We start from the raw sequence: 56409 nt of genomic DNA, 5'->3' as shown, positions 1-56409 counted from the left end.
TGTCGATTCGCACCGTCGTGGCGCGCGGAGTATCGGCCCTCGCAGCACGCAAGCCCGTGAGCTTCGACCTCGCCACGCAACTCGTGGACCTGGCCGCCTCCCTGTCCCCCGTAGACGCAGCCACCGCGATCTCATTGGCGACGGATGTGCTTGCGCAGGATCCACGTCCCCGCGCTCTCCTGCACGCGGTGTCCATCGTCCAGCGCTCGAATACCCCGGAAGCGCGAGCTTTCGCCGAGTATCTGGCCATGAGCGGAGACGCCCGGGTACGGTCATCCATCCGGGACGCACTCACCGCGTAATAGGCATCTTGAACTCACAGCGGGGCTGTCGGAGAGCGCCAGTGTGATCATCGTCGACGCCACCGATCACACCGCAGCCCGCCACTTCGACCCCTCCGCCGGAGATCGATCGAGGCCATGCGAATCGACGATGAAGACACGCCGATGGATGACGGCATGCTCGTCTACTACCAGGACGAGTTGTTCACCGGCGAGGTCGTCTCGAAGGATGCGAGCGGACTCGTGGTCGATCTCGTGACCTACACGAACGGGGTGCAGAACGGCCCCCAGGGGCAGTGGTATTCGGACGGCACCAAAGAAATGGAAGCGGAGGCGGCCAACGGGATCGCGGTCAACGACTTCCGCACGTGGCACAAGAACGGCCAACTGTCCGAGCACAGTATCTTCAACTCCAAGGGCCGACGAACCCGCCGCCAACGCTGGGACCAGGACGGGAACTTGATCGAGGACAAAACCTACGATCACAGGTAGCCGCAGCTCAACGCGGAGGACGCACGCCTTCGCCCAGGCCGCACTTGGCGTGCATAGGCACGGGACTGACCGCGGACAAGAACGGAAGTGCGAGGCCTGAGTGTTCAGCGAATTTCAGCGCTTCTACTTGGATTGGGGCTTCTACCCCGGGGAGGAGGTCAGCCACGTGGATGCCCTGGCCTACGGCGACTACACGCGCGCTCAGGTCAATGAGCTCGGCGTCCCCCAGTTCATCGAACTCTATGACTCCGGCCGCCTCTTTCATATCGATTACTGGACGAGCGAACCGGAAAGCATCAGGGGCCATCACCTGTCTCACCATCCCGGCATCCCCTTCGGGATCGAGTCGACCGTCCGCCGCGTCGGGCCGTACCGCTGGAGCGTCTCTCGCAGGTACGCGAGTGCGGGCAATCTCGTTGGATATCTGGTCCACTTGGAGCGTAGCCACACCTACGATGCCGCTCTGATGACGCTACGGATCGACCTCCAACTCACCTTGAAGAGATCCAGAAGAATTTCCACGCCGATGACGGCCAACTGCTCTACATCTTCGAGTACACCCCGGACGGCGACGTCGCGAGCATCCTTCACACACCCGACGGCAGTTCACCTCGACTGACAGCAGCCCTTGATGACATCGATATGCCGGACTTCTACCGCGAGGGGCTTTCACTACCCGCGGGCGTGGACCGAGCATCGATCCCACTCCTCAAGTGCCCCCGGTGAACCTGACGGCCGAGCGACCAGGACTCGGCGCCTCGGGCCCGGCGCCATCGCATTACCGTAATGGGGTTCAGTAGCCGTGGCGACGAGACGAGAGGCGACATGACGGTGACATCGGTGGGCATGCCCGCGGAAGAAGTGCTCGGTCGGGTGGGCGCATGGTGGCGTGCCGGTGGGCGGGGCGGCAGCGCCGCGCATGTCGTCGCCCCGGAAGGTGTCGATGCCGGGGCCGTCCTGCGGCGGGTGCACGAGGACGTGCCGGGCAGTGTGCTGATCGACGTCGCGGGGCTCAGCGCCGAGCAAGTGATGCATCAGGCCCTGACCGCGCTGGGCGTCGACCTGTCTCCCGGCGAGCGGGGGTTCTGGCCGAACGCGCTCGGTGCGTGGAGCGAGGAGCGGTTGCTCGTGCTCGTCAACACCCGCCGCGCCGGGCACACTCGACGGTCGCACGAGCCGCAGCGGCTCCTGCGCGACACCGTCGGCCGGCTGGCGACACGGAAGTTGGCCGTGCTGACCGATGCCGACGCCGGACTCCTGCCGCTGGGCCTCCAGCCCGAGAACCTCTTCCACCTGGCCGAGCCCGCCACCGCCGCACCGGCCCCCGAGCTTCCGAATGCCTTGCGTGCACTCGCCCTGGCAGAGCCGCGCACCGTGCCCGTGCCCGTGTGGGTACAGCTCGTTGCCGCCCTCACCGGCGAACCCATGACGCCGGACGAACTCACCGGGCTGGCCCAGGAGCATTCGGATGTTCTCCGGATGGGCCCGCTCGGAGCTTCCTTCACCGACGAGGGTATCGCCGAAGCCCTGCGGAGCGCAGTCGACGCCCAGCAACTCACGGGCGTCAATCGGCACTTGGCCGATTGGCTCCTGCGTTCGTCCGCCGATTTCCGCCATCCCGAAGGATGGGCCAAGTCCGGCCCCGTCGGGCTGTACGCCGCCACCGGGCTCGCCATGCACGCCGTCCAGGCCGGGTCGTACGAGGACCTTCTGCGCGACGGACGCACGGTCGCCCACCTGCCGCAGACCGCAGTCATCGACGCGGCGCGCAGCCACAGCAGCATCATCCCCGGCAACAGCCCCGCAGCCGACGCAATTCACCTGTGGGGCTGGGGCGTTAAACCGAACAGCCAGCGTGAGTGGGCGTCCTGGCTGCATTTGATGTCCTGGTCGCGCGACGATTTCACGTTCGCGCAATCCGTGGCCTCGTCCGGTGTCTCGCTTCCCTGGCGTACGAAGTGGGCCCGCTGGCGGCCGCCGGGTGGGTGTCACGCACGTTTCCTCGAGGCGGGCCGGTTCTCCAGGCTGGCGGAAGTTCGCCGGCAGGGACGGCCCGCCATCGCCGGGTTGCAGAAGCGGATGGTCGACAGATCGCCGGAACCGTACGTTTCCGTCCGGGACGCGGAGACGGGTGAGCTCCTCGCGGGCCCCTGGGAGGGCGACGAGATTCCGCAGGGACACCGTGCGGACCTGGGCCTGCCTCCCCCTGCCGCTCCTCCCAGTCGCCTCGTCGACCTGTTCCCCTCGTCATCACCCCGGCGCAGCGAGCGCGATTTCCTGATGCCCTGCGCGCCACTGGCCGTGGGTGACGCCGTCGTGTTCGGGGGCGAACTGGGGCTGGTGGCCATTCAGCCGGCGGACGGCGTGGACCCTTCGGACACCTTCGGCCTCCGGCAGCAGCCGCTGTCCCGGGACTACCCGGCCCCCGACCCGAGCAGTCCCGTCGATGCCCCTCCGCCGAGCCACCGAGACCTGATCGCCCTGTTCGGCGAGGACGAGATCTTCGAGGCCGAACCCGAGGAACTTCCCGATGAGTTGACCCATCAGCCGACACGCGACCTTCTCACCGAGTTCGGGCTGCCGGACATGACGGAGGGCGCCATGGCGCTCCTGCCGTACGGAGACGGGGACGTCGACCTGCTCGACGAGGTGGACTGGCCGGATGATGTCGAGCCCCCGGAGGAGGGCCCCTTCTTCCAGATCGGCAAGTGGATGGGCGGCGAGCTCGTCGTCGACGGGCCCACGGGCCGCATCCTGCGCGTCCCGACCGACGACGATCCGGGCGGCCCGGACGAGAAGTATCTGACCGCGCTTCCCGCCGCAAGCAGCCTGGAGAGCTTCCTGACCATGGTCGCGCTGTGGATCACCGGGCTCCGCAGCCGTGACCTCACTCCTGGGGGCAACTCCGAACGAAGGCAGATCATTTATTGGGTTCCGGAGGCGCTGGCCGCAGTCGATGAGGAGGGCGGCAGGCAGCACGCCTGGTCGTACGTCCTCGATCACGAGTGACACGACGAGTGGCGCGTCGGAGGCGCCCATGCGCGTCCTGGAGGATGCCGAGTGAGCAGTTACGACACGATCCATCTCTGGCACGGGATTCAACGCAAGTCTGAGAACGCGAGGTTCTCAGTCAACGACATCTACCGGGAGTCCGACGCATCCGTGAGGGTTCGGATCGTGGCCGTCTCCGGCGAAGCGCAGCATCACACCCTACGTGTGCGCGAGACCTTCCCTGTGGGTGGCGAGACGTGGCAGCTAGCCGAGTTGAGGGATTGGCCGAGCGAGGACGACTGGATCGTGGTGCTGCGCCGCGTTGCGACCGTACTGCCGTGACGGGTTCCGGAGCACCAACGTCAAGGAGTGACATGACCGACCCGACAGCCTCTGCCTCTTCGGGAGGACTCGTCGATGCCGTCGTCGAGTGGTGGCATGCGGGCCAACACACAGGCAGTGTCACCTGTCGCGGCGACCGGCTCTTCGGTCATGCGTCAGGCCCACGAACGCATTCCGAACAGTGAGCTTCTTCCAAGCTGGCGGCGCTGACCGCGAGTTGGACAGTCCTGCACAACGACGAAGCTCCTGGTAGACGGGTTCTCGACCAAGATCACCCGTGTCCGCCAGGAGCTTCGCGTGCTCGTCTACCCGTCCTCGATCGACTTGTCCACCCGCACCTTGCGGTTCCTGGCCGGACAACTGACAGCCAAACGTCGGGACATCGGGACCCGGTGGCGACGGCTTCCCGTGGCACGGCAGGCCCTGCTCGCCCTGGCCCACCTGCGATGTGGTGACACATACGCCCAGCTCGCGGCCGGGTTCGGCATTGGGATCGCCACCGTCTACCGCTACATACGTGAGGCCATCGAGGTCCTGGCCGCCCTCGCCCGGGCCCTGACCGAGGCGATGAAGACCATCCGGACGAAGGCGTTCGTCATCCTCGACGGCACGCTGCTGCCCATCGACCGTATCGCCGCCGACACCCCGTACTACTCCGGGAAACACAAACGCCACGGCATGAACGTCCAGGTCCTCACCGATCCGTTCGGCCGTCTGCTGTGGGCCTCACCGGCCTTGCCGGCTCGACCCACGATCTGACCGCCGCCCGGCAGCACGGGATCATCGACGCCCTTGCCGCAGTGGGCCTCAAATGCTGGGCGGACAGTGATGATGGCTGATGGTGTCACCGACGGATCTGTCCCTTGGGCTGACTGACCGGAATCTCGTGTCCTTGCCTTGATCCGTCGATCAAGGCGTATCAAGGCGTATCAAGGCGCCGGCGGACCCGTCCGCGTCCCGTTCCGTGGCCGCAGGCTCAAACGATGGCAGCGTCGCCACAAGACCACCCACGCCAAGATCCGCTGTGTCGGTGAGCAGGCCATGGCCACCCTCAAGGGCTGGCGGCTCCTGCGGAAACTCCGCTGCAGCACCAACCGCATCACCAACATCGTGAAGGCCGTCCTCGTCCTTCACCACGCATCAACGTGAGGTTGGAAAGAGCTCACTGCCGCGAACTGCCGTACCGCCTTCGCGTGCGTCCCTCAGGTCGGAGACGTCGCGATGCGGCGCAGTGTCACGAGCCAGTCGTCCTCGCTCGGCCAACCCGTCAACTCGGTGAGCTGCCATGTCTCGGTGCCCACGGGGAAAGTGTCCCCGACGTGGAGGACGTGGTACTGACTTTCGGTGGCCACGCCGATCGCGAGTCGGACCCTGACGGAGCCGTCGGGGTCCCTGTAGATGTCCATCACCGAGAAGTCGGCGTATCCGAGGCTTCGCTGGATCCCGTGCCAGAGACCCACCGTGTCGGCACCGCTCACCTCGCGTCCCCCAACCGATCGGTGCGATCAGAACAACCCGTGCCACATCTGCTCGACGATCACCGACCACCAATTCCGCGGATCGTCCAGGGACGACGCGTCGATGGCGACCAGCTGCTCCTGGAGGTCGGCGACAGCGCTGCCCGCCATGACCGGGTCGAGCGCGATCATCTCTTCGCGCGTGGTGTGCAGGAGCGCGAGGGAGCGGGCGAAGGCGGACACCGAGGCGTTGACGCGGCGGCCCGCGCCGTCGTCCGGGGTGACGGCCCAGATCTGGCCGACCGGCTCGCCCGCCAGGTCCGATCCCGTGCACTGGACGGTGATCAGGGCGACGCCGTCGGTGCCGATCCGGACGTGGCCCTCCAGGAATGCGAGGGCGTCCGCGCCTGCCTGCGAGCCGGTCTCGCGCAGGTGCGCGGCGGCGTTGCCGAACAGCCCGCCCGGGAGCCCCGCCTGCGGGCCGTCCGCCGTGAAGAAGAACGCGATGTCGGCCGGAAGACCCGCCCACGTGAGCGTGGCCTTGGCGGCCTCTGGAAGAGGCGTGCCCGCCACGTCGTCCGCGGCGTAGCGGCGTACGTCGTCGGCGCCGAAAGCCTCCGTCAGTTCGCGGCCGAGGGCGACGTCGCGGATGGGCTCGGCCGGTTCCACGTCGGTCGGCACCGGCGTGCGGTGGGGCCGGGGCGGCGGCTGCTGTCCGGCGATCCGGTGCATCTCCTCGACGTGTTCGATCAGGCCGGCGACCGCCTCGGCACGCTCCTCGCCGCGCAGGCCGTACTCCTGTACGCAGCTGAACTTGGCGTGGGGGAAACGGCGGCCGAGCAGCAGGCCCGGGTAGCCGCCGGGAAGCGGGCTGGAGCTGAGGTCGGTGTGGATCGCGAGCACGTTCCGCGCGGGGACACCGAGGCGGTCGAGCTCCGCCATCGCCTGGTACTCGGAGTGCGGCTCGCCGGGGGCGGAGTTCTGGGCGAGGCTCGTCTCCTCGCCGGTGGCCGGGTCGACGTACGTGAAGACCGCCGTGTTGCCGGGGCCCGTGACCGGCGGCTCCGTCGTCTCCTCGCCCCCGCCGTGCTTCTGCTGGTACATCCGCACGACTTCCTCGACCGGCACGGACGGCCAGGTGCTCAGCTCGCCGGTGTGGCGGTCGACGACGCCGCAGGAGTGGCCGATCGTGGCGGGCGGTCGGCGCTTGCCCGTGACCGGGTCGCGCTCGAGCGGCGGGGCGGCGGCCCACACCACCCAGCCCAGGTCGAACTCCTGGATCCGGACCTCGCGGCGCTGCTGTCCCTCGGGGTTGAGCCACCCCTCGGCGGTCGCGAGCGCCTGCTCCTGGCTGATCACGGGAACTCCCTACGAGTCTTGGGCGGGGGCTGAGTGCAGGCGGTCCGATACGGGCGGCGCCGGACGGATCCGCAGCGCCTTCACACCACCCTCCGTGGCGACAAGGAGGATGCCGTCGGGGGAGATGTCGGTTCCCGTTACGGGTGTGGCGGAGACCAGGGCCGTGACGATCTTCTCGTCGCCGTGCTGCTCGCCGCGATGCCAGACACGGACGTAGTCGGCGCCCCGGCTGAATCCGAGCGGTGCCGCGGCACGATCGTCTTCCGACGGGCGCTGGATCCGCGCCGGGTCGGCGTCGATGACGGCGCCGGTCACGAGGTCGTGCACGAGCACGGCGGACGAATCGGGGTCGTCCGCCTGCAACGGGTGTGCGCCCGGGGCGCCTTGAGGTACCACGCTGACGGCGACCGCGACTGGTCCCTGCTCCCCCGGCAGACTGCCGACGGTCACCCCCTCGACCCCGGCCACCGGCACACTCCACAACGTGTGCCAAGGAAGCTCCGGCAGCGACCGCCTCAACACCGCCGCGTACTCCGCCAGCCCGTCCTCGACGAACGCGGTCTCCAGGAACGCCGCGCGCAGCATGGCGGGCGCCTGGGTGCGGGTGAGCAGTGGGGCCGTACGCAGATACGTGCGGGCCGGGGCCTCCAACTGCTCGGCGGGCAGGGCCTCCACCGCGGCGCGCAGCAGCACCGGGTCGGCGTGGGCGAACAGGTTGGGGTCGGTGAGGAGTCGGGGCAGCAGTCCTGCCGCCAAGGTGTGTCCCGCGATGCGGTCGCGGACGTACTCGCCTGCCTTCGCCCAGTCCTGATCGGGGACGGCCTCCAGTAGCTCCATGGCGATGCGTGCCTGAGCGCCCGGCACGTCCGCGATGCCTGCCCGAACGGCCTCGCCGATGCCGGGGTGTTGCAGCGCGACGAGTGTCCGCTCGTCCTCGGGGGTGTCTTCGCCGGCCCTCTCGACGGGGCGGATGAAGGGGGCGGCGAGCAGCATGCCCTTGGCCATGTCCTCGCTCATGTCCCGCTCGGCGACGGCGGAGGCGAGCGGGGTCAGCAGGTGCACGGGCAGGCCGTCGCCCTCGGCGAGGGCGAGCGGCGCGAGGATCTGCCGCAGGGTGCGGGGGTGGGCGTCGAGGCGCTGGGCGTGCAGGTCGAGCACTTCGCCTACGCTGCCCGGGAGTTGACCCGGGTCCGCCGGGTCGAACCCCTCCGGGTGCGTCAGGATCGACTGGACGGCGAGGTGGACGGTCAGGCGGCTGCCCGCGCCGTCGCCCGCGTACCGGGCGATCGCCTCGGCGAGCGCGCGCCGGGCGTCGGGGTCGGTCGTGAACGGCAGTTCAGGGGCGCCGAATTGGGGATTGAGGAGCGCCTCCGCCTGCAGTACGAGGCCTTCGGGGTCGGCCCACTCGGGCGCGTCGAGGTCGATGATCCGGGCCGCGCCGGACGGCAGCCCCTCCGCCAGCTCGGCGGCGAACTCCCGGGGCACCTCGGCGAGCAGGCGTACGGACTCGACAGCGGCGAGGGGCTTGAGCACGTCCCGCACCACGCGCGCAGGCTCCCCCGCCCCCCGCACCGGTCCCGCCCGGTCCACATCCGGCACGACGATCGTCACCGGCCGCCCGGAGGACGGGAGTTGGCCGAGCTCGGGGAAGATGTCGGCGGTGCGGGTCGCGGTCAACTCGTAGTGGTCGGCAAGCAGCCACAGCGCCTGAGCCGCCGTCAGCCCGGCGACGGTCGGCACGGCGGGCGCGGGCAGGTCCGGAGGCACGGTCGCCGGATCGAACGCGTCGAGTTCGAGCCCCTTGCGGTACTCCGGGTCGCAGAGCATCAGGAACCCGGTGAGCAGCCGCGAACACCCGGTGCCCGGACTTCCGGTCAGGATGACGACCCGGGGCGCGCCCGGCCACTCCATCCGCCACGCGGCGAGCGCGCGCAGCGCGGCGTTGCGGCCCCCGATGTACGGGTGGGGCTCATAGGCGGCCTCGGCCCGCGCTGGGGCCTGGGTCGGGCTGGTCATCGCTCCCCCGTCGTCCTGTCCGTCCGGCACCGTCAGGTCAATTCGTGTTGACCGTACGGCGTTCATCCTATGGGCGTCGCACGGGGCGAATCACGCCCCGTCCGCCGCTTGTTACCCAGGTGTGGCGCCGGCCCCGCCACACACGTGCCGGAAGGCATCACCGCTCGGCGTCGGGGCCGAAGAGCGTGGCGAGCGCGCGGTCGACGACGGCCTCCACATTCTCCTTGCCCGCCGGCACGAGCGCGTACGTACGCAGCAGGAAGCGGCGCAGGGCCGAGGTGTCGAACTGGACCACGGCCATCCCCTGTGGCGCGTGCAGCTCGACGACGGTGCGTGCACGGCCGCACGGCCACACGTGGATGTCCCCGGTCCCGGTCGGTACGCGCAGGCCGTCGTCGAGGAGGGTGCGCGCGAAGGCCCATGTCACTTCGACCCCGGCGAGCGTGGCCTCGGCGGGGAACACCAGCTGGAGGGCGAGCGGATCGGCGGATTCATAACGGAGGGTGACAGTGACACTGCGCTCGGGCCCCTGCCCCTCGGCGGTGACGATGCGGGCGTGGGCGGGCTGTTCGAGCGTGACGGGCAGCGTGGTCGGCATGGCAGGTCCCTTTCTGCTCTGCGGGTTCCAGGTGCCAGTTCGACGCGACGGCGGGGCGGGACATTACGGCGTTTCCGGAAAAGGCGGTTGTGACCTACGCCACCCACCCCTCCATAATCCGACATTTGTGAATTACGGTTGCAAAATCCTCGCCCGATCCGCAGTCGGGCCGAGTGGCAAAGCACCGCCAGAGCACCGCCGCAGTCGGACGGAACGGAAGACTCCTGCCATGACCGACGGCCCCGCCGCCGCGCCGATACCCGCCGCCGTCACGGAAGACGGCCTCAGCCCGACCGCGTACGCGCGGATCTACGAAGCGGAGCAGCCTCGCCTCGTCGCGTACGCCCGCTCGCTGACCGGCAGCCCCTGGCTCGCCGACGACCTCGTCGCCGAGGCGCACTTCCGGGTCTGGCGGCGCCTTGCCGCCGGGCATGTCATCGACAACGTGGCGGCGTACCTGACGACGACCGTGCGGCACCTCGCCGCCTCAGCGGGACGCGGGGCCGCGCGCGAGACACCCCTCGACCCGCACGCGGGCATCGAGCCGGTGCACGTGTCGAACGGTGCGTACGACGCCGGGGCGTACGGCGACCAGGACCCGGCCGCCCGCGCCTCCGCCGTGGACCTGCTGTCCCAGGTCCTCGGGCAGCTGCCGAAACGGTGGGTGAAGGCCCTGTGGCTCTCCGAGGCGGAGGGTCAGCCGCTGGAGGCGGTGGGCCGGGGCATCGGCGCGGGCAGCGGCGCCACGGCCGTGCTGCTGCACCGGGCTCGGGAGGGCATGCGGCAGGGGTTCCTGCGGGCACATCCGGGCACCCCGGACGATCCCGCGTGCGAGCCCCACTGGGACCGGATGCCCGCGCACGTGCGTGGCAGCGCGTCCGCGCGCCAGTCGGAGAAGCTCCTCGCGCACGTCGACGACTGCGACGACTGCCGGGCGCGACTCACGGTCCTGCTGCGCGCCAACGACCGGCTGCCGGCCCTGGTGGGTCCGGCGCTCCTGATCTTCGTGCTCGGCGGGGCCGGGAAGTTCCTGGTGCCGCTCGCGGCCGGAGCGGGGGCGACCGGCGCCGCGACCGGTGGGCACGGGTCCGGTTCCGGGCTGCTGCACGGCGTGCGGCACGCGCTGACCGGCGGGGCGAAGGCGCAGGGCGCCCTGGCCGGGGTGCTCGGGGTCTCGGTGGCGGGAGCCGCCGTCGCGGGTGGGCTCATGTTCGCCGGGAACAGCGATACGGTGCCGCCCCAGCGGTCGGCGGCGGTGCAGAGCGAGGCACCCGCCGAGCGTGACAGCGCCCCGTCGGCGCCGTCCGCGCACCCCTCAACACCCGGCCCACGTACGCACGTTGCCCCGCAGGGTCGGTCGCAGGGTACGACCGAACCCGACTCGCAGGCGGCGCCGGGCGGCTCCGCGAACAAGCAGGCGCCGGCGGCTCCCAAGACCCCGGACGCTCCGCCGGCTCCCAAGGCGCCGGACACATCACCGGACTCCGCGGCCCCGGCCACGCCCACCACTCCCCCGGACCCGCCCACGTCCGAGCGGTCCGTACCGAGGGAGCCCAAGGCGGACGAGCCGTCGTCCGGCGACACCCCGGCCGAACCACCCACCACCCCCACCCCGACTCCCACACCCACACCCACACCCACGCCCACGCCCACGCCCACGACACCACCCGCGCAGACACCGACGCCGACCCCCGAGCCCTCCACCCCGACGGAGCCCGCGCCCACCACTCCCCCGGAGCCGGAGCCCAGCACCCCTGCCCCCGCTCCCACCTGCACCCACTGGCTCGGCCCGATCTACCTCTGCCACGCCGGCTGACGCCGCGGCACGGCGTTGGCCGCCATGCATTCATTGCGCTGAACGCAAGTTGTGCAGGATTGCTTTGCCGACACCGCAACTCTGCCTAGCGTCACACCATCGCCGGGGCATGCCCGCTCCGGTGGACGGCGGACGACGTTCACGCAGGGGGAGCAGGCCGTGGCAACAGACCGGGAACAGCATGCGGTGGTGGTCGGCGCCTGTAGCGGCATGGGTGCCGCGATCGTGGAGACACTGCGCGGGCAGGGGGTCAGGACGCAGGCCCTGGACCTGCCGTCGGCCTCGTGGAGCAGTGAAGTGGCGGGCGGGACGGGCCCGGTGGACGTGACGGACGTGGCGTCGGTGGACTCGGCCCTGATGCGCGCCGAGGAGATGTTCGGGGCGGTAGAGATCGTCGTGAACTGCGCGGGGATCCTCGGCCCTGTCGCCCCGACCGTGGAGACGTCGCAGCAGACGTTCGAGCGAATCGTGGACCTCAACCTCGGGGGTGCGTTCACGGTGACGCGGGCGGCTCTGCAGTTGATGCTGCCGCGCGGCTACGGGCGGATCGTGCACATCGCCTCCATGGCAGGCAAGGAGGGGAATCCGCAGATGGCGGCCTACTCGGCCTCGAAGGCCGGGGTGATCGGGATGGTGAAGTCCGTCGGCAAGGAGTACGCCGCCTCCGGCGTGACGGTGAACGCCATCGCGCCGGCGTCAGTGGAGACACCCCTCATTCAGGGCATGACGCCGGAGCGGCAGGAGGTGCAGAAGTCCCTCATACCGATGCGCCGCTTCGGGACCGTCGACGAGATCGCGCACCTGGTCTCCTACATCGTCTCGCCGCAGGCGTCGTTCACGACCGGGTTCGTGTACGACGCCTCGGGCGGCCGGGCCGACTACTGACATCGAGGCGTGCGAGGACGCACGCCTCTCGAAGAACAGGACTGCGCACCATGTCAAAGGCGACCAGGTCACACGTCGGTTCCCCGGTCACGACCGGCTCGGAGCCCGGCGCGACTCCTGCCTCGACCAGCTCCGGTCGGAGCGGCCTCAGCCAAGGCAAGAAGGCCTCTGCCGCCGGTTTCGTGGGCTCCGCGCTGGAGTACTACGACATGTACATCTACGCCTCGGCCTCGGCCTTGGTCTTCAGTCAGGTGTTCTTCCCGGACGCCGGAGCGAGGGGGCTGCTGCTGAGCCTGGGTTCCTACGGAGTGGCGTACGTGGCCCGCCCGCTGGGCGGCTTCGCGGCCGGTCACATCGGTGACCGGTTCGGGCGTCGCAACATCATGATCATCACGCTGATGGTGATGGGTGTGGCGACGTTCCTCGTCGGCTGTCTGCCCTCGTACGCCTCGATAGGCATGTGGGCGCCGGGCGCGCTGATCGCGCTGCGGCTGTTCCAGGGCCTGTCGGTGGGAGGCGAGGCCTCCGGGTCGGCATCGTTGACGTTGGAGCACGCCCCGGAGGGACGCAGGGGCCTGTACTGCTCGTGGATGGTGAACGGCATCTGGGTGGGCTACATCCTGGCCACCTTGGCCTTCATCGGAGTGGCGGCGCTTCCCGAGGAACAGATGATGGCCTGGGGTTGGCGGGTGCCGTTCTGGGCCTCCGCGGCCCTGGTGATCGTCGGCTCCGTCATCCGTCGCTCCCTGGAGGACCCGAAGGCATTCAAGGAGCAGAAGGAGCAGGGAAAGCTCAGCAAGGCGCCGATCGGCCTGGTCCTCAAGCATCAGCCCGCGGACGTGGTGCGCGTCGCCTTCGCGGCCTTCTTGATCGTCATCAGCTCGGTGGTGCCGGTGTGGGGGCTGACGTATGCGACGCACGTGATCGGGGTGCCGTCCTCGACGATGCTGTGGGCGGTCGTGTTCGGGTATGCCACCGCCCTGGTGATGCAGCCGCTGTTCGCCGCGCTGAGTGACAAGGTGGGCCGGCGCCCGGTGCTGATCGGCGGGAATCTGTTCGGCGCGGTGGCGGTGTGGCAGTTCTTCTGGGCCGTGGGCAACGGTGACGTGCCGATGATCTACCTGGGCTTCTTCCTGTGCATCACGCTCGCGTTCGCCGCGACGAACGCGGTGTACCCGGTCTTCTTCAGCGAGATGTTCAACGTCCGCTTCCGCGTCAGCGGCATGGCGGTGGGCCTGCAACTGGGCATGGTCCTCACCGGGTTCTCCCCGACGATCATCCAGGCCGTCTCCTCCGCGACCGGCGACTCCTGGTGGCCGGCGGCCGCGCTCACCTCACTGGCCTGTGTGATCTCCGCGATCGCGGTGGCCACGGCCCGCGAGACCCACCGGGTCCCCCTGGCGCAGCTGGGTCGTCAGACCGACTGACCCCCTCGTGATGTGTCGAAGCGGGGCGGGCGCCCCCACAGGGGTGCCCGCCCCGCTTCAGCGTGCCCGGCTCTGGCCGGAGAGATAACGGTCCGTCAGATAGCGGTCGGCGACTGTGGTGAGCGCCTCGCCGAAGCGGGCGACGTCGGCGCGTCCGCACCGCATGACGGGCAGGGCGATGCTGAGGGCTGCGTGCTGCCCTTCCTGGCTGCCGAGGCTGATGCCGAAGGCGGCCACGCCGACCTCGCTCTCCTCGAAGTTGGAGGCGACGCGCTGCTTGCGGACCTTGTCCAAGGCCTTTTGCAGGCGCTCCATGTCGGCCCCGAGAGGGCTCCTGCGGCGACCGCTGGCGGCCACCTGGTAGCGGGCTTGGACGTCGTCGTCGGAGAGGCCGGCGAGCATGGCCTTGCCGGTGGAAGTGACGTGGGCTGACAGGCGCACGCCGGTGCGCAGGCCGAACCGGATGACGTGCTCGGTGGCTTCGATGCCGTCGACGTGATGGATCTCCGTGCCGACGAGAGTGGCGAGGTGGACGGTCTCGTTCACCTCCTCGAAGAGCTGTTCCAGGTAAGGGCGCACCTGGTCGCGCAGCGTGGGGGCGGAGACGGTGGCGGGGCGCGTCAGGTCGGGGCCCGGGACATAGCGGCGTCGCTCGCCCCGCAACGCGAACCCGTCTCCGACCATCGTGGCGAGCAGCCGCTGGGCGGTGGACGGGTTGACGTCCAGGGCGGCCGCGGCCTCCGTGACGCTCAACGAGCCTGCCGATGCGAGCAGTTTGACGAGGACGAGCACGCGGTGCGCCGCCTCCACGCGAAACTCTTCATTGCGCTCCATGCAAGAACCTTAGGTTCTATTGCGTGAGTCGCAACTCGATGAATACGGTCACGTCGAGTCCGGGAGCGGGGAGACACCCCGACGTGACCGCGCCGCCACTTCGAGTGCCGCCGTGCCGCAGCCCCCGTCGACGTGCGGCCGAGACCGAGAAGCCGCTTCTGCCAGCAATGCCCTGTCCGCAGCCCTGCGCCAGGAGAACGACACCGCCGGAGGTTCCCGACATGGCCACCACGCCATCCCCGTCCGCCCAGAACCCCGGGGCCCCGGGATCCTCGAAGCCGGAGCGCTCGGCGATCGTGACCGGAGGCGCCGGCGGTATCGGCTCCGTGATCGCGGCCCAGTTGGCGCAGTCCGGCTACCGCGTGGTCGTCGCGGACGTCGACGACGACCGTGCGAAGGCCACCGCCGACGAGCTGCCCGGTGAAGGCCACCTCGGCTTCGGCGGAGACCTGACGTCATCGTCCGTGAACGCCGACCTCGCGGCGGCGGCCACGGGACTGGCCCCGCTCGGGGCCTTGGTGAACGCGGTCGGCATCTCCCCCAAGCGCGAAGGCCGCAAGATCGAACTGGAGGAGATCGACGACGCCCTTTTCCACCAGGTGATGGCGGTCAACGTGGCCGCGCCCTTCTTCCTGGTGCGAGAGGCCGCCCGGTTCATGCCCGACGACGGCACCGCGAGCATCGTGAACCTGCTCTCGATCGCGGGACGCCTCGGAACCGGCGGCCCGGCCGGCGCCCACTACCCGCCCTTCCTGCCCTCGGCCATGGTCTACGGCGCCTCGAAGGCCGCACTGGCGAACCTGACGGTCAGCCTGGCCCACGAACTGGCCCCTCGACACATCCGCGTCAACGGAGTCGCCCCGGGATTCGTCCAGACACCGATGATGGGTCAAGTCCCCCCGGCCGGCCCCCTCGTGGACCAGGTCCCGGCCCGCCGGTACGCACGCCCGCAGGAGATCGCGGCAGCCATCCAGTTCCTGCTGTCCCCGCAGGCGTCCTACATCACCGGCACCAGCATCGACGTCGACGGCGGCTGGGCGCCCCGCCCCTGACCCGCTGCGCGCCGCCACACGCATGACCCCGTGCACCGACCTCGTGCACCGGCCTCGTCGAGGAAAGCGAGAACACATGCAGCAGCGGATCGAGCACGACCTGGTGGTCCTGGGCTCCGGCATCGCGGGGCAGACAGCCGCGACCACGGCCGCCGAGGCGGGACTGGACGTCCTGCTGGTCGAGAAGCAGCCCGCTCTGGGCGGCTCCTCGGCCATGAGCGGCGGTTGGTTCGCCTTCTCCGGCACCCAGGAACAGGCCGATGAAGGCATCGAGGACTCCCCGGACCTGTTCCGCCGGGACCTGCTGGAGGGCGGCCGACACTTCAACGACCCAGCCCTGATTGACACTTACCTGGCCCATCAGCACTTCGCGTACCAGTTCCTCAGGGACCACGGAGTGCGCTTCAGGGAAGTGGCGATCAGCTCCGGGATGTCGGCCGCGCGCGGCCACAACAGCGCGATCCAGGACGTCCTGGCCAAGCTGCACGCGGCATTCGTGGCAGCGGGCGGCAGCACACTGACCGGCACGGCCGCCCAGCGCCTCCTGACCGAGAACGGACAGGTCGTGGGCGTTCAGGCGCAGGGCCCGGACGGACCGGTGGAGCTGTACGGGCGCCGGGGCGTCGTCCTGGCCACCGGCGGGTTCAGCCGTGGCACCGAGATGCTGAAGATCTTCGCCCCCGAGCAACTGGCGGCCATCCCCTACGGCGGTCGCGGCAATACCGGCGACGGCTTGCGCATGGCCTGGCGGCTGGGTGCGGGGATGGCGGACATGTCTTTCGTGGCGGCCACCTACGGCTCCCACCCCGATACCGGAGAGGAGTTCCACGAGCTGCTGACCGCCTACTACTTGGGCGCGGTCATCGTGAACACGGCCGGAAACCGGTTCGTGGACGAGTCGATCGACTACAAGGCGCTCGGCCGGGCCGTCCTCGACCAGCCCGACGGGCTCGGCGTGCAGATATTCGACTCCCGGGTACGCGCGCAGTCCCACCGCGGCATCCCCCTCAAGGACATGGACACCCTCCAGGAGATCGGGCACCTCCACGCGGCCGACACCCTGGAGGAAGTCGCCCGCCTGGCAGGAGTCGACCCCGAGGCGCTGGCCGTCACCATCGAGCGTTACAACACCGCCGTCGCGGAAAAGACCGCGGACGAGCAGGGCCGCACAGGGCTGTGCAACGCAGTGGGTGAGCTGACACCGATCGACGCCCCGCCCTACTACGCCTACCCCGCCAAGTCCTTGATGACGACCACCTATTGCGGGCTCACCACCACCCCGGACGCTGAGGTCACCACCGTCGACGGCGATCCGATCGCGGGCCTGTACGCCATCGGGGAAGCCGTCGGCGGCTTCCACGGAGCCACCTACATCACCGGAACGTCGCTGGGCAAGGGCGTCGTGTTCGGCCACAGGCTCGGCGTCGCCCTTGCCGAATCCGAGCCACAGAACCAGGACACCAGCGCAGACAAGGAGACCGCGTGAGCACCGTGCACACCGAGAGGTTCGATGTCGTCGTGGTGGGGTCCGGCATCGCCGGGTCCTCCGCCGCAGTGGCCGCCGCCCAACGGGGCGCCCGCGTCGCGCTCCTGGAAAAGCTGGACACCTTCGGCGGATCCGCGGCCCTGTCCGCAGGCATGTTCTGGACCGCCCCCGACCTGGACGCCTACAGGCGCCGCGTCCCCCTCGGCGACCAGGCCCTGGGCCACGCCGTCGTTCAGGACTACGCCGAGTGCCTGGAGGAACTGCGCGCCACCGGCGAGCGGGTGGCCGACACCCCGCAGACGGACATCATGACGTTCGGCGTCGGCTACTCCACCGACATCCGAGCGATCCTGGCCTGGTGCCGAGCCCAAGTGGAGAAGACAGGGGGTGTGTGCCGCACCGCCACGGCGGCACTGCGGATCCTGCAGGACGGGCACGGCGCGGTCACCGGCCTGCTGGCCCGCACCGAACAGGGCCAGGTGCACTACGAGGCCCCGGCCGTGGTGCTGGCGGGCGGCGGCTTCCAAGGGGCACGCGATGAACTGACCCGCGCCATGGGACCCAACGCCGACCGGCTGCTGCTGCGCTCCAACGCGGGCAGCGTCGGTGACGGACTGCGCCTGGCCCGGCAGGCGGGAGCCGTCGGCTCCACCGCGATGAGCACGTTCTACGGGCACCTCATCGGCGCCCCCGCCAACAGCTTCGAGCCGGACGACTTCCTGCCCAACTCGCAGTACTACTCCGACCACGCCGTCCTGGTGAACCGCCAGGGCCGCCGGTTCGTCGACGAGACCCTGGGCGACGAGATCCTCAACCAGGACCTCCTGCAACAGCCACAGGCCGGCGGCGTGCTGATCTTCGACCACCACGTACGCACCACCGTCGGCACCGACGAACCCTTCCCCGGCCTCGGCGTCGTCGACCGCTACCGGATCGCCGTCGACAACGGAGCCCTCGCGGCCCGGGCCGACACTCTCGAAGGTTTGGTGGCCCACGTGGCCGGCTGGGGCATCGATCCGGCCGAACTCGGCCGGACCCTGCACGACTACGCCGCGGCCGCCTCCACCGACGGGGGATTCGCGGGCGGACACCCCGTGTCGGCGCAGGCCCGTGCCCCACAGACCGGCCCGTTCTACGCACTCATGGTGCAGCCCAGCATCACCTTCACCTTCGGCGGCATCCGCATCGACGACCAGGCCCGCGCCCTGGACGCCGACGGTCGCCCCGTACCTGGTCTGTACGCAGCCGGAGCGGACATCGGCGGGCTGTCCAACCACGGCTACGCCGGCGGCCTCGCCCCGGCGTACATCACCGGACGACGGGCCGGGCGCAGCGCCACCCGAACCTGACAAGGAGGAACAACCATGGTCTACACAGCAGACGTTCTGGTCGTAGGCGCCGGTGGATCCGGCATGGCGGCCGCGATCTCGGCGGCGACCAGCGGAGCATCGGTCATCATCCTGGAGAAGTGTGCCCAGGTCGGCGGTTCCACCGCGCTGTCCGTCGGCTCTTTCACCGCGGCGAACACCAGTTACCAGTTCCGGGCCGGGGTCAACGACAGCATCGACCTGTTCGTCGACGACATGAAGACAGCCAACGGTTCTTTCGAGGCGCGGGAGAACCAGTCGCTGCGGCGGATCCCGGCCGAGAACGCCGGACCGACCGTGGAGTGGCTCTCCTCGCTGGGAGTGCAGTTCCTGGGCCCGACACCCGAACCGCCCTACGACAAGCCGCGCATGCACAATGTCCTGCCGAACTCCGGGGCCTACCGGGACGCCCTGCTGCGCGAGTGCCGCCGACGGGGCGTGGAGATCCGCACCTCGATCAGGGTGGACGAGCTGCTGCGCAACGGCGACGGGGAGATCATCGGCGCGACGGCCAACGGCACGCGGTACTTCGGGCGCCGTGGCGTCGTCCTGACCACGGGCGACTACTCCGCCTCCGCGGAGCTGAAGTCCAAGCACGTGGGCGAGGCCGCGGCGAGGATCCCGCCGGTGAATCCGGCCAACACCGGCGACGGGTTCCGCCTGGGCGAGAACGCCGGCGGATACACCCTGCAGATGGACCGCCTCTACGAAGGTCTGCGCTTCGCACCCTCGAAGCGCCCGGACCTGATCAAAATGCTGCCGGCCGCCCCCGCGCTGAACCGCGTCATCCGCTTCGTGGCGGAACGGCTGCCGAAGAACCTGCTGGCGTACGTGATCCGAGGTGCACTGACCAGCTGGATCGGCCCGAACGTCACCATGTACCGGGCGGGCGCGATCCTCGTGGACGACACCGGGCGTCGCCTGGCCAACGAGGACACCGACTCGGCCATGGCCCGGTCCGTGGCCGCCACGGGTGACAACGCCGGATTCATGGTCTTCGACGAGCAGATCGCACGGAAGTTCTCTGCCTGGCCCAACCCGGTGTCCACCTTCCCCGGCGTCGCCTACGCCTACGTGCAGGACTACAAGCGTTACCGGCCGGACGTGTACCACCGCGCCGACACCGTGGAGGAGCTGGCGCACGAGATCGGCATCGACCCGGCCACCCTGCGCGCCACGGTGGACCGTTGGAACCAGGGCGTCCGGGACGGCAAGGACGAGGACCACGGTCGCGAACACCTGGGCAACGGCGTCACACAGGGCCCGTTCTACGCACTGGGACCAATGAACGCCTACATCACGCTCGCCGACGGCGGCCTCGGTGTCGACGACCAACTGCGCGTCACACGCGAGGACAACACGATCGTGCCCGGCCTGTGGGCCGCGGGATCCACCGGCCAAGGCGGCCTGCAACTGCTGAACCACGGCCTGCACATCGCCTGGGCGATGGTCTCCGGCCGGGTCGTCGGCCGGAACGTCGCGGCCTCCCCGCACCGCACCGACATGCACGTCGCCTCGACTACTCGTCGCTCCGGACCCTGATCCGCCCACCGACCGCGGCCTCGCCGATCGATGTCGCGAGGCTCCGGCACCCCGTGAAAGGCCCCGGCCCGGCGCCCGCGGCACGGCGTTCCGCGCAGGCGCTCAGGGCGGCCGCGTCCCACTGGATACTGGTCTGTTCCCAGCTGCTCTTGCGTGCTTCGACCTGCGCGCCGCAGGCTCCGCATGAGACAGGGGTCATCGGGAGGTCATGGAGCCGGTTGTCGGGTCGTACCGTCATCGGGCGGGCCTGCTCGCGGCGTCCGCGGCGGCGTTCTGCACCGCGATGTTCTTGGCGATCTCGTCCCGCCAGGCCTCGTTGGGCCGGGTAGTGTCGATCTCGAACTCGAACCGGTCGGTCATCTCGGCGCGCACGTCGGCGGCGTCGACGTAGAACTGTTCGTACCAGCGCCGCAGTTGGTAGACGGGGCCGTCCTCCTCGCACAGCAGCGGGTTGTCGATGCGCGCCTTGTTCTTCCAGATCTCGACGTCCTGCTCGAAGCCGATCTTGATGAACTCGCCCAGTTTCCGGGCCACTTCATCCGCACTCTCACCCATGCGGTCGGCCTTGCGCACGATGATGCCGTACTGGAGGACGAAGGAGTTCTCGTCGATGGGGTAGTGACAGTTGATCAGCACCGAGTTCACGTCGTCGTCGGCGTAGTGGTAGGTGAGTTCGTCGATCATGAACGACGGGCCGTGATAGGTGGCCAGGGAGGTCTGCCCAGTCATCTTGGGGGCGCCGCTGCCCTCCGCCTGGGGCCGCCGCACGTCCTCGCGGCCGACACCCTTCATGAACTGGGTCGCGGTGTGACCCTCGAAGATGTTCTGGAAGCAGGTGGGGAACGAGTAGTGCACGTAGAAGAAGTGCGCCATGTCCACCACGTTGTCGACGATCTCGCGGCAGTTGGAGCCCTCGATCGTGACGGAGTACCAGGACCAGTCCGTCCACTCGTCGCTGGTCGCGCCCTCGATCCGGGGGATCGTCACACCGTCGGGGGGCGGGTTGCCCTCCGGGTCGTTCCAGACGAACAGCAGGCCGTCCTGCTGGAGGGTCGGGTACGCCGCGGTGCGGGCCCGCATCGGGACGCGGCGGGCGTACGGGATCCGGTTGCAGCGTCCGTCGCCGCCCCAGCGCCAGGAGTGGAAGGGGCATGCGATGTCGTCGCCTTCCACCGTTCCGCGGGAGAGGTCGCCTCCCATGTGACGGCAGTAGGCGTCGAGGACGTTGAGGCGGCCGTCCGCCGCGGCCCAGACGACCAGTTTCTGCCCGAAGGCGCGGACGGTGTGCGGGGCGCCGTCGTGGAAGTCCTCGGCGAGCCCCAGGCAGTGCCAGCCGCGGGCGAATCGGCTCGGAAGCGCGTCCGCCTCGATCGAGCGGACTTCGGGTGAGGTGGTCATCTGTGGCCTTCCTTCCACCGAGCCTGCGCTCGGGACGGTACGGGGCGGGTGCGCGTCGTTCTCGTGAACGTAGGGTGCGCGGCGGCCAGGCCGGCCGGCCGATCTCACTGAGCGGTACCGGCGCCGGGCCTCCCGCAGTCCCACTCAGCAGTACGCGGGGTGCGCGGTGGTGGCCGCAGGCACTGTGATGGGGCGGGCGGGCCCCCTGTGTCCTGGGGACCGTGGCCGCCCACTGTCCGGTGGGCGGCGGCGCGTCACAGATACCATGTGTGCCGAAGGACGCGCACACGAGCCGGGAGGAGAGGAGCCAGTGCCCAGAGTCGCCGAGCACCGACCAGCGGCGGAGCCGCAGTCACCCGGGCAGAAGGCGCGGTACGCGCGCATCCTGGACGCCGCGTCCCGCCTGGGCGCCGAGCGGGGCCTGGACCACGTGCAGATGCACGACGTGGCCAAGGACGCCGGTGTCGCCATCGCCACGCTCTACCGGTACTTCCCTTCCAAGACACACCTGTTCACCGCGATCATGGCCGACCAGGTCGAGCACATGGACGACGAGTCGCCGGAGATCCTCGGCGCCTCCGACCCCGTGGACGCCGTCTCGGAGACACTGCTGCGCTCGACGCGGCACATGCTGCGGACCCCGCTGCTGGCGAGCGCGATGATGCAGAGCAACTACGCCGCGCACACCGCCACGATCAGCGAGGCTGCCAGGATCGAGGCCATGGTGCACCGCACGGTGCTCAGGCTGCTCGTACTCGAACACCCCACGGACCGCGACAACCGTCTGATCCGGCTGCTGATGAAGAGCTGGCACGGGGTGCTCGTCGCCGCGATCTACGGTCACACGCCCCCTGCCGACGCCGAGATCGAGATCCGGCTCGCGTGCGAGGTGCTGCTCGGTGCCCGTTCGAACGCCCCCGGGCGCTGACCCGCCGCCCACCTCCCCTGCGCCGCTCCCGGTCAACGGGACGGGCCCCGGCCGCGCGTGGCCCGGCTGCTTCGATCGGTGGGACGACGACGGCCGCCGGGCGACTCCCCGGCGGGGAGGGCGGAAGCATGGACATCGACAACCCACTGGATTTCACGGGGCGGGTCGTGGTGGTGACAGGCGGGACGAAGGGCATCGGCTTCACCACGGCCGAGACGTTCCTCGCGGCCGGAGCACACGTGGTGGTCTGCGGGCGCGGCGAGCCGAAGTCCCTGCCGAGCGCGGACGGCCGGCAGGGTGTGTTCCTGCCCGCCGACGTCCGTGACCCCGAGGCGGCAGGCGGTCTCGTGGAGGGGACGGTCGAGAGGTTCGGACGGCTTGACGTCCTGGTCAACAACGCGGGCGGCTCCCCCGACGCCGACGCGGCGACCGTGTCGCCGCGCTTCGTCGAGAAGATCGTCGCGTTGAACCTGCTGGCGCCGTTCTACACCGCCCAGGCCGCGCACCTCGTGATGCGGGAGCAGGACGACGGGGGCTCGATCATCAACATCGGCAGTGTCTCGGCGCACGACCCGCAGCCGGGAACCGCCGCCTACTCGGCGGCGAAGGCGGGACTGCTGGGCCTCACGCGTGCCCTGGCCGTGGAGTGGGCGCCCAAGGTGCGGGTCAACCACATCACCACCGGACTGATCCGCACCGAGAGCGCCGCCTCCGTGTACGGCGAGGACGGCGGCGCCGCTGTCGCGGGAGTGATCCCGATGGGGCGGATGGCCGGCCCAGGGGATGTCGCCCGGACCTGCCTGTACTTGGCCGGAGGCCTGGCCCGCTACGTCAACGGGGCCGATGTGGCGGTGCACGGCGGGGGCGAGTTGCCCGCCCGCTACTTCGCGGCGCGGGCCTCCGGCGCACACTGAACGCGCGTGGCCGGTCGGTCGGGGTCAGATCAGGTTGTCCTCGACCGTCAGGCCCAGCGCGTCGCGACCGTACATGGAGAGGGTCCGCTCCACGTCGTTGGCGACGTGCACGCTGCCCGCGTGCGCGTCGCGCCAGACACGTTCGATCGGGTTGCCGCGCCGCAGCGAGTTGCCGCCCGCCGTCTTGAACAGCAGATCGATCGCGGCGACGACGCGCTCGGTGCCGCGCACCTGGTCCCGGCGGGTGCGCAGGCGCAGTTCCATCGGGATGTCCTGGCCCGCGGCGGCCCGAGCGGTCAACTCCCGTATGTTGTGGTCCATTTGAAGGACCGTCGCGTCGATCTCGGACGCCGCGCGCGCGACCGCGACCTGGGTGTGCGGGTCCTCGGCGAACCGGCCGCCGCCCAGGCTGAGCCGGGAGCGTTCCCTCATCCGGCCGACGTAGGACTCGTAGCCGCCCGCGACGGCTCCGACGAGGGGCGCGGTGACGGCACTGGTGAACACGGCCGCGAACGGCAGCCGGTACAGCGGGCCCGGGTTGACCTTCTGGCCGGGGCCCTTCAGCTGCGCCTGCTCGTAGTTGCGGATCACCCGATGCGCGGGGACGTGGGCCTGCTCGACGACGATGTCGTTACTGGCGGTGCCGCGCAGCCCCACGACGTCCCACGCGTCCTCGATCCGGTAGTCGGAACGGGGCACGAGCACCGTCAGGAAGTCGACGGGCCGCCCCTGGTCACCGACGACCAGCGCGCCCAGCAGGGCCCAACTGGCGTACCCGCAGCCGGAGGAGAAGCTCCAGCGGCCGGTGAGGCGGTAGCCGTCGTCGACGGGGGTGAGCCGCCCCACGGGTGCGTACGCGGAGGAGATCAGTGTGTCGGGGTCCTCGCCCCACACCTCGGCCTGCGCCTTGTCGGGGAAGAGCCCCAACTGCCAGGGGTGCACGCCCAGTACGGAGGTGATCCAGCCGGTGGAGCAGCAGGCGGCCGAGATGGCGCGCACGACCTGGTAGAAGTCGATCGGGTCGGCCTCCTGCCCTCCGTAGGGGCGGGGCTGGAGCATCCGGAACACACCCGCGTCGATCAGCTCGCGCACGGACTCCTCGGGGACCTGCCCCTGTTCGTCGGTGGCCCGGGCCCGGTCCGCGATGGCCGGCAGCAGGGCGCGCACCGCCTCAAGAACCGTGTTCCCCATCGTGTCTTCCCCTTCGCGTGTCCTACCGGACGGCCAGGGGGTCGGTCCGGATGTCGAGGTCGGTCTTGCGGAACGTCAGCCCGTCACTCCGGGGGAAGGAGGCGCTTGGACGCCTCGTGGGCGCCGAGGACGAGCTGCGCGCGGTCGCGGACGGCGGCGCGTTTCTCGGCCGCGGCGAGGTTTCCGCCTGCCACCCACAGGGGCCCGTCCGCCAGGTGTTCCAGCCCTTCGCGGGCGACGTCGTCGGGGTCGGCGACGTTGAGTCCCGGCAGGTCCATGCGCAGGCCGGCCCGTTCCATCGCGGGGGTGCGGGTGACACCGAGGACGAGTTCGAGGACGTGTACGCCGTGCGGTGCGAGCTCCAGCCACAGGCCCTCGGCGAAAACCCTGCTGAACGCCTTCACGGCGGAGTAGACGCTCAGCCGTGCCTGTCCCATGTAGCCCGAGAGCGAGCCGACGAGCAGGACGCCGCCGCGGCCGCGTTCCTTCATCCGTGCGCCGAAGTGGTGGGTGAGGGCGAGTTGGGAGGTGATGTTGAGGTCGATCACGCCCTGGACGCGGTCGAGTTCGCCGCCGACGAACTCGTGTCCGTAGGTGTTGGCTCCCGCGTTGAAGACGAGCAGGCCGACGTCGAGGGCGTCGGTGACCGCGCGGATCGCCTTCGGCGCGCCGGGGTCGAGCAGGTCAAGCTGGAGGGTGTGCGCCTCGACGCCCTTGGCGCGGACCTCGGCGGCCGTCCGTTCCAGGGGTTCCGCCTTGCGGGCGATGAGCACCAGGTTGATCCCGGCGTCGGCGAGCCGGTGGGCGAAGGAGGCGCCCACCCCCTCGGATCCGCCGGCGACGACCGCCCATGGGCCGTACACGTCCTTGTCGATCATCGGCTTCCTTCCTGATATTGAGCGGTGGCCGTGCCTCAACTGCCGGGCGTGGGCTGCGTTCCAGTGGTGTCGAGCGCGGCGATGCTGTACGCGGCGAAGTTGCGGTGCTGGTCACGGCCGGAGAAGTACGGGGACAGGGAGGCTTCCAGCTCCTCGGGTGTGAAGGTGCCGTCGGTGGCGGTGAACTTCTTCTCGACGGTGGGCGGCGCGAGGAGCGCGACCATGTCGCCGTAGACGACGAAGACCTGTCCGTTGATGTCATCGGCGGCCGGGGATGCCAGGTAGCCGACGAACGTGGCGACCCGCTCGGGAGCCATGATGTCGAGGCCGCCTTCGGAGGTCGTGCCGTCGCCGAACGCCTCGGCGGTCATGGCGGTGCGGGCGCGCGGACAGATGGCGTTGGCGCGGACGCCGTAGCGCGCGAGGCCCTGCGCGGTGGCCAGGGTGAGCGCGGTGATGCCCGCCTTGGCCGCGGAGTAGTTGGGCTGGCCGGGGGCGCCGAACAGGAACGCCTCGGAGGAGGTGTTGACGACCCGCCCGTAGACGGGGCCGCCCGCCGCCTTGCTGGCCGCCCGCCAGTGCGCGGCCGCGGCGCGGATGACGGCGGCGTGGCCCTTGAGGTGGATGCGGATGACGTCGTCCCAGTCGGACTCGGTCAGGTTGAACACCATCTTGTCGCGCAGGATGCCCGCGTTGTTGACGACGATGTCCAGGCTGCCGAAGGTCTCCACGGCGGTGCGGACCAGGCGGTCGCCCATGGACCAGTCGCCGATGTCCCCGGTGACGGCGACCGCGTCGCGGCCGAGCTTCTTGATCTCGGCGACGACGTCTTCGGCGGCGGGGCCGACGTCGTTGACGACGACGTTGGCGCCCTGCTCCGCGAGCGCCAGTGCCTCGGTGCGGCCCAGGCCGGCCCCGGCTCCCGTGACGACGGCGGTGCGGCCTTCCAGGCTGGTCCTCGTGCTCATGGTGCCTCTCTCGTTCCTGTCCTGCGGGGCGGATGTGGCGGTACGGCGATACAGCGGTACGGCACGGCGAAACTAGTATGAATTCTGGTTTCGGCTTCGCGTCTGTCCCGCTGAGTGGGCAGCATCCACGGCATCCGCCCACCGTCCTAGACGAACCGGGCCGACACCCCGCCCAGTCCGTCGAACTCGGCCCGGAACTCGTCCCCCGGCCGGGCGTCGACGGCCGCCGTGCACGAGCCCGGCAGGATCACGTGTCCGGCCTCGAGCCGCACCCCGAACGCCGCGACCTTCCGTGCCAACCATGCGACGGCCACGGTCGGATCGCCCAGGACGGCGCTGGTGCGGCCCCGCGCGATCTCCTCGCCGCCACGGAACAGGACAGCGCCGATGTCGGCCAGGTCGAGGTCGCCGGGAGCGACCCGCTTCGCGCCGAGGACAACACCTGCGGAGGAGGCGTTGTCGGCGATGGTGTCGGCCAGACCGATCCGCCAGTCGGCGATCCGGCTGTCGATGAGTTCGAGGGAGGCGACGACGTACTCCGTCGCGGCGAGGACGTCCTTCTCGGTGCAGTCCTCGCCGGGCAGGCAGTCGCCCAGCACGTAGCCGATCTCCACCTCGATGCGCGGGGAGCAGTAGCGGCTCGTGTCCACGGGGGTGTCCTCGGAGAGCACCATGTCCGAGAGCAGATGACCGTAGTCCGGCTCGTCGACGCCCATCATCCGCTGCATGACCTCGGAGGAGAGCCCGACCTTGTGGCCGCGCACGGACACCCCGGGCTGTTCAAGTCGCCTGCGGATGTTGGCGAGTTGGATCTCGTAGGCGTCGACGACGTCGATGCCGGGGTACGCCGAGGTGAGCGGGTCGACGGGGGCGCGGTCGCGCTCCGCCCGCCGCAACTGGTCGGCGACTGCCACACGTTGGGACGCGTCAAGCATCGGAGGTCTCCTTGTGCTGTCGGGTGGCGGCGGCGAAGCGGACGCGGACGCCGGTGAGGACCGGACTCCCGCACGCAGATGCCTCCAGGCGCAGTCCGTCGGGTCCGTCGTCCCAGGCCTCGGCGGTGAGCCGGTCGCCGGGGAAGACCGGGGAGCTGAAGCGAGCTTCGAGGTCCGTCAGGTCGGCCGGGTGGGCACCCAGGACCCCTGCGGCGGGCAGGGTGAGGGCGGCCAGAGTGCACAGGCCGTGCAGGAAGGGCCGGGGCATGCCCGCCGCGCGGGCCGCCTCCGGGTCGATGTGCATGGCGTGCCGGTCGCCGAGCAGCCGGTAGTGGGCGGCCTGTTCGGGGTGTGTGGCCACCGTCAGGCCGCGGTCGGCCGGCGCTTCCGGGCGCCGCGGGGAACCGGGTCCGCGCCCGCCGCCGAAGCCGCCGCTGCCGGGGGCGAACAGGGACCAGGTCGCCAGGAAGTACTCGCTCTCCACCTCGACGTCGAAGACGGCGGCGCCGCCCTTGTCCCACACCTCGGAGACGCGCGCCGTCATCGCCACCTCCCCCGCTCGCGGCAGCGGACGGCGCACCGTGAGGCGCTGGGCGCCGTGCACCGCGGTCGTGATGTCGAAGGCGCCGAGCGCGCCGAGGGCGTCGGGGGCCCATTGGGCCAGGGTCAGCGCGAAGGCCGGAAGGACCCGCAGGCGTTCCTCGAAGACGAGGTCGAGTTCGTCGGCACGCGCGCCCACCGCGAGCGCATAGAGGATGGCGTCGCGCTCGGTGTAGGCGACGGTGCGGCTGCCGAGGTCGTGCCCGCGCCACGGGGATTCGGTCATCGGTCGGATCCCAGGACCAGGCCGCTGGTCGGCACTCCCGTGCCTGCGGTGACCAGGACGTGTCCGACGTCGTCGGGCTGGTTCACGGAGGTCCCGCGGACGAGGCGGACGGCCTCCGCGATGCCGTTCATGCCGTGCAGATAGGCCTCGCCAAGCTGCCCGCCGTGGGTGTTCGCGGGCAACCGGCCGCCGAGTTCCAGGTGTCCGTCGGCGATGAAGTCCTTCGCCTCGCCGGTGCCGCAGAAGCCCAGCTCCTCCAGTTGCGGGAGCACCAGCGGCGTGAAGTGGTCGTAGAGGATCGCGGCGTCGATGTCATCGGGGCCGAGACCACTCTGCGCGTACAACTGCCGCCCGACCAGGCCCATTTCGGGGATGCCGCTGATGTGCTCACGGTAGTAGCTGGTCATCATGTGCTGGTCGTCGCCCGAGCCCTGGGCGGCGCCGAGGACCACGGCGGGCGGGTGGGGCAAATCGCGGGCGCGCTCGGCGGAGACGATCACCAGGGCCTGGCCGCCGTCGGTCTCCTGGCAGCAGTCGAGGAGCCGCAGCGGTTCCGCGATCCAGCGTGAACTCTGGTGGTCGGCGAGGGTGATGGGCCGGCCGTGGAACCATGCGGCCGGGTTGTTCGCCGCGTGCTTGCGGTCCACGACCGCGACCCGGCCGAAGTCCTCGCTGGTGGCGCCGTACTCGTGCAGGTAGCGGCGGGCGAACATGGCCACCCACTGGGCGGGGGTGTTCAGGCCGAACGGCGTCATCCACGAGTACGCGGCCCGGTCCGCCCCGGTGTTGTCCATCGCCCGGTCGGCCTGCCCGAGGCCGTAGCGCTCTCCGGAGCGCTCGTTGAAGGCGCGGTAGCAGACGACGACCTCGGCGGCGCCGGTGGCGACGGCCATGGCCGCCTGCTGCACGGTCGCGCAGCCTGCTCCGCCGCCGTAGCCGATGCGGGAGAAGAAGGTCAGCTCGCCCATGCCCGTGTTGCGGGACACGTGGATCTCGCCGCTGGTGTCGGCGGTGAAGCTGACCAGGCCGTCCACGTCGGCGGGGGTGAGACCGGCGTCGACGAGGGCCAACAGGACTGCCTCGCAGGCGAGATGGAGTTCGCTGCGGCCGGACTTCTTGGAGAACTCGGTGGCGCCGATGCCCGCGATGGCGGCGCTGCCCGACAGTGCGCTCGTGGTCATCGCGCACCGGCCTTCCTCGGGAGGCGTACGCCGACGGCGCCGGTGACATGTGCGCCGAGGCTGTTGGTGCCGCACACGGCGATCTCGACCCGGTCGTCCTCGTCGTCCTTGGCGGTGACCGTGCCGGTGAGCACCATGGTGTCTCCGGGGTGGTTGGGGGCGCCCAGGCGGATCCGGATGGCCCGGACGGTCGCGGCCGGTCCCGCCCATTCGGTGATGTACCGGTCGACCAGGCCGTTGCTGGTCAGGATGTTCATGAAGATGTCCTTCGACCCGCGGGCGCGGGCCAGTTCGGGGTCGTGGTGCACGTCCTGGTAGTCGCGGCTCGCCAGGGCCGTGGCGACGATCAGGGTGCGGGTCACCGGGATCTCCAGCGGCGGCAGCTCCTGGCCGACCGTCACGTCGTCGTACATGCGGGCCGTCCGCGCACTCATGACGCCACCGTCCTGTCGGCCAGGACGTCCCCGAGCCGGGAGAGGTCGGAGGCGGCTCCGCCGAGGGTGGTGCCGAGCTGCCTGCCCCACAGGAAGTGGCGGTGCACCGGGTAGTCGGTGTCGACGCCGATGCCTCCGTGCACGTGCTGGACGCGGTGGACGACGTTCGGTCCCGCCTCGTCGGCCCACCACTTGGCAACGAGCACCGCCTGCTCGGTGTCCTGCCCGTCCGCCAGCGCGGCCACGGCCTGCCACAGGGTCACGCGCATCGCGTCGATCTCGATGACGCAGTCGGCGAGTTGATGCTGGACGGCCTGGAAGGTGGCGAGAGGACGACCGAACTGCTCACGGCCTCCGAGGTGATCGGCCGCGTACCGCACCGCGCCCTGGGCGACGCCCAGTTGGATGGCGGCGAGCGCCGTGCGGGCCCGGTCGACGAGCCACCCCAGCACTCCGCTCCCGGGCGTGCCGAGCGGCTCGGCGGGGGCGCCGTCCAGGTCGAGGTGGGCGCTCAGGTCGTAGGTGGTGGTCTCGGCCGGTGTCCAGGTCACGCCGGGTGCGTCGGCGCGGACGAGGAAGAGGCCGGTGCCCGCGTCCGTGGTGGCGGCGACCAGCACGTGCGCGGCGCCGGCCGGGGACGGTACGACCGCCTTGGTGCCGGTGAGCCGCCAGTCGGCGCCCTCGGGAGCGGCCGTCGTCAGTGGCGCGCCCGGGTCCGAGGGGGCGAACTCCTCCAGGGCCAGGGTGATCCTGCTCGTGCCGTCGGCCGCGTGCGGGAGCAGTGCGGCGCGCTGTTCGGCCGAGCCGTGCGCGGCCACGGCCAGGGCTCCGAGGACGGCCGGCCACAGCGGCACGGGCGCCACGCGGCGCCCCTGTTCCTCCAGCAGGACGCAGAGTCCGGCCAGGTCGAGGGCGGCGCCGCCGGCCTCGTCGGGAAGCGGGGCGGCGAGCAGTCCCGCGGCGGCCAGGTCCGTCCAGAGTTTGTCGTCGACGCGGGTCCCGGAGGTCTCGACCGCCCGCAGCCGTTCGGGAGTGGCGTGGTCCGTGAAGATCTCACGGGCCAGGTTGCGCAGCTCCTCTAGCTCTTCTCCCAGCGAGAAGTCCATCAGCGGTCCTCCGTGGCGACGGGCCGGAACACCGGCAGGGTCAGTTCGGGGTCGGCGTCGAGCCAGTCGAGGACGACGGGCATGTCGACCGTGACGTCCTCGGGGGCCACCCCGGTCAGATTGGTGATCAGCCGGGTGCCCTCGGCGAGTTCGACGACCGCGACGACCAGCGGGTAGTCGAATGCCGGGTGCCGGGGGTGGTGGTTGACCGTGAAGGTGTGGACGCGGCCGCGGCCCGAGGCCCGCACGGTGTCCCACTCCAGGGAGCCGCAGTGCGGGCAGCTGGGGCCCGGCGGGTGGCGCAGGGTCGCGCAGGGGACGCAGCGCTGGATGAGCAGCCGGTGCTCCTTGGCCGCCTCGAACCAGAAGGCGTTGTCCCGGTTCAGGGCGGGGCGGGGGCGAAGTGGGCGTGGTTCTTTGAGAGTTGAGTCGGCCGGCCGGAAGCGCAGGGTGCGCCAGCGTTGGGTGGCGACGAGTTCGCCGTCCTGGTCGCGGTAGGTCTTCAGGGTGGTGACGAAGCGGCCGACGCCGAGCCCGGTCCGCTTCTCCGCCGAGACGGACTCCACGACCTCCTGCACGTGGACGTGGTCGCCGGGTACCAGTTCGCGGGCGAATTCCAGCTCCGAGTCGGTCGCCACGACGGAGGTGTAGCCGCCCTCGACGAGGAGTTCGACCAGGTCGTCGAAGCCGCGACGGCCGGGCGTCGGGTTCGCGGTGGCGGCATAGCCGCGCATCGTCCACGCCTGCACCATCGACGCGGGCGCGACGACGCCCTGCCGTCCGGTGGCACGGGCCGCGGCCTCGTCGGTGTAGACCGGGTTGGTGTCGCCCATCGCCTCGACCCAGTGCCGGATCATCGGCTGGTTGACCGGGTCCTGGCCGGCGGTGGGTGGGCTCAACTCGCGTCCGGTGAAGGCCTGTAGCCGCTTCTCGTACTCCTCGCTCACCGTGCTCACTGCCCACGCCCCTTGCGGGGAAGGCCGAGTCCCTGGACAGCGACCATGTCGCGCAGGACCTCGTTGACACCGCCGCCGAAGGTGTTGACGATGCCCTGCCGGGAGAGCTGTTCGACCTGTCCGGCGAGGGCGGCGCCGGGCGATTCGGGGCGGACGCGGCCCGCGGCGCCGAGGATCTGGCTCAGGGTGCGCTGCACGTCGATGTGGGTCTCGGTGCCGTACGTCTTCGCCGCACCCGCGTCCGCGCCGGTGAGCCGGTCGTGGGCGACGGCGTCGGTCATCTTCCAGTTCATCAGCCGCATCGCCTCCAGCCGGGCGTGGGTGCGGGCGAACTCCTGGCGGACCCACGGCTGTTCGAGCACGCCGTTGTCCCGCGCCCAGTCCATGACCTGTTCCCAGAGCTGGATCATGCGTCCGCCCAGCGCGGCCAGACCGACGCGTTCGTGGTTGAGCTGGGCCGTCATCAGCCGCCAGCCGCCGTCCACCTCGCCGACCACGTCGGCGGCGGGCACCCGGACGGCGTCGTAGTAGGTGGCGGTGACGACCATGCCGCCGACGGTGCGGATGGGGCTCCAGGAGAAGCCCCGCGCGTCGGTGGGCACGATCAGGATGGAGATGCCACGGTGCTTCGCCGCGTCGGGGTCGGTGCGGGCGGCCAGCCACACGTAGTCGGCCGTATTGGCGCCGCTCGTGAAGATCTTGCCGCCGTCGACGGTGAAGTGGTCGCCGTCGCGCACCGCGCGGGTGCTGAGGGACGCCAGGTCGGTGCCTGCCCCCGGCTCGGTGTAGCCGATGGCGAAGACGGCGTCGCCGGAGAGGATCGCGGGCAGGAACCGCTTCTTCTGCTCCTCGGTGCCGTACCGCATGAGGGTGGGCCCGACCGTGTTGACGGTGACGAACGGGAAGGGCAGACCCGCCCGTTGAACCTCGTCGAAGAACACGTACTGCTCCTCGAACGACCGACCCTGGCCGCCGTACTCCTCGGGCCAGCCGATCCCGAGCCAACCGTCGGCGCCGAGCCGGGCGACGATCTCGCGGAAGCGGGAGCCGCCCACGCCCTCCTCGCCGGCGCGGCGCCGCTCGTCCTCGGGCAGCAGGCCCGCGAAGTACGCCCTCAGCTCGCGGCGCAGATCGAGCTGCGCGGCGCTCTCGCGCAGTTGCATGTGGTTCTCCAGTCCTCTCGTGTCCCAGGGCCTGCACAGGGGTGTCAGGGCAGGAAGCGGGCGCGTCCGCTGGCGAGGAACTCCGCGCGCAGTGCCGACTTGTCCTCGTCGGTCATCAGGACGTACTCGGGTCGCCCGCGGCCCCGCCACACGTGCACGGGGTCGTCGACGCGCCAGCCCTCGACCTGCATCTCCTTCTTGCGGAGCTTGCCCGAGCCGGTGGTCGGCAGGGCGTGCGAGACGCGGACGTAGCGGGGGGTGCCCTTGGTGCCCAAGTCCTGCTGCCCTGCGAGGAATTCGGGCAGCCGCAGCTCCTCGAAGCTGCTGCCCTCGGGGAGCTCGACGGCGGCCATCACCTGGTCGCCCGACCGGGGGTCGGGGACGCCGAAGACGGCGGCGGCGACGACGTCGGGGTGTCGGCGCAGTACGCGTTCGGTCAGCAGGGCGGAGGTGTTCTCGCCGTCGACACGGATCCAGTCCCCGCTGCGGCCGGCGAAGTAGAAGTAGCCTGCCTCGTCGACGTAGCCGAGGTCGCCGGTCCAGTACCAACCGTGGTGGACGCGTTCGGCGTTGGCGGCGTCGTTCTTGTAGTAGCCCTCGAAGCGGGCGGCGCCCTCGGTGTCGACGATCTCCCCGATGGCCTGCTCGGGGTTGCGTACCCGGCCGTGCTCGTCGAGGAGCGCGGGCGGGCAGGTCTCGCGGGTGTCCGCGTCGACGATCCGTACGCCGCCGCGGGCGGGCACGCCGAGCGCGCCGGCCGGCCCGTCGGGTACGCGTTTGAGCATGCCGGCGCCCTCGCTCGATCCGTAGCCCTCGATGAGGCGGCAGCCGAAGCGGCGCAGGAAGTCGGCCTGGTCCTCGGGGGACGCCTCGGTGCCGAAGGCGTGCGTGAGCCGGTTGTCCCCGTCGTCGGTCTGCTCCGGGTGGGCCAGCACGTAGGCGATGGCCTTGCCGACGTAGGTGAAGAAGGTGGCGCCGAAGTGCCGTACGTCGGGGAGGAATCCGGAGGCGGAGAACTTCGGGGTGAGGGCGATGGTGGCACCGGCGGCGAGCGCGGGCGCCCACAGCGCCATCAGCGCGTTGCCGTGGAACAGCGGCATCGGGCAGTAGCAGACGTCGTCGGCGCCGACCTCGTACTTGGCCGCGTTGGTGTGTCCGAGCGCGGCGAGGCGGCCCTGCGAGCAGATCGCCGCCTTGGAGGCGCCGGTGGTGCCGGAGGTGAACAGCAGCAGCATGCGGGTGGCGGCGGTGACGGCGGGATCGCGGACGGGCTCGGCCGTCGCGTGCTCGGCCAGCGCCTTGTCGTAGGCCGGTTCGTCCACGACCAGGTACCGATCGGGCGGGACGCCGAGGTCGAGACCGTCGAGGAGTCTGAGCCCTGCCCGGTCGGTGACGATCAACTGGCAGTCGGTGTGGCGTACTTCCTGTTCCAGGTAGCTGCCGCGCCGGGTCGGGTTGATGCCGACGACGGAGGCACCGGCGAGGGCCGCGCCGCCCAGCCAGAACACGTACTCGGGTGTGTTGTCGAGGAGCACACCGATGTGGAAGGGCCGCTCGGTGCGCAGTGACCGGGCCAGGGAGGCGCGGGCCGCGCTCTCGCGGACGACCTCGTCCCAGGTCCAGTCCCGCTCCCGGGTGCGCAGGCCGAGGCGGTCGTCCCCGGCGCGGGCGAGCAGCTGGTCGGCGATGGTGGCTTCCAACGTCGGCCCCCTCAGCCCGTGATGGGCGACTGGCCGGCGGGCGTGCGCTCGCCGGGCGGTTCGACGAGTACGCAGCGGGTGCCGCCGTAGATGGTGACGAAGCACTTGTTGCAGTGGATGCACAGGGAGGGCGTGTCCGCGTCGTCCTGGATGCGATTGATCAGGTCGGGTTCGCGCAGCAGGGCGCGGCCCATGGCGACGAACTGGAAGCCCTCGCGCATGGCCAGGTCCATGCTCGGCCGGCCGGTGATCCCGCCCAGCAGGATCAGCGGCATGTCGACGGCGGAGCGGATCTGCCGGGCCTGTTCGAGGAGGTAGGCGTCGTCGTACGGGTAGCTGTGCAGCACCCGCTTGCCGACGAGTTTGATGCCCGTCTTCACCGGCTCGGGCATGATCTGCGTGAACTCGTGCAGCGGGGCGTCACCGCGGAAGAGGTACATGGGGTTGAGCAGGGAGCTGCCCACGGTCAGTTCCAGCGCGTCGAGACAGCCGTCGCTCTCCAGCAGACGGGCGACGGGGATGGCCTCGTCGAGCCAGAAGCCGCCGGGGACTCCGTCGTCCATGTTGAGCTTGGCTATGACGGCGATCCGGTCGCCGACGGCCGCCCGCACGGCGTGCACGATCTCGCGGGCGAACCGGAACCGGTTCTCCAGGCTCCCGCCGTACTCGTCCTTGCGGTGGTTGATACGCGGGCTGAGGAAGGAGCTGGCGAGGTAGTTGTGGCCCAGGTGGATCTCGACGCAGTCGAATCCCGCCTCGACGGCCATGGCGGCGGCGTCGGCGTGGCCTCGGACGATGCGCTTCAGGTCGGCCCGGGAGGCCTCTTTGGCGAAGCTGAGGGTCGTCTTGTGGAAGTGGCGGCTGGGCGAGAGCGCGGGCGCCCCGTTGGACTTCGGGTTGGCCACGGGACCTGCGTGGCCGATCTGGGCGGAGACCGCCGCGCCTTCGGCGTGCACGGCGTCGGTCAGCTTGCGCAGGCCTGGCAGTGCCTCGGGCCGCCACAGCACCTGGTGCCGGTCGGTCCTGCCCTCCGGGGCCACGGCGCAGTAGGCGACGGTGGTCATGCCCACCCCGCCGGCCGCGTACCGGACATGGAAGTCGATCAGGTCCTGGGTGACCAGGCTGTTGCGGCTCAGCCCCTCGTACGTCGCCGCCTTGACGACGCGGTTGCGCAGCGTGGTGGGGCCAAGTGTCGCGGGGGCCAGGACGTCCGGTGTTCCGGGCGGCTGGTGCGTTGTCTGAGTCAAGGGGGGAACCTCCGTCCGCACACCCGTCGTGGTGGCAGTCGTGACGCTATTCAGCGATGGATGGGTGGGCGCGGACCGTCCCGCTGACCGGGAACACCGTCAGTCGAAGTTGGCCTGACCGCCGTCCAGGGGCACGGTCGCGCCGGTCAGATAGCGGGCGTCGCGGCCGCACAGCATCACCACGGCGCGGCCGATGTCCTCCTCGCAGTCACCGACGCGGCGCAGCGGAATGGTGGCGGTGAAGGCCTTCGCCTCCTCGGGGTTGGCCTCTGACCAGCGCAGATAGCCGGGGGACGCGGCGTGCGGGGCGATCGCGTTGACGCGGATGCCGTCGGGGCCCCATTCGTTGGCGGCGGTCCTGGTCAGGGAGCGCACGGCCGTCTTGGCCGCGGCGTAGGCGCCGTAGGTGCTGAGGTCCCAGCGGACCATGGCGGAGGTGACGAGGTTGATGACAACGCCGTCGCCGGCGGACTTGAGGTGCGGGTGGCAGGCCTTCATGAACGCGAACGTCGCGAAGGGGCCGCTGCGGAAGCCTCGTTGGAAGTCGGCGTCGCTGAGTGAGAGGAGCGGACCGTACGCGCCGTCGTAGACATTGTTGACGAGGATGTCGATGCGTCCGAGGCGTTCCGCGATCTCCTCCACCAGGTGCGGGATCCGGTCGGTGTCGGATACGTCGCAGGGGAAGACCTCGGCCCGCGCGCCGCGGGCCCGCAGCAGTTCGCGGGTCGCCTCGAGTTTCGCCGGTGTCCGGCCGAGCAGTGCGATCGTCGCGCCGTCTTGGGCCAGGGCGAGGGCGATGCCCTGGCCCACGCCCTGGCCCGACCCGGTGACGACGGCGACCTTGTCCTGAAGATGACCCATGTTCTCCCTCTTCTCCCTTCGGCTGCGGCCGACCATGCTCGACGGGTGCGGGCGCCGTCCGGGGCGCGGATCCCACTGAGTGGCAGGGCACCGGGCGCCGTGCGGCGGACCGTCCCGGTGACCGGGAACCGCGCTGTTCACCACGGGCCGCAGGAGAACGATGGCGCGCACATCATCCACTCCGGCGAGAGGGAGGCGCATGAGCGCGACGGCGGATCATCAGAAGACGGTGCCGGAGGTCCTGCGGCGGTTGACGGGCCCCGGTGGTGCCTTCGAACTGGTCCAGGAGGACGTACTGGGTGCGCGGATGCAGGTGTTCGCGCACCGGGGGAGGTCGCTGGCCGATGTGGTGGCCGACTCCGTGCGGCACGGTGAGCGCGACTACATCGTGACCGAGGACGAGCGGCTCTCGTTCGCCGGCCACGCGCGTCAAGTGGCATCCCTGGCCCGGGTATTGGAGGAGGAGTACGGGGTCGGCAAGGGCGACCGGGTGGCGCTGCTCGCGGCGAACACCCCGGGCTGGATCGTCGCGTTCTGGGCAACGGTCTCGCTCGGCGCCGTCGCCGTCGGCTACAACGCCTGGTGGACGGCGCCCGAGATCGAGTACGGCCTCGGGCACACCCGGCCCAAGGTGGTGCTCGCGGACGCGAAGCGGGCCGCCCTGGTGGACGGCTCGCGTGTGCCGGTGCTGACGTTCGAGGAGGACGTCCCCGGTCTGCGGCTGCGGCACCCGGACGCGGCGCTGCCGCGGCCGGAGATCGACGAGGACGACCCCGCGATCATCATGTACACGAGCGGTACGTCGGGCCGCCCCAAGGGAGTGGTGCACACGCACCGCAACCTGCTGGCCGTCATCGACTACCTGAGCCTCAACAACATCTTGGCCGCGGAGTTGGGCGATCCGACGGCGCCTGAGGATCGGCGGCATCTGCTCGCGCTGCCCCTGTTCCACATCGCGTCGCTGCACAACCTCGCGGTCCCCCGGCTCGTGGACGGCGGCACCGTCGTGATGTACCAGGGCCGCTTCGAGGCCGACCGGGTGCTGCGGCTCATCGAGCGGGAGCGGGTCACCAACTGGGGCGCGGTGCCGACCATGGCACACCGGATCGTCCAGCACGGCGACCTCGGCGGCTACGACCTGTCGTCCCTGACGTCCTTCTCGCTGGCGTCGGCCCCGTCCTCCCCCGCCTTCCATGAACGGCTGCGCGCGGTGCTGCCGGTGGCGCGCCACGCTCTGGCCAACAGCTACGGGCTGACCGAGTCCTGTACGGGCGCGGCCGTGGCCACCCCGGCCGACCTCGCCGCGGCGCCGGACAGCCTCGGACGCCCGGTGGTGGCGGTGGAGTTGGAGGTGCGCGACCCGGCGGGCAAGCCGCTGCCGGAGGGGCAGGAGGGCGAGATCTGCCTGCGCAGCCCGTACGTGATGCTCGGCTACTGGGAGGACCAGGAAGCCACCGACCGGGCCATCCGGGCGGGCCGCTGGCTGCACACGGGGGACATCGGGATGCTGGAGGACGGCCGGCTGCGGCTCACCAGCAGGCGCTCGGACCTGATCCTGCGCGGCGGCGAGAACGTGTACCCGGCGGAGATCGAGGGCGTGCTGGCCGAGTGCCCGGGGGTGCGGGAGTGCCTGGTGGTCGGTGTGCCGCACCCGGACCTGGGCCAGGAGGTGGCGGCGGTGGTCGTCACGGACGCGGACGCCGGCCTCACCGAGGAGTCCCTGACCGACTACGTCCGCGCGCGCCTGGCGTACTACAAGGCCCCGTCGCGGTGGCGGATCACCTCGGACGAGCTGCCGCGCAACGCCACGGGGAAGGTCATTCGCCGCGACGTACAGGTGTGACCGGACACACCAACAAAAGGCCCCGGGCGGAGAGTTCCTCCGCCCGGGGCCTTTTGTTGGTGTGTCGGCGGATCAGGTGGGGCGGGGCAGTTCCTTGGCGATGAACAGGCCCTGGACCGTCACGCACGCGCGGCCGCCGGCGACGATGGATCCTTCGGTACGGATCTTCTTGCCGTCCACGGAGAGCTGCCGGCCGGTGATGGTGAGGGGCTCGAACAGCGGGGTGGGCCGCAGGTAGCGCACGGTGAGTTCGGCGGTCATCCCGGACAGGCCCGCCCAGTGGTTGGCCACGCCGAGGGTGTGGTCGAGCAGCAGCGCGGACACACCGCCGTGCGCACAGCGGGGCGGGCCCTGGTAGGCGAGGCCCAGGGTGACGGTGCCCTGGACGGATCCGTCGTCCTGGCCGATGAGCTCCAGGGGCGGGGCGAGGGGGTTCTCCGGGCCAGTGACGGGGTCGTGCCGGGTGACGCCGGCGCCCTGCCACATGGTGACGAGGCGCTCGTCCAGGCCGGGGGCCCGATCGGTCAACTGGTCAGCCAGGGCGTCGAGTTGTTTGGTCACGCCCGTCATGTCGACGTCGGTGTCGTCGCCGGCCCGCAGCAGGGCCTCGATCAGTCTGCGGGCCGCGGCGGCGGCCGCGTCGACGCCCTCGTCGTGGGCGGCGGCGACCAGTGTGTCCGGCCGTCCGCCGGGCTGTGAGGGTACGGGGACGCTCATGCGGTGATCCTCGCCGTCGCGTGGGTGAGTACGGGCGCGTCGTCGCGCTCCGGGCAGGTGGCGTGCAGCAGGAGCCGGTCGCCGTCGCGCCAGACGGCGGTGCGGATGGTCTCGCCGGGCAGGAGGACGCCCGCGAACCGTACCGACAGCTCCGTCAGCCTGCTCGCGTCGCCTTCGAGCAGGCCGTCCACGACGGCCTTGGCGACCAGGCCGTAGGACGCGAGCCCGTGCAGGACGGGCCGCTCGAATCCGGCGGCCTTGGCGAAGTCCGGGTCGGCGTGCAGGGGGTTGAGGTCGCCGTTGAGCCGGTAGAGCAGCGCCTGTTGGGGGGTGGTGGGGGCGTCGAGCACGGCGTCGGGGGCGCGGTCGGGTGCGTTCCACTCGGTGCGTGGGGCCGGCTGCGAGCCGAAGCCGCCCGCGCCGCGGGCCCAGATCTGCATCCTGCTCGTCCACAGCGGCTCGCCGTCGGGCCCGGTGGCCGCGGACTCCCGCACGATGACGGCCGCTTTGCCCTTGTCCCACAGTTCGACGACGCGGGAGGAGAGGGTGGCCGTGCCGGCGGCCGGGAGGGGGCGATGGACCGTCAGCTCCTGTCCCGCGTGCAGGATGCGGCGCAAGTCGATCTCGATGCCGGGGAGTTCGAAGGACGGGTCGGGGTCGGTGCCCGTCGAGATGCCGGTGCCGGCGACCATCGCGAAGGTGGGCAGCACCTTGAGGTCGCGCTCGTAGGTGAGGCCGAGTTCAGGTCCCACGGCGGCGTCGGCGCCGGCTCCGAGGCTGAGGTGGTAGAGGAGCACGTCCCGGGTCGTCCAGGCGATGTCCTGAACGGTGGGGGGTGCGCCGAGTGCCTTGTCGCGGTCGATGGTCATGCGCGGGCCGTCCCCTCGGGCTTCTTGGCAGCCGGTGCGGGGTCCCGGGGCAGGCCCAGGATGCGCTCCGCGATGATGTTCAGCTGCACTTCGGTGGTGCCTCCCGCGATGGACATGCAGCGGGAGTTGAGGAACCACCACGTGGGGTCCTGGCGGGGGCCCTCGCCACTGAGGGAGGCGTCGCCCAGCCAGTCCATGGCGGTCTCCCACACCTCCTGGAGGTGTTCCACTCCGGTCAGTTTGGCGATGCTGGCCTCCGCGCCGGGCTGCTGTCCGGAGACCGAACGCAGGGTGGCACGCAGGCCGAGCAGGCCGCCGGCCTGGGCGTCGCAGAGGATGGAGCCGAGGGTGGTGAGCCGTTCGTCGTCCATCTCCGCGGGTGCGGCGGCGGCGAGTTCGAGCAGTGCCTCGCCGCCGGAGCCGAGCGAGGAGTCGTTCGAGAGGGCGACGCGTTCGTTGGCCAGGGTGGTGCGGCTGAGCCGCCAGCCGTCGCCGGGTGCGCCGACGAGGAGGGCGTCGGGGACGAACACGTCGTCGAGGAACACCTCGTTGAACTCGGCCTCGCCGGTGATCTGGCGCAGCGGCCGGATGTCGATGCCGGGGCTGCTCATGTCGAGCAGGAAGTACGAGAGTCCCTTGTGCTTGGGCGCCTCGGGATCGGTGCGGGCGAGCAGGATGCCCCAGTCGGAGTCCTGGGCCCCGGAGGTCCACACCTTCTGGCCGGTGATCCGCCAGCCTCCTTCGGCCCTGACCGCGCGGGTGGACAGGCCGGCCAGGTCGGATCCGGCGCCGGGCTCGCTGAACAGCTGGCACCAGTTGATCTCGCCGCGCAGGCTGGGCCGCAGGAACTTCTCGCGCTGCGCGTCGTCGCCGTGCGCGACGAGGGTGGGCACCACCCAGCCGCCGATGATCATGTCGACGGGCTTGAGGCCCGCGGCGCGCAGCTCCTCGGCGATGACGAGCTGGGTGACGGCGTCGGCGCCCTTGCCCCAGGGGGCGGGCAGATGCGGCGCCGTGTATCCGCGGTCGGCGAGGAAGACCGGACGTTGAGCCTCGGACTGGGCTGCGGCCGCGGCGAGTTCGGCGCGGATCTCCTCGCGGGCGGCCGCGGCGGACGGCGGGAGTTCGACGCCGAGCCTGCGGCGGGAGCCGTCCAGGGTGAGCCGGGCGACGCGGCGGCGCCAGCGCGCGGCGGACCCGAGCGTGATCCGCAGGGTCTGGGCCCGGCGCAGGTACAGGTGGGCGTCGTGCTCCCAGGTGAAGCCGATGCCGCCGAGCACCTGGATGCAGTCCTTGGCGGCGGCGAAGCCCGCGTCGACTCCGGTGGCCGCGGCGACGGCGGCGCCGAGCGCGGCCTCGCCGGGGTCGTCGACGGCGCCGGGCTCGACGGCGCGGGCCGCGTCCCAGGCGCAGGCGCGGGCCTGTTCGGCCTGCGCGAGCATCCGCGCGCAGCGGTGCTTGACGCCCTGGAACTGCCCGATGGGGCGGCCGAACTGCTCCCGGACGCGGGCGTAGTCGGCGGCGGTGGTGACGGCCCAGTCCGCGATCCCGGAGGCCTCCGCGGCGAACAGGGTGGCGGCCAGGTCGAGCGGCAGCCCCGGGTCGACGGTCAGGATGTCGGCGGCCGGCACCGTCACCGCGTGGGCGTCCACCACGGACGAGCGGCGGGTCAGGTCGTGGCTGCGCCGGTGGATGGTCGCCACCACGGCGCGCGGCACGACGACCCATGTGGTGGTGTCACCGTCCGCCGCGGGCAGCACGAACAGGTCGGCGGTGTGGCCGCCGATGACCGGTCCGCACTCGCCGGACAGGACGGCCGCGCCGTCGCCCTGGCGGGTCAGGGTGAGGGTGCCGGGGCGCAGCGCGACGGCGCCGACGACGGTGCCGTCGGCGAGGCCCGGCAGGTAGTTGTGGTGTCCGGCCCCGTTCAGGATCGCAGCGGCGAGGGTGGTCGGCAGGAACGGGCCGGGAGCGACGGCGCGCCCCAACTCCTCGACAACGACGGCCAGTTCGACAAGACCGTAGCCCGCTCCCCCGGCCTTCTCGGGCAGGTGCAGGCCGAGCAGGCCCTGATCGGCGAGGGCCCGCCAGTACGGCGGGAGCGTCTCGTCCTCGGCGTCGACCGCCTTGCGCAGGACGTCCGCGGTGATGTGCCGGCCGGTGAAGGCGCGTACGGAGTCGCGGAGGTCGCGGTGCTCCTCGGTCAGCCCGATGGTCATGGTGTCTCAGATCCGTTCGATGATCGTGGCCGTCGAGTGCGCGCCGCCGGCGCACATGGTGACGAGTGCGGTGGACTTGTCGGCGCGCTCCATCTCGTACAGCGCCTGGGTGATGAGCCGGGCGCCCGTGGAGCCCACCGCGTGGCCGAGTGCGATGGCGCCGCCGTTGACGTTCACCTTGTCCATGTCGGCCTTGTGGACCTGGGCCCAGGACAGGACCACGGAGGCGAAGGCCTCGTTGATCTCGACGAGGTCGATGTCGTCCAGGGTCATCCCCGCCTTGTCCAGGACCGTGCGGGTCGCTTCGACGGGGCCGTCGAGGTGGTAGTACGGGTCGGAGCCGACCATCGTGGAGGCGACGATCCGGGCCCGGCCGCGCAGCCCGAGGCTGTCGGCGCGTTCCTTGGCCATCAGCAGCACGGCGGCGGCGCCGTCGCTGATCTGCGAGGAGTTGCCCGCGGTGTGGATGCCGTCGGGGATCACCGGCTTGAGCGCGGCGAGCGCTTCGGCCGTGGTGTCCCGCAGGCCCTGGTCGCGGGAGACGAGGGCGCGTTCGTCGGTGGGGCCCTCGGGCCCCATCACCGGGGCGTCGATGTCGAGGACCTGACCCGCGAAGCGGCCCTCGGCCCAGGCGCGGGCGGCCTTCTGCTGCGAGGCGAGGCCGAGGGCGTCGACGTCGGCGCGGGTGATGCCGCGCTTGTGCGCGATCCGCTCGGCGGCGGTGAACTGGTCCGGCATGTCGAGGGACCAGTCGGCGGGCACGGGCACGCCTGTGTCGGGGGTCTGCGCCTGGCCGAGGAAGACTCGGCTCATCGACTCGACGCCGCAGCCGATGCCCGCGTCGATGGTGCCCGCGGCGATCAGTCCGTGGATCAGGTGCACGGCCTGCTGCGAGGAGCCGCAGGCGCAGTCGATGGAGGTGCAGGCGGTGGCGTGCGGGAGTCCGCTGTGCAGCCAGGCGGTGCGGGTCACGTTGTTGGACTGCTCGCCCGCCTGCGTGACGCAGCCGCCGACGACCTGCTCGACCACGTCGGGCGCGAGGCCCGCCCGCTCCAGCAGGCCCTTCTGCGCCTGGCCCAGCAGTTCGGCCGGGTGCAGCCCCGACAGGACCCCGCGTCGCCGGCCGACCGGCGTCCGCGCGGCTTCGACTATGACGGCCTCGGCCATGGTTCTCCGTAGGTGTGAGGCGGCCCGTGCGGGCCGGGTGGTGTGGTCGCGTGCACCTCCATAACTAGAATTCATTCTGAAAGAAGGCAAGAGGTCGTCCCACTCAGTGGAGAGGGCTCAGACGGGCGGGGAGGGCTCAGACCCGCTCCGCGCCGCGCAGGACCGCTTCGGCGCCTCCGTCGACGTACAGCATCTGTCCGGTCACATGGCTGTTCTCCACGCTGGTCAGCCAGCGCAGAGCCCGCGCTATGACTTCGGGTTCCGCGTGGCCGTGCAGCGGCATGGGCACAGCCTGCGCGACGATCCTGCGCTGCTCCTCGGTCACGGCGACGGCCGCATGCATCGGGGTGAGCACCACGCCCGGGGCGACCGCGTTGAGCGGGATCCCCGCCCCGGCCCACGCGTCGGTGACGCTGGTACGGCGCACCCAGCGGGCCAGGGCCGCCTTCGACGCGGGGTAGAGGGCGCCGCCCGAGCCCGTGTCCGTGAGGGCGGCGGCCGCGGCGAGCGCCGCCGGTTCGTCACCGGCGAGGCAGGCGTCGATGACGTCCTGCGCGCCCGGCTTGGTCCCGACGATGGAGCCCACGAACGCGGCGCGCGGTGCCTCGGCGCGGGCCAGGGCGGGACGGAGCCCGTCCAACAGCTCCGTGACACCGAAGTAGTTGACCGCGATCGTGGCGGGCACGCGGGCCGAGATCCCGGCGCAGGCGATCACCGCGTCGAGGACTCCCCCGCTGCGTTCGAGGACGGCGCGGACGGCTTCCTGCCGTCCGGCGGCGGTGCCGAGGTCGGCGGGGACGTCGGCGTCCTTCAGGTCGACGCCGATCACGTCGTCTCCCTGGGCCCGGAGAAGCTCGGTGAGCGCCCTGCCGATGCCCGAGGCCACCCCGGTGACAACTACCCGACGCTGTGCGGGTGTTGAGGTCATGATTGCCCCGTCTTTCTATCTGTCTGTCTGCCGTTACGTCAGATGTGGGAGCCCCCGTCGGCCCGGATCTCCGCACCCGTGAGGTAACCGGCGTCCGGGGAGGCGGCGAAGGCGATGACGCCCGCGATCTGCTCCGGGTCGCCCGCGCCGAACGGCGCGCGGATGCGCTGGTAGTAGCTGGTGTCCAGGTCGGACGGCAGCATGTCGGGCCGGGCCGTCAGGGGTGTGACGACGGTGCCGGGCGAGACCGGCACGACCCTGATGCGCCGGTGCGCCACCTCGGCCGCGAGGGACAGGGAGAACGCAAGGACCGCGCCCTTGGTGGCGGAGTAGGCGCTCATGAACGGATTCCCGTGGGTCGCGGACGACGAGGCGACGTTGACGATGACACCCCTGCCGTCGGGCAGGTGGCGCAGCGCTTCGCGGCAGAAGACCGCCGTGCCGACGACGTTGACGGAGAAAAGGTGCTGAAGGTCGTCGACGGTGAGCCGGTCGATCGGTGTGGTGCGGTGCACGCCCGCCACGTTGACCAGAACGTCGATGCCGCCCAGTTGCTCTGCGGCACGGGCCACGGCGGCCACGGCCGAGCTCTCGTCGGACACGTCGGCGACGTGTGTGTGGACCCGTCCGGCCCCGGCCGGGAGGCGTTCCGCGGTCTCCCGCAGGCCGCTCTCGGACAGGTCGACGGCGAACACGGTGGCGCCTTCCGAGGCGAGCCGCAGCGCGGTGGCGCGGCCGATGCCGGACGCGGCGCCGGTGAGCAGGACGGTGGCGCCCTCGAAACGGTTCATGAGCTGCCCTTCGCGGCGGCGGCGACGCGCCCCGCCCTGCGTCCGAAGAAGGTTCCGTCGCCCAGCGAGGTGCCGCTGATGTAGCCGTGCCCGTGGATGCCGGAGGCGGCCCGGCCTGCCGCGAACAGGCCGGGGAGGGGCGCGCCGGAGACGTCCAGCACGGCGCCGTCGACGGTGGTGTGCAGCCCGCCCAGGGTGAACCCGGCCGCGCCAGGGCCGGATCCCGCGCTCGCCCGCCCCCCTGTGTTGTGGAAGCCGAGGCGCGGGTCGAGGGCCGCGAAGGGCGCCTTGAGGGGCCGCAGCCACCGGGTGTTCTTGTGGAAGTAGGGGTCGTCGCCGTGCTCGGCGTGCCGGTTGTAGGTGCCGACGGAGGTCTCCAACGCCCCTTCGGGCATGCCGAGTTCGCGTTCCAGGACGGCCAGGCTGTCGTCGGCGTGCCGGGGCAGCACGCCCCAGCGTTCGGCCTCGGGCACCGACTCGTAGCCCTCCTGGTCGACGATCACCCAGTACGGGCCCGGCTGGGTCAGGACCGCCGCCGCGCTGAACAGGCCCGGATAGACGTCCTCGTTGATGAAGCGCTGGCCGTGGGCGTTGACCAGCAGGCCGCGCACGGCCAGGGCCGGCAACGCGGTCATGGCGATCTCGGTCGCGGACATCCGCCGGGTGGCCGCACCGGCGGCGCAGGCCATCCGGATGCCGCCGCCGTCGTCGAGGCCGTCGCTGACCTTGCCGAGGCCCAGCAGGGCGGGGGCGTGGTCGGAGAGCATCTCTTCGTTGTCGACGAATCCGCCGGTGGTCAGGACGACGCCGCGGCGGGCGCGGAAGGCCAGGTCCTGCCCGTAGCGGCGGGCGGTGACGCCGACGATCCGGCCGTCGTCCCCGGTGATCAGCGCGCCGGCCAGGGTGTCGGTGCGGACGGCGGCCCCGGCCCCGCGGGCGGCGGCGACCAGCTTCTCCATCAGCAGCCCGCCGCCGAAGTGGCCGACGGCGGGGCGGTGCCCGCGGGGCACGGGGCGGGCGAGGGTGTCGTAGGGCCAGGCGTTCTCGCCCAGCCACATCAGGCCGTCGTTCGAAGGCGGCATCCAACTCGGTGCGTCCCACAGGGAGTTCTCGAAGGGGACGCCCCTGTCGACGAACCACTGGAAGTGCTCGGTGCTGCCGTCGCAGTAGACACGCAGCTTCTCCTCGTCGGCGTGCGGGCCGAGGGCGGCCGACAGATAGGCGAACATGTCGTCGGCGGTGTCCTCGAAGCCGCAGGCCTTCTGCACGGGGGTGCCGCCGCCGAGGTACAGCTCGCCGCCGGACAGCGCCGAGGAACCGCCCGGCCCGCCGGCGCGTTCCAGTACGAGGACGTGGGCACCGTCCGAGGCCGCCTCGAAGGCGGCCGCGGCGCCGGCGCATCCGAACCCCACGACGAGGACGTCGGCTTCGGCGTCGTACCGGCCGACGGACGAGGCGGGGACCGGAGTCACGACCGGCCGCGCCGGGCTCATCCGTCCGCCTTCGGCGGCGAGAACGCCGCGAGCGGCTCGGAGCCCGACCAGTCGTGGCCCCAGTAGCTGTCGGCGGTGATCTCCTCGGCGGTGTAGTGGCTCTCGTCGACGAGCAGTCCTTCGGTGCCGTACTCCAGGTCCCAGCCGCCCGGCGCCCGTACGTAGAAGGAGACCATCTTGTCGTTGGTGTGCCGGCCGAGGGTGGAGGACAGCGGGAAGCCGAGGCGGCCGACGTTGTCGAGGGCGCGGCCCACCGCGTCCAGGGTGTCGACCTCGACCATGAGGTGGACCAGGCCGGGGGCCTCGCCGTGCGGCGCCGGGCACAGGGCCAGGCTGTGGTGGCGCTGGTTGACGCCGAGGAAGCGCACGCGGCGCGGCGGGGCGTCCGGTGACTGGACGCTCAACTTGACGGCGCCGCGCGGCAGGAAGCCGAGGACGTCGGTGTAGAAGTCGACGGTCTCGTCCATGCGGGTCGTGGGCAGGACGACGTGGCCCATGCCCTGGGCGCCGGTGACGAAGCGCTGGCCGTGGCCGGTGAGGACGGGGCTGTGGTCGAGGACGGGCCCGAAGAACACCTCGACGCGGACGCCCGCGGGGTCCTCGAAGGCGATGGCCCGCTCCACGGCGATGGCCTCCGCCTCCTGCCAGGTCAGCTCCTTGACCGGGGTGCCGGACGCCTCGACGGCGCGGGCGACCTCGGCCAGCGCGAACTGGTCGCGCACCTCCCAGCCGATGGCCTCGACCCGATCGGTGTCACCGGGCAGGACGACGAGCCGGGCGCTGCGCTCGTCCATCCTGAGGTACAGGCCGTCCGGGTCGGGCCCGGTCCCCTCGGCGAACCCCAGCGCGCCCACGGTGAGTTCGCGCCAGCGGACGATGTCGCGGGTGCGGACCCGGAGATGGCCGAGGCTTCGGATGTGCGTCACGTTCTTCCTCCTGTGCTTCCTGCCTGTGGTGGTCCCGCCGGTGTCAGATCATCGAGCGCATGGGCCCCTGCGGGGGCACCACCCCGATCTGGGTCAGCGCCGCGACGTGGAAGACCGCTCCCGTCACATGGATGGCGTGGGCGAGGCCGGTGTGGGCGTCGCGCCAGAAACGCTGGATGGGGTTGCTCATCCGCATGGCGTTGCCGCCGGAGCGGGCGACGATCTCGTCGACGGCGCGGACGGCCCGCCAGGCGGCCCGCGCCTGGGTGCGGCGGCCCACGGCCCGCCGGTCGAAGCTGATCTGCTCGCCGGCCGCCACCATGTCGTACAGGACGCTGATGTTGTCCAGCAGGGCGGCGCGGGAGGCGGCGATCTCGGCGGCGGCCTCGCTGACCGCGTACAGGACGTATGGGTCGTCGCGGACGGCGGTGCCGGTGATCTGGACGCGGTCGCGCTGGTACGCGAGGTGGTGGGCGAGGGCGCCTTCGCAGATGCCGATGACGGAGGCGGTGATGCCGAGGGGGAAGGCCGCGGAGAACGGCAGCCGGTACATCGGGTTGGTCAGGCCGGCCTCCTCGGCGAGGCTGCCGTCGACGACCTTGGCGTAGTCGACGACCCGGTAGTCGGGCACGAAGGCGTCCTTGACGACGACGTCCTTGCTGCCGGTGCCGCGCAGGCCGACCACGTCCCAGGAGTCGTCGACGATCTCGTAGTCCGCGCGCGGCAGGATCACGTGCACGGAGCGCGGCGGGTTGAGCCGCTCGCCCTTCTCGTCGGCGAGGAAGGCACCGAGGAAGATCCAGTCGCAGTGGTCGGTGCCGGAGGAGAACTGCCAGTGGCCGTTGAAGACGTAGCCGCCGTCGACGGGCCGCAGCAGCCCCATCGGGGCGTATGGGGAGGCGATCCATGTGTCGGGGTTCCGGCCCCAGATCTCCTCCTGCACCCGGGGATCGGCCATCGCCATCTCCCACGGGTGGACGCCGACGACGCCGGTGACCCAGCCGGTGGAGCCGTCGCAGGCGGCGATCCCCATGACGGTCTCGGCGAACTCCCGCGGGTGCAGCTCGAGTCCGCCGTACTTCTTCGGCTGGAGCATGCGGATGGCGCCGGTCTCCCGCAGCACCTTGGCCGTCTGGTCGTCGAGACGGCCGAGCGACTCGTTCGCGGGTCCCAGGGCGCGGATCTCCTCCGCGCGTTCGACCACGGCATCGAGTACTTGGTTGGGCATGGGGGTGCTCACTTTCCCGCGGGCGTCGGCCCGGTCGTGTCCTTGGCCGCGCCTGCCCGCTCCGCGAGCCCGACGGCAATCTCGATGAGTTGGTCCTCCTGGCCGCCGACGAGCTTGCGTCGTCCGGCCTCCAGGAGGAGTTCGGTGCCGGAGACGCCGTACTTGGCGGCCTGCCGGCCCGCGTGTGCGAGGAAGCTGGAGTAGACGCCCGCGTAGCCCATGGTCAGCGACATCCGGTCGAGGAGGCGGTCGCCGCCCATGATGGGCAGGACGACGTCCTCGGCAGCGTCGATGATCTTCGTGGTGTCGATGCCGGTACGGATGCCGAGCTTGTCGGAGACCGCCGTGAACGCCTCGACGGGGGTGTTGCCCGCGCCCGCGCCGAAGCGGCGGGTGGACCCGTCGATCTGCAGGGCCCCGGCCCGCACGGCGGACACCGAGTTGGCGACGCCGAGCCCCAGGTTCTCGTGGCCGTGGAAGCCGACCTGGGCATCTTCGCCGAGTTCGGCGACGAGCGCGGCGACGCGGTGTCCGACGTCCTCCAGGACGAGGGCGCCCGCGGAATCCACGACGTACACGCACTGGCAGCCCGCGTCGGCCATGATCCGGCCCTGCCGGGCGAGGACCTCGGGCGGGACGCTGTGCGCCATCATCAGGAACCCGACGGTCTCCAGGCCCAGTTCGCGGGCCAGGCCGAAGTGCTGGGCGGCGATGTCGGCCTCGGTGCAGTGGGTGGCGATCCGGCAGATCGCGGCGCCGTTGTCGGCGGCCTCGCGGATGTCGTCCTGGATGCCGAGTCCGGGCAGCATCAGGAAGGCGATCTTCGCCTGCCGGGCGGTCTTCACCGCCGCTTTGATGAGTTCCTGCTCCGGGGTGTGGCTGAAGCCGTAGTTGAACGAGGATCCGCCCAGGCCGTCGCCGTGGGCGACTTCGATGACGGGTACCCCGGCGTCGTCGAGGGCGGCGACGACGGACCGCACGTCCTCCACGGTGAACCGGTGCTGCTTGGCGTGCGAGCCGTCGCGCAGCGAGGAGTCGGTGACGCGGATGTCGAGGTCTGCGCTGAAGGGCATGACGGGCGGCCTCCTTGGTGGTGACAGGTGGTGAGGGGCAGTCAGGACGCGGTGTGCCGGGCGGTGATCCGCTGGGCGAAGCCCTCACCGACCTTGGTGGCGGCGGCGGTCATGATGTCGAGGTTCCCGGAGTACGGGGGCAGGAAGTCGCCCGCGCCCTCCACCTCCAGGAAGATCGCGACCCGGGCCGGGACACCGCCTGCGGTGTCCGGGTCGTCGAACTGCGGCTCGGCGCGCAGCCGGTAGCCGGGCACGTACGAGGCGACCTGGCGCACCACTTCGTGGATGGAGGCGGTGATGGCCGCGCGGTCGGCGTCCGCGGGGATGGAGCAGAAGACGGTGTCCTGCATCAGCATGGGCGGTTCGGCCGGGTTGAGGATGATGATGGCCTTGCCGCGGGCGGCGCCGCCGATGGTCTCGATGCCCCGGCTGGTGGCGAGGGTGAACTCGTCGATGTTGGCGCGGGTTCCGGGGCCCGCGGAGGGCGAGGCGACACTGGCCACGATCTCCGCGTACGCGACCTCGGTGACCCGGGAGACGGCGTGCACCATCGGGATGGTGGCCTGCCCCCCGCAGGTGATCAGGCTGACGTTCGGCGCGTCCAGGTGCGCGCCGAGGTTGACGGCCGGGACGACGGCGGGGCCGAGCGCGGCAGGGGTCAAGTCGATTGCCTGGATGCCGAGTTCGGCGTACTTGGGGGCGTTCGCCCGGTGCACGCCGGCCGAGGTCGCCTCGAAGACGAGATCGGGCTTCTCGTCCTGGGCGATCAGTGGGTCGACGCCCTCGGCGCTCACCGTGAGGCCCTCTTCGGCGGCGCGCTTGAGGCCGGGGCTCTGGGCGTCGATGCCGATCATCCAGCGTGGCTCGATCGTCTCGGACCGGAGCAGTTTGTACATCAGATCGGTTCCGATGTTTCCGGAGCCGACGATGGCGGCGGTCGCCTTGGTCACAGTTCGAACCTCATCCGTCGTAGGTGATCCTGATCCGCTCGCTGAGCGGGAGCGCCTGGCAGGCCAGTACGTAGCCGTCGGCGACGTCGCGGTCGTCGAGCACCTCGTTGCGTTCCATCGCCACCTCGCCCTCGACGAGCCGGCAGGTGCAGGCGCTGCAGTTGCCCTCCCGGCAGGAGTACGGCGCTTCGAGTCCTGCGGCGAGAAGTACGTCGAGGAGCTTGCGGCCGCCCGGCCAGGGAAGCGTCCTGGTGTCCCCGTCGAGTTCCACCTCGATTTCGCCGACGGGTCCCGGCGGCTCGTCCTCGGTGGGTGTCGTCGGTGCGGCGAACGGGTCGCCGGTCAGCGAGGTGAACCGCTCGACCCGCACCCGGTCCGCCGGCACACCCATGTCCGTGAGCGTGGTGGTGGCCAGCTCCATGAAGGGTCCGGGACCGCACACGAACGTCCGCCGCCCGGTGTACGGCGCGGCGAGGGCGCGCAGGGCGGGTCCTGTGGGCAGGCCCTGCACCGACTCCAGCCAGTGCAGCACGGTCAGCCGCTCGCCGAACTCCTCGGCGAGCGCGACGAGTTCACTGCGGAAGATCACCGAGTGTTCGTCGCGGTTGGCGTAGAGCAGCGTGACGGATCCGGTGCCTGCGTGCAGGCAGGACTTCAGGATCGACATCACGGGGGTGATGCCGCTGCCCGCCGCGAGGAGGAGAAGGTCCTCCTGAAGTGTGTCGGGTGTGAACGTGCCCGCGGGCCGCAGGACGTCGAGTGTGTCGCCCTCCACGACGTGGTCGCAGATCCAGTTGGAGCCGTAGCCGTTCGCGGTGCGCTTCACGGTGATCTTGAGCTTGTCGTCGCGCAGCGGGGAGCTGCACAGCGAGTAGCAGCGGGCGGCTCCCCCGGCGCGTTCCGTGGGTACCCGGACGGTCAAGAACTGGCCCGGCCGGTAAGTGAGTTGCTCCTCCGGCGCGTCGGCCGGTTCCAACACGAGTGAGTGCGCGTCGGCGGTCTCGCGGACCACCTCGACCACACGAACGGTGAGGTGGGTGTCGCTCATCGGGCACCCGCGTGCCGGGCCGCGATGTAGCCGAAGACCATGGACGGGCCGATGGTGGCTCCCGGTCCCGCGTACTCGTTGGCCATGACGGACGCGGAGGTGTTGCCGGTCGCGTAGAGGCCGTCGATGTGGCCGCCGTCCTCGCCGAGCACCCGGCTGTGCTCGTCGCAGACGAGGCCGCCCTTGGTGCCGAGGTCGCCCACGTCGAGACGCACGGCGTAGAAGGGGGCCTTGTCGATCACGTCGAGGTTGGGGTTGGGCAGCGTGGGGTCACCGTAATAGCGGTCGTAGGCGCTGTCGCCGCGGCCGAAGTCGGTGTCCTTGCCGGTGCGGGCGAAGCCGTTGAACCGTTCGACGGTCGCGGTCAGTTCCTGCTCCGGTACGTCGATGGCGCGGGCCAGTTCGGCGATGGTGCCGGCCTGGTGGACCATCCCGGCGTCGTAGAACCCGCGGGGGAAGGGCATCCCGGGCAGCACCTGGGCGAACGGGTAGCGGGCGCGGGCCTTGGCGTCCATCACGAACCAGGCCGGGACGTGCTTGCCTGCCAGCTGGTCGTGGACGAAGTTCGTGTACGGCGAGGACTCGTTGGTGAATCGCTTGCCGTGCGAGGAGACGATCACGGACGGCGGGATGCAGCGCTCGGAGACGAGGGGGATCGTCACGCCCTTGGGGTGGCGCACCGACGGCATCCACCAGGCGTCGTCCATGAAGTCGACCGCCGCGCCGAGTTCGAGTCCCGCGAGGATCCCGTCGCCGACGTTCTCCTGCGCGCCGGCGCTGTAATCTCGCGTTCCACCGTCCGGGAGGTACTGCTCGCGCATCCGCTCGTTGTGGTCGAACCCGCCGGCGGCGAGCAGTACGCCGTGCCGGGCGCGGATGCGGACGGCCTCGCCGTCGCGCTGCGCGACGATTCCGGTGACCCGGCCGCTGTCGTCGGTGACGAGCGAGGTCATCGGGGTGCGCAGCCACAGCGGGACGCCCGCGTCCTTGAGGGCCATGCGCATCCGGGCGACCAGGGCGCGTCCGCCGGTGGACATGTGGCGGCGGCGGACCATGTTGGAGGAGACCCGCCAGGCGGCGACGACGGAGGCCCAGCGGCCGCGCCAGGTCCGCTTGACCATGGCGAGGTCGTGGTAGTCCTTGCTGGTCACCCACAGGCCGAGGGGGCCCTTGAGGCTGTTGGGCCGCTGGTACTTCTCGTCCTCGCCGAGCTTGCGGGTGTCGAACGGGATGGCCTCGATCGACCGGCCCTCGGCGCGCCCGCCCTCGTACTCGGGGTGGTAGTCGGAGTAGCCCTTGGTCCAGGTGAAGCGCATCCACTTGCTGCGGCACAGCAGCTCCATGGTCGCGGGCCCCTCGTCGACGTAGGCGTCGAGGCGGGCGTCCGGGACCCGGCCCTCGGTGAGCACGTCGAGGTAGCGGCGGACGGACTCCCGGCTGTCGCGCTGGCCACCGGCGCGCAGGACGGGGTTGTCGGGGATCCAGATGCCACCACCGGAAATACCGGTGGTGCCCCCGTACACGGACCCCTTCTCGACCACGACGGTGGACAGTCCGACGTCCGCGGCGGCCAGCGCGGCGGTCATGCCACCGCCGCCGCTTCCGACGATGACGAAGTCGAACTCGTGGTCCCAGGCGGGGGCGGGCGCGGGGGTGGGAGCGGAGCTCATGCCGACTCCTTGCGGGTCAGAAACGCCAGTACGACGTTTTCCCAGGCCGCCTTCTGCTCGATCATCACCCAGTGACCGCAGTCGGGGAACACGTGCAGTTCGGCATCGGGGATGGTGCGCATCGGCACGATGGACATGTCGACGGGGCTCACGCGGTCGTCGCGGCCCCAGGTGAGCAGGGTCTTCGGCTTGAGCCGGTGCAGCATCGCCCAGTACGGGGCCTGGTCGGAGGCGGCAGCGGCGGCCGCACGGGCAGCGAGGGCCGAACCGCCGTACATGGAACGGGCATTGGCCAGCGCCTCGGGGTCGTTGGCCAACTGCCAGCGTTCCTCGATGAGTTCGTCGGTGACGAGGCTCTGGTCGTACACCATGGAGCGCAGCCAGCGGACCAGGCCCTCGCGGGTGGGGTGGTCGGTGAACTCGGTCAGGAGCCTGATGCCCTCGCCCGGGCCGGGGCTGAACATGTTGCGGCCGATGCCGCCGATCGTCACGAGCCGGCGGACCCGCTCGGGCCGGCTCAGCGCGAACTGGGTGCCGACGATGCCGCCCATGGAGTTGCCGATGACATCGACCTGGTCGAGGCCGAGGCCGTCGAGGAAACGGCCGAGGGTGTCCGGCGCGGTGACCATGGGGTGACCGTCGACGGGGTCGCTCACACCGAACCCGGGCAGCTCCAGGACCAGACAGCGGAAGTGCTCGGCGAACGTGGCGAGATTGCCGCGGAAGTTGCGCCAGCCGGTGACCCCGGGGCCCGAACCGTGCAGCATCACCAGGGGCGGCCCTTCACCGGCCTCGTGATACCTCAATGTGCCGTGCTCGGTGGTGAGTTCACGTGCGGTGGACTCGTGGCTCAGCTCCGTCATCGCTCCTGCCTTCGCCGTCCTGTGGTCAACGCCGGGAACGTAACCGTGCGCTTGCGGGCGGGGCGGAAGGCATCCCGATCAGCGGGACGTGCGTGCGGCGGCGGCCGGGCCGCCCTCGGGGGCACGGCCGCTCCGGGGCGGGTTCCACTCATCGGGAGCACCGTCCTGCGCCGTCCTGGGCGGTTCTAGCCTCGGCCTCTTCGCTCACTCACCGCGCACGACACCGTGCCGTCCCCCTTGAGGTGAACCCGATGAGAACACCCACCACAGCCGAGGCGCCCGACAGCGCGGCGGCCACCGCGACCGACATGCGCCGGGCCATGGGGGCGTTCGCGACCGGGGTGACCGTGGTCACCGGCCTCGACACCGAGGGGGATCCGGTCGGATTCGCCTGTCAGTCCTTCGCGTCCGTCTCGCTCGATCCGCCCCTGATCCTCTTCTGCGCCGACCACCGCGGACGGGCCTGGCCGCGGATCAGGGACACGGGCCGGTTCTGCGTCAACGTCCTGGCCGAGGAGCAGGCGGGCCTGTGCGAACGCTTCGGGTCCAGCAGGGGCGCGAAGTTCGCGGGGCTCGGCTGGGACCTCTCCCCCTGGGGGACACCGGCGCTGCGCGGCGTGCTGATGCGCGCGCACGCGGAGGTGCACGAGGTACACGTGGCCGGCGATCACGACGTGGTGATCGGCCGGGTCCTGGGCCTCGAGACGGAGGGTGAGCAGCAGCCGATGCTCTTCTTCCGCGGGCGCTTCGGCGTCGACGGCACCCGGACGGCGCCGCGCACCGCCCCCTCCCCCGCGGACCCTTTCGCCTGGGGCGTGGGCGGTCTCTGGGGCTGACCCGGCCGCCGGGTTCGGCGGCCGGTGGGGCGGCGCGGAGGTCAGAGCCAGTCGCCGTTCTGTCCGGCCGCCAGCAGCCGGTCCATGGCCTGCGCCGACCAGTTCTCCTCCCGGCCCACGGCCTGGGCCTTGGCCTTCCCGTGCCGGTCGTCGTTGTCCAGGCAGGGGAACAGTTCCCGCGAGACCTGCCTGGCGGCATCGACCACGAGCGGCGCGACCTTCTCCAGCGGGGTGCGGGCCTCTCCGGCCAGCGAGATCGCGGCCACCGGCCCCTCGGGGCCCCGCACGGCCGCCGCCACACAGGCGATCCCGGGGAAGAACTCGCCGTGCTCGAAGGCGAGTCCGCGGCGCTGCCTGATCCGGTACAGCTCCTGATGCAGCGTGGGCAGGTCGGCGATGGTGCGGTGGGTGAGCTTGCCCAGTGTGTCGGCCAGCCTGGCCTCGACGTCCTCCGGTTCGAGCCAGGCGAGCATCGACTTGCCGAGCGCCGTGGCGGGGGCCGGGGCCCGGCCGCCGACCCACGAGGGGACGGCGGCGGCGAAGCGGCCGCCGGCCTTGTCGAGGTAGAGCACCTGCCCTTCGTCGAGCACGGCGAGATGGACGACCAGGCCGGTGCGGATCTGCAGGTGGTGCAGGCGCCCCGCGGCGACCGCGCGGATCTCGGCATGGGCGCCGTCGCCGCCGCCGAGTCCGAGGGCCCGGCGGCCGAGACCGTAGCCGAAGTGGCTGTGCTCCAGCCAGCGCAGCCGCACCAGTTGTTCGAGGATGCGGTGGGCCGTGGAGCGTGGCAATTGGGTACAGCGCGCCACGTCCTCCAGCGACAGTCTCGTGGTGCGTCCGGTGAACGCGTCCATGATCAGGGTCATGCGCTCGACCATCGACGGTGGCAGCTCGTTACGAGCGGGCACGTCCACAGCAGCCACGTCGTTGACAACTGTCATGGGGCCCTCCTCCACTCTTTCTGAAATGAATTCTACTTTCGGAAGCTAGCAGGGCGCGAGTGCGGGAGGAAGAGGCGTGCACGGGATTCCGCCGGAGACACCGCGCGAGCCCCTCCGGCACCCTCCCGATCAGCGGGACCGGCCGCCTCCAACTCCCGGTCCTGCGTTACGAATCGCCTGAACAGCACGCACGCCGCCGACGGTACGAGGAGAGAC

At 71.1% G+C, this 56409-nt stretch carries 50 protein-coding genes and 1 pseudogene (1 of these 51 only partly in view); 17 read left to right on the top strand and 34 right to left on the bottom strand.

Translation table 11 applies throughout. The features are described from left to right. The 6 genes and pseudogenes from ACWD2L_RS34465 to ACWD2L_RS34440 form a co-directional block, all read left to right on the top strand. A protein-coding gene (locus ACWD2L_RS34465) for a hypothetical protein (RefSeq protein WP_451193015.1) crosses the window boundary here: on the top strand, positions 1-302 show its final stretch. 556 nt of this gene lie to the left of the window's left edge; 302 of the gene's 858 nt are visible here — the last part of the coding sequence; the start codon falls outside the window, past its left edge; it ends in the stop codon at positions 300-302. Positions 303-419: 117 nt separating this feature from the next. After that, the gene (locus ACWD2L_RS34460) at positions 420-773 is read left to right on the top strand and encodes a toxin-antitoxin system YwqK family antitoxin (protein WP_451193012.1); all 354 of its coding nucleotides are present in this window, start codon (positions 420-422) and stop codon (positions 771-773) included. A 100-nt stretch (positions 774-873) separates the two neighbouring features. Further along, positions 874-1392, top strand: coding sequence for a hypothetical protein (locus tag ACWD2L_RS34455; RefSeq protein WP_451193009.1), 519 nt, complete (start codon positions 874-876; stop codon positions 1390-1392). 167 nt (positions 1393-1559) lie between these two features. Then, on the top strand, positions 1560-3782 hold the full coding sequence (locus tag ACWD2L_RS34450; RefSeq protein ID WP_451193007.1) for an SUKH-4 family immunity protein: 2223 nt from the start codon (positions 1560-1562) through the stop codon (positions 3780-3782). A 51-nt stretch (positions 3783-3833) separates the two neighbouring features. Next, positions 3834-4106: a DUF6406 domain-containing protein gene (locus tag ACWD2L_RS34445; protein WP_451193004.1), complete on the top strand. Its 273-nt coding sequence runs from the start codon at positions 3834-3836 to the stop codon at positions 4104-4106. A 297-nt stretch (positions 4107-4403) separates the two neighbouring features. Continuing rightward, positions 4404-5255, top strand: a pseudogene (locus ACWD2L_RS34440) (transposase family protein). Positions 5256-5308: 53 nt separating this feature from the next. On the opposite strand, the gene ACWD2L_RS34435 reads toward ACWD2L_RS34440, so the two are convergent. The 4 genes from ACWD2L_RS34435 to ACWD2L_RS34420 form a co-directional block, all read right to left on the bottom strand. Beyond that, entirely contained in the window at positions 5309-5584 is a 276-nt protein-coding gene (locus ACWD2L_RS34435; RefSeq protein ID WP_451193001.1) for a DUF6406 domain-containing protein, read from the bottom strand. A 27-nt stretch (positions 5585-5611) separates the two neighbouring features. Continuing rightward, positions 5612-6922, bottom strand: coding sequence for an SUKH-4 family immunity protein (locus tag ACWD2L_RS34430; protein ID WP_451192998.1), 1311 nt, complete (start codon positions 6920-6922; stop codon positions 5612-5614). Between the two features lie 9 nt (positions 6923-6931). Next, positions 6932-8938: an ATP-binding protein gene (locus ACWD2L_RS34425; RefSeq protein ID WP_451192995.1), complete on the bottom strand. Its 2007-nt coding sequence runs from the start codon at positions 8936-8938 to the stop codon at positions 6932-6934. 157 nt (positions 8939-9095) lie between these two features. After that, positions 9096-9536 carry an SsgA family sporulation/cell division regulator gene (locus ACWD2L_RS34420; RefSeq protein ID WP_451192992.1) on the bottom strand — a complete coding sequence of 147 codons (441 nt, stop codon included), beginning with the start codon at positions 9534-9536 and terminating at the stop codon, positions 9096-9098. Between the two features lie 229 nt (positions 9537-9765). Between ACWD2L_RS34420 and ACWD2L_RS34415 the strand changes: the two genes are divergently transcribed. The 3 genes from ACWD2L_RS34415 (at position 9766) to ACWD2L_RS34405 (ending at position 13664) form a co-directional block, all read left to right on the top strand. Beyond that, complete coding sequence (locus tag ACWD2L_RS34415) at positions 9766-11352, top strand: sigma factor (protein ID WP_451192990.1); 1587 nt, start codon at positions 9766-9768, stop codon at positions 11350-11352. A gap of 159 nt (positions 11353-11511) precedes the next feature. Further along, the gene (locus ACWD2L_RS34410) at positions 11512-12237 is read left to right on the top strand and encodes an SDR family NAD(P)-dependent oxidoreductase (RefSeq protein WP_451192987.1); all 726 of its coding nucleotides are present in this window, start codon (positions 11512-11514) and stop codon (positions 12235-12237) included. A gap of 50 nt (positions 12238-12287) precedes the next feature. Beyond that, positions 12288-13664, top strand: a complete 1377-nt coding sequence (locus ACWD2L_RS34405) for an MFS transporter (RefSeq protein WP_451192984.1) — start codon at positions 12288-12290, stop codon at positions 13662-13664. Positions 13665-13721: 57 nt separating this feature from the next. On the opposite strand, the gene ACWD2L_RS34400 is transcribed toward ACWD2L_RS34405, so the two are convergent. Then, on the bottom strand, positions 13722-14498 hold the full coding sequence (locus tag ACWD2L_RS34400) for an IclR family transcriptional regulator (protein ID WP_451192981.1): 777 nt from the start codon (positions 14496-14498) through the stop codon (positions 13722-13724). Between the two features lie 221 nt (positions 14499-14719). Here ACWD2L_RS34400 and ACWD2L_RS34395 point away from each other — a divergent pair, with 221 nt between their 5' ends. The 4 genes from ACWD2L_RS34395 (at position 14720) to ACWD2L_RS34380 (ending at position 19945) form a co-directional block, all read left to right on the top strand. Continuing rightward, positions 14720-15550, top strand: a complete 831-nt coding sequence (locus ACWD2L_RS34395) for an SDR family NAD(P)-dependent oxidoreductase (RefSeq protein ID WP_451192979.1) — start codon at positions 14720-14722, stop codon at positions 15548-15550. Positions 15551-15626: 76 nt separating this feature from the next. Continuing rightward, on the top strand, positions 15627-17036 hold the full coding sequence (locus tag ACWD2L_RS34390) for an FAD-dependent oxidoreductase (RefSeq protein ID WP_451192976.1): 1410 nt from the start codon (positions 15627-15629) through the stop codon (positions 17034-17036). Further along, on the top strand, positions 17033-18385 hold the full coding sequence (locus ACWD2L_RS34385; RefSeq protein ID WP_451192974.1) for an FAD-dependent oxidoreductase: 1353 nt from the start codon (positions 17033-17035) through the stop codon (positions 18383-18385). Before ACWD2L_RS34390 ends, ACWD2L_RS34385 begins: the two co-directional genes overlap by 4 nt. A gap of 15 nt (positions 18386-18400) precedes the next feature. Next, positions 18401-19945: an FAD-dependent oxidoreductase gene (locus ACWD2L_RS34380; RefSeq protein WP_451192972.1), complete on the top strand. Its 1545-nt coding sequence runs from the start codon at positions 18401-18403 to the stop codon at positions 19943-19945. 234 nt (positions 19946-20179) lie between these two features. On the opposite strand, the gene ACWD2L_RS34375 is transcribed toward ACWD2L_RS34380, so the two are convergent. After that, positions 20180-21343 carry a Rieske 2Fe-2S domain-containing protein gene (locus ACWD2L_RS34375; RefSeq protein WP_451192969.1) on the bottom strand — a complete coding sequence of 388 codons (1164 nt, stop codon included), beginning with the start codon at positions 21341-21343 and terminating at the stop codon, positions 20180-20182. 310 nt (positions 21344-21653) lie between these two features. Between ACWD2L_RS34375 and ACWD2L_RS34370 the strand changes: the two genes are divergently transcribed. Next, positions 21654-22271, top strand: coding sequence for a TetR family transcriptional regulator (locus tag ACWD2L_RS34370; RefSeq protein WP_451192966.1), 618 nt, complete (start codon positions 21654-21656; stop codon positions 22269-22271). A gap of 128 nt (positions 22272-22399) precedes the next feature. Continuing rightward, positions 22400-23185 carry an SDR family oxidoreductase gene (locus ACWD2L_RS34365; RefSeq protein ID WP_451192963.1) on the top strand — a complete coding sequence of 262 codons (786 nt, stop codon included), beginning with the start codon at positions 22400-22402 and terminating at the stop codon, positions 23183-23185. Positions 23186-23209: 24 nt separating this feature from the next. Here ACWD2L_RS34365 and hsaA read toward each other — a convergent pair whose 3' ends face one another. From hsaA to ACWD2L_RS34300, 13 genes are all read right to left on the bottom strand, one after another. Next, a complete protein-coding gene (hsaA, locus tag ACWD2L_RS34360; RefSeq protein WP_451192961.1) occupies positions 23210-24376 on the bottom strand; it encodes a 3-hydroxy-9,10-secoandrosta-1,3,5(10)-triene-9,17-dione monooxygenase oxygenase subunit in 1167 nt (388 codons plus the stop codon). Positions 24377-24459: 83 nt separating this feature from the next. Beyond that, positions 24460-25254 carry an SDR family NAD(P)-dependent oxidoreductase gene (locus ACWD2L_RS34355; RefSeq protein WP_451192958.1) on the bottom strand — a complete coding sequence of 265 codons (795 nt, stop codon included), beginning with the start codon at positions 25252-25254 and terminating at the stop codon, positions 24460-24462. Positions 25255-25289: 35 nt separating this feature from the next. After that, positions 25290-26222 carry a 3-oxoacyl-ACP reductase gene (locus ACWD2L_RS34350; RefSeq protein WP_451192955.1) on the bottom strand — a complete coding sequence of 311 codons (933 nt, stop codon included), beginning with the start codon at positions 26220-26222 and terminating at the stop codon, positions 25290-25292. Positions 26223-26368: 146 nt separating this feature from the next. Continuing rightward, positions 26369-27157 (bottom strand): 2-keto-4-pentenoate hydratase, encoded by a 789-nt coding sequence (locus ACWD2L_RS34345; protein WP_451192952.1) that lies wholly within the window; start codon positions 27155-27157, stop codon positions 26369-26371. Beyond that, positions 27150-27983, bottom strand: coding sequence for a MaoC/PaaZ C-terminal domain-containing protein (locus ACWD2L_RS34340; protein WP_451192949.1), 834 nt, complete (start codon positions 27981-27983; stop codon positions 27150-27152). The genes ACWD2L_RS34345 and ACWD2L_RS34340 overlap by 8 nt, the downstream gene beginning before the upstream one ends. After that, entirely contained in the window at positions 27980-29164 is a 1185-nt protein-coding gene (locus ACWD2L_RS34335; RefSeq protein WP_451192947.1) for a lipid-transfer protein, read from the bottom strand. Before ACWD2L_RS34335 ends, ACWD2L_RS34340 begins: the two co-directional genes overlap by 4 nt. Further along, on the bottom strand, positions 29161-29598 hold the full coding sequence (locus tag ACWD2L_RS34330) for a MaoC family dehydratase (RefSeq protein WP_451192944.1): 438 nt from the start codon (positions 29596-29598) through the stop codon (positions 29161-29163). The genes ACWD2L_RS34335 and ACWD2L_RS34330 overlap by 4 nt, the downstream gene beginning before the upstream one ends. Continuing rightward, the gene (locus ACWD2L_RS34325; RefSeq protein WP_451192942.1) at positions 29595-30704 is read right to left on the bottom strand and encodes an acyl-CoA dehydrogenase family protein; all 1110 of its coding nucleotides are present in this window, start codon (positions 30702-30704) and stop codon (positions 29595-29597) included. The genes ACWD2L_RS34330 and ACWD2L_RS34325 overlap by 4 nt, the downstream gene beginning before the upstream one ends. Continuing rightward, positions 30704-31660: a bifunctional MaoC family dehydratase N-terminal/OB-fold nucleic acid binding domain-containing protein gene (locus ACWD2L_RS34320; protein WP_451192940.1), complete on the bottom strand. Its 957-nt coding sequence runs from the start codon at positions 31658-31660 to the stop codon at positions 30704-30706. The genes ACWD2L_RS34325 and ACWD2L_RS34320 overlap by 1 nt, the downstream gene beginning before the upstream one ends. After that, a complete protein-coding gene (locus ACWD2L_RS34315) occupies positions 31657-32823 on the bottom strand; it encodes an acyl-CoA dehydrogenase family protein (protein ID WP_451192938.1) in 1167 nt (388 codons plus the stop codon). The genes ACWD2L_RS34320 and ACWD2L_RS34315 overlap by 4 nt, the downstream gene beginning before the upstream one ends. Positions 32824-32867: 44 nt before the next feature. Then, positions 32868-34523 (bottom strand): AMP-binding protein, encoded by a 1656-nt coding sequence (locus ACWD2L_RS34310; RefSeq protein ID WP_451192935.1) that lies wholly within the window; start codon positions 34521-34523, stop codon positions 32868-32870. 11 nt (positions 34524-34534) lie between these two features. After that, positions 34535-35770, bottom strand: a complete 1236-nt coding sequence (locus ACWD2L_RS34305; protein WP_451192932.1) for an NADH:flavin oxidoreductase — start codon at positions 35768-35770, stop codon at positions 34535-34537. A gap of 99 nt (positions 35771-35869) precedes the next feature. After that, positions 35870-36631 (bottom strand): SDR family NAD(P)-dependent oxidoreductase, encoded by a 762-nt coding sequence (locus tag ACWD2L_RS34300; RefSeq protein WP_451192928.1) that lies wholly within the window; start codon positions 36629-36631, stop codon positions 35870-35872. Positions 36632-36830: 199 nt separating this feature from the next. On the opposite strand from ACWD2L_RS34300, the gene ACWD2L_RS34295 reads away from it, so the two are divergent. Beyond that, a complete protein-coding gene (locus tag ACWD2L_RS34295) occupies positions 36831-38474 on the top strand; it encodes a class I adenylate-forming enzyme family protein (RefSeq protein ID WP_451192925.1) in 1644 nt (547 codons plus the stop codon). 72 nt (positions 38475-38546) lie between these two features. Here the strand turns inward: ACWD2L_RS34295 and ACWD2L_RS34290 are convergent, their stop codons facing one another. The 14 genes from ACWD2L_RS34290 to ACWD2L_RS34225 all read right to left on the bottom strand — a co-directional run bounded on the left by ACWD2L_RS34290 (position 38547) and on the right by ACWD2L_RS34225 (position 54416). After that, complete coding sequence (locus ACWD2L_RS34290; protein ID WP_451192922.1) at positions 38547-39191, bottom strand: PaaI family thioesterase; 645 nt, start codon at positions 39189-39191, stop codon at positions 38547-38549. Then, positions 39188-40060 carry a MaoC/PaaZ C-terminal domain-containing protein gene (locus ACWD2L_RS34285; protein WP_451192919.1) on the bottom strand — a complete coding sequence of 291 codons (873 nt, stop codon included), beginning with the start codon at positions 40058-40060 and terminating at the stop codon, positions 39188-39190. The genes ACWD2L_RS34290 and ACWD2L_RS34285 overlap by 4 nt, the downstream gene beginning before the upstream one ends. After that, positions 40057-42279: an acyl-CoA dehydrogenase gene (locus ACWD2L_RS34280; protein ID WP_451192917.1), complete on the bottom strand. Its 2223-nt coding sequence runs from the start codon at positions 42277-42279 to the stop codon at positions 40057-40059. Before ACWD2L_RS34280 ends, ACWD2L_RS34285 begins: the two co-directional genes overlap by 4 nt. Before the next feature lie 6 nt (positions 42280-42285). Continuing rightward, positions 42286-43446: a steroid 3-ketoacyl-CoA thiolase gene (locus tag ACWD2L_RS34275; RefSeq protein ID WP_451192914.1), complete on the bottom strand. Its 1161-nt coding sequence runs from the start codon at positions 43444-43446 to the stop codon at positions 42286-42288. Between the two features lie 136 nt (positions 43447-43582). Next, positions 43583-44374: an SDR family oxidoreductase gene (locus tag ACWD2L_RS34270; protein WP_451192912.1), complete on the bottom strand. Its 792-nt coding sequence runs from the start codon at positions 44372-44374 to the stop codon at positions 43583-43585. A gap of 38 nt (positions 44375-44412) precedes the next feature. Further along, the gene (locus ACWD2L_RS34265; protein ID WP_451192910.1) at positions 44413-45165 is read right to left on the bottom strand and encodes an SDR family NAD(P)-dependent oxidoreductase; all 753 of its coding nucleotides are present in this window, start codon (positions 45163-45165) and stop codon (positions 44413-44415) included. Beyond that, on the bottom strand, positions 45162-46658 hold the full coding sequence (locus tag ACWD2L_RS34260) for an FAD-dependent oxidoreductase (RefSeq protein WP_451192908.1): 1497 nt from the start codon (positions 46656-46658) through the stop codon (positions 45162-45164). Before ACWD2L_RS34260 ends, ACWD2L_RS34265 begins: the two co-directional genes overlap by 4 nt. Then, a complete protein-coding gene (locus ACWD2L_RS34255; RefSeq protein WP_451192905.1) occupies positions 46655-47584 on the bottom strand; it encodes a VOC family protein in 930 nt (309 codons plus the stop codon). The genes ACWD2L_RS34260 and ACWD2L_RS34255 overlap by 4 nt, the downstream gene beginning before the upstream one ends. 43 nt (positions 47585-47627) lie before the next feature. Beyond that, the gene (locus ACWD2L_RS34250; protein ID WP_451192903.1) at positions 47628-48812 is read right to left on the bottom strand and encodes an acyl-CoA dehydrogenase family protein; all 1185 of its coding nucleotides are present in this window, start codon (positions 48810-48812) and stop codon (positions 47628-47630) included. Positions 48813-48820: 8 nt separating this feature from the next. Beyond that, positions 48821-49885 carry a 4-hydroxy-2-oxovalerate aldolase gene (gene dmpG / locus ACWD2L_RS34245; protein ID WP_451192901.1) on the bottom strand — a complete coding sequence of 355 codons (1065 nt, stop codon included), beginning with the start codon at positions 49883-49885 and terminating at the stop codon, positions 48821-48823. Between the two features lie 41 nt (positions 49886-49926). Next, positions 49927-50835: an acetaldehyde dehydrogenase (acetylating) gene (locus tag ACWD2L_RS34240; RefSeq protein WP_451192899.1), complete on the bottom strand. Its 909-nt coding sequence runs from the start codon at positions 50833-50835 to the stop codon at positions 49927-49929. A gap of 10 nt (positions 50836-50845) precedes the next feature. Beyond that, positions 50846-51883, bottom strand: coding sequence for a 2Fe-2S iron-sulfur cluster-binding protein (locus ACWD2L_RS34235; RefSeq protein ID WP_451192896.1), 1038 nt, complete (start codon positions 51881-51883; stop codon positions 50846-50848). Next, positions 51880-53553, bottom strand: a complete 1674-nt coding sequence (locus ACWD2L_RS34230) for an FAD-binding protein (protein WP_451192893.1) — start codon at positions 53551-53553, stop codon at positions 51880-51882. The genes ACWD2L_RS34235 and ACWD2L_RS34230 overlap by 4 nt, the downstream gene beginning before the upstream one ends. Next, on the bottom strand, positions 53550-54416 hold the full coding sequence (locus tag ACWD2L_RS34225; RefSeq protein WP_451192890.1) for an alpha/beta fold hydrolase: 867 nt from the start codon (positions 54414-54416) through the stop codon (positions 53550-53552). Before ACWD2L_RS34225 ends, ACWD2L_RS34230 begins: the two co-directional genes overlap by 4 nt. 251 nt (positions 54417-54667) lie before the next feature. On the opposite strand from ACWD2L_RS34225, the gene ACWD2L_RS34220 reads away from it, so the two are divergent. Further along, positions 54668-55252: a flavin reductase family protein gene (locus ACWD2L_RS34220; RefSeq protein ID WP_451192887.1), complete on the top strand. Its 585-nt coding sequence runs from the start codon at positions 54668-54670 to the stop codon at positions 55250-55252. Positions 55253-55293: 41 nt separating this feature from the next. On the opposite strand, the gene ACWD2L_RS34215 is transcribed toward ACWD2L_RS34220, so the two are convergent. Then, positions 55294-56193, bottom strand: a complete 900-nt coding sequence (locus ACWD2L_RS34215; RefSeq protein ID WP_451192884.1) for an IclR family transcriptional regulator — start codon at positions 56191-56193, stop codon at positions 55294-55296. Positions 56194-56409: the final 216 nt, after the last annotated feature.

The organism is Streptomyces sp. NPDC002754 (genome assembly GCF_053592315.1).
Note: the sequence above shows the minus strand (reverse complement) of the source record. Positions and strands in the feature narration are given on the sequence as shown.

Excerpts from the sequence above, each read along its gene's own strand:
- ACWD2L_RS34460 (WP_451193012.1), top strand. The coding sequence starts at position 420 with ATGCGAATCGACGATGAAGACACGCCGATGGATGACGGCATGCTCGTC.
- ACWD2L_RS34450 (WP_451193007.1), top strand. The coding sequence starts at position 1,560 with ATGGGGTTCAGTAGCCGTGGCGACGAGACGAGAGGCGACATGACGGTG.
- ACWD2L_RS34425 (WP_451192995.1), bottom strand. The coding sequence starts at position 8,938 with ATGACCAGCCCGACCCAGGCCCCAGCGCGGGCCGAGGCCGCCTATGAG.
- ACWD2L_RS34420 (WP_451192992.1), bottom strand. The coding sequence starts at position 9,536 with ATGCCGACCACGCTGCCCGTCACGCTCGAACAGCCCGCCCACGCCCGC.
- ACWD2L_RS34415 (WP_451192990.1), top strand. The coding sequence starts at position 9,766 with ATGACCGACGGCCCCGCCGCCGCGCCGATACCCGCCGCCGTCACGGAA.
- ACWD2L_RS34405 (WP_451192984.1), top strand. The coding sequence starts at position 12,288 with ATGTCAAAGGCGACCAGGTCACACGTCGGTTCCCCGGTCACGACCGGC.
- ACWD2L_RS34400 (WP_451192981.1), bottom strand. The coding sequence starts at position 14,498 with ATGGAGCGCAATGAAGAGTTTCGCGTGGAGGCGGCGCACCGCGTGCTC.
- ACWD2L_RS34395 (WP_451192979.1), top strand. The coding sequence starts at position 14,720 with ATGGCCACCACGCCATCCCCGTCCGCCCAGAACCCCGGGGCCCCGGGA.
- ACWD2L_RS34390 (WP_451192976.1), top strand. The coding sequence starts at position 15,627 with ATGCAGCAGCGGATCGAGCACGACCTGGTGGTCCTGGGCTCCGGCATC.
- ACWD2L_RS34380 (WP_451192972.1), top strand. The coding sequence starts at position 18,401 with ATGGTCTACACAGCAGACGTTCTGGTCGTAGGCGCCGGTGGATCCGGC.
- ACWD2L_RS34375 (WP_451192969.1), bottom strand. The coding sequence starts at position 21,343 with ATGACCACCTCACCCGAAGTCCGCTCGATCGAGGCGGACGCGCTTCCG.
- ACWD2L_RS34365 (WP_451192963.1), top strand. The coding sequence starts at position 22,400 with ATGGACATCGACAACCCACTGGATTTCACGGGGCGGGTCGTGGTGGTG.
- hsaA (WP_451192961.1), bottom strand. The coding sequence starts at position 24,376 with ATGGGGAACACGGTTCTTGAGGCGGTGCGCGCCCTGCTGCCGGCCATC.
- ACWD2L_RS34355 (WP_451192958.1), bottom strand. The coding sequence starts at position 25,254 with ATGATCGACAAGGACGTGTACGGCCCATGGGCGGTCGTCGCCGGCGGA.
- ACWD2L_RS34350 (WP_451192955.1), bottom strand. The coding sequence starts at position 26,222 with ATGAGCACGAGGACCAGCCTGGAAGGCCGCACCGCCGTCGTCACGGGA.
- ACWD2L_RS34345 (WP_451192952.1), bottom strand. The coding sequence starts at position 27,157 with ATGCTTGACGCGTCCCAACGTGTGGCAGTCGCCGACCAGTTGCGGCGG.
- ACWD2L_RS34340 (WP_451192949.1), bottom strand. The coding sequence starts at position 27,983 with ATGACCGAATCCCCGTGGCGCGGGCACGACCTCGGCAGCCGCACCGTC.
- ACWD2L_RS34335 (WP_451192947.1), bottom strand. The coding sequence starts at position 29,164 with ATGACCACGAGCGCACTGTCGGGCAGCGCCGCCATCGCGGGCATCGGC.
- ACWD2L_RS34330 (WP_451192944.1), bottom strand. The coding sequence starts at position 29,598 with ATGAGTGCGCGGACGGCCCGCATGTACGACGACGTGACGGTCGGCCAG.
- ACWD2L_RS34325 (WP_451192942.1), bottom strand. The coding sequence starts at position 30,704 with ATGGACTTCTCGCTGGGAGAAGAGCTAGAGGAGCTGCGCAACCTGGCC.
- ACWD2L_RS34315 (WP_451192938.1), bottom strand. The coding sequence starts at position 32,823 with ATGCAACTGCGCGAGAGCGCCGCGCAGCTCGATCTGCGCCGCGAGCTG.
- ACWD2L_RS34300 (WP_451192928.1), bottom strand. The coding sequence starts at position 36,631 with ATGGGTCATCTTCAGGACAAGGTCGCCGTCGTCACCGGGTCGGGCCAG.
- ACWD2L_RS34295 (WP_451192925.1), top strand. The coding sequence starts at position 36,831 with ATGAGCGCGACGGCGGATCATCAGAAGACGGTGCCGGAGGTCCTGCGG.
- ACWD2L_RS34290 (WP_451192922.1), bottom strand. The coding sequence starts at position 39,191 with ATGAGCGTCCCCGTACCCTCACAGCCCGGCGGACGGCCGGACACACTG.
- ACWD2L_RS34285 (WP_451192919.1), bottom strand. The coding sequence starts at position 40,060 with ATGACCATCGACCGCGACAAGGCACTCGGCGCACCCCCCACCGTTCAG.
- ACWD2L_RS34280 (WP_451192917.1), bottom strand. The coding sequence starts at position 42,279 with ATGACCATCGGGCTGACCGAGGAGCACCGCGACCTCCGCGACTCCGTA.
- ACWD2L_RS34275 (WP_451192914.1), bottom strand. The coding sequence starts at position 43,446 with ATGGCCGAGGCCGTCATAGTCGAAGCCGCGCGGACGCCGGTCGGCCGG.
- ACWD2L_RS34270 (WP_451192912.1), bottom strand. The coding sequence starts at position 44,374 with ATGACCTCAACACCCGCACAGCGTCGGGTAGTTGTCACCGGGGTGGCC.
- ACWD2L_RS34265 (WP_451192910.1), bottom strand. The coding sequence starts at position 45,165 with ATGAACCGTTTCGAGGGCGCCACCGTCCTGCTCACCGGCGCCGCGTCC.
- ACWD2L_RS34260 (WP_451192908.1), bottom strand. The coding sequence starts at position 46,658 with ATGAGCCCGGCGCGGCCGGTCGTGACTCCGGTCCCCGCCTCGTCCGTC.
- ACWD2L_RS34250 (WP_451192903.1), bottom strand. The coding sequence starts at position 48,812 with ATGCCCAACCAAGTACTCGATGCCGTGGTCGAACGCGCGGAGGAGATC.
- dmpG (WP_451192901.1), bottom strand. The coding sequence starts at position 49,885 with ATGCCCTTCAGCGCAGACCTCGACATCCGCGTCACCGACTCCTCGCTG.
- ACWD2L_RS34235 (WP_451192896.1), bottom strand. The coding sequence starts at position 51,883 with ATGAGCGACACCCACCTCACCGTTCGTGTGGTCGAGGTGGTCCGCGAG.
- ACWD2L_RS34230 (WP_451192893.1), bottom strand. The coding sequence starts at position 53,553 with ATGAGCTCCGCTCCCACCCCCGCGCCCGCCCCCGCCTGGGACCACGAG.
- ACWD2L_RS34225 (WP_451192890.1), bottom strand. The coding sequence starts at position 54,416 with ATGACGGAGCTGAGCCACGAGTCCACCGCACGTGAACTCACCACCGAG.
- ACWD2L_RS34220 (WP_451192887.1), top strand. The coding sequence starts at position 54,668 with ATGAGAACACCCACCACAGCCGAGGCGCCCGACAGCGCGGCGGCCACC.
- ACWD2L_RS34215 (WP_451192884.1), bottom strand. The coding sequence starts at position 56,193 with ATGACAGTTGTCAACGACGTGGCTGCTGTGGACGTGCCCGCTCGTAAC.